The organism is Larkinella terrae (genome assembly GCF_009668025.1).
Taxonomy (GTDB): Bacteria; Bacteroidota; Bacteroidia; order Cytophagales; family Spirosomataceae; genus Larkinella; species Larkinella terrae.
Map to the genome: position 1 here is coordinate 288,097 of NZ_WJXZ01000004.1, position 57,671 is coordinate 345,767.

The 57,671-nt window shown below is 50.6% G+C and carries 49 protein-coding genes and 1 tRNA gene (2 of these 50 only partly in view); 29 read left to right on the top strand and 21 right to left on the bottom strand.

The annotated features are described in order from the left end of the window. The 5 genes from GJJ30_RS08280 to GJJ30_RS08300 all read left to right on the top strand — a co-directional run. On the top strand, nt 1–2,612 hold the 3' portion of the coding sequence (locus GJJ30_RS08280) for a S8 family serine peptidase (RefSeq protein ID WP_229313030.1). It extends 1,399 nt beyond the left edge of the window; the window shows 2,612 of its 4,011 coding nt (coding positions 1,400–4,011); the start codon falls outside the window, past its left edge; its stop codon occupies nt 2,610–2,612. 5 nt (nt 2,613–2,617) lie between these two features. Further along, nucleotides 2,618–5,746: a sensor histidine kinase gene (locus tag GJJ30_RS08285; RefSeq protein WP_154174682.1), complete on the top strand. Its 3,129-nt coding sequence runs from the start codon at nt 2,618–2,620 to the stop codon at nt 5,744–5,746. A gap of 14 nt (nt 5,747–5,760) precedes the next feature. Then, a complete protein-coding gene (locus tag GJJ30_RS08290; protein ID WP_154174683.1) occupies nt 5,761–6,498 on the top strand; it encodes a LytR/AlgR family response regulator transcription factor in 738 nt (245 codons plus the stop codon). Between the two features lie 849 nt (nt 6,499–7,347). Then, nucleotides 7,348–7,728 carry a hypothetical protein gene (locus tag GJJ30_RS08295; protein WP_154174684.1) on the top strand — a complete coding sequence of 127 codons (381 nt, stop codon included), beginning with the start codon at nt 7,348–7,350 and terminating at the stop codon, nt 7,726–7,728. A 133-nt stretch (nt 7,729–7,861) separates the two neighbouring features. Then, nucleotides 7,862–8,626: an SGNH/GDSL hydrolase family protein gene (locus GJJ30_RS08300; protein ID WP_154174685.1), complete on the top strand. Its 765-nt coding sequence runs from the start codon at nt 7,862–7,864 to the stop codon at nt 8,624–8,626. A gap of 15 nt (nt 8,627–8,641) precedes the next feature. On the opposite strand, the gene GJJ30_RS08305 is transcribed toward GJJ30_RS08300, so the two are convergent. Then, nucleotides 8,642–9,088 (bottom strand): YdeI/OmpD-associated family protein, encoded by a 447-nt coding sequence (locus GJJ30_RS08305; protein WP_154174686.1) that lies wholly within the window; start codon nt 9,086–9,088, stop codon nt 8,642–8,644. 239 nt (nt 9,089–9,327) lie between these two features. On the opposite strand from GJJ30_RS08305, the gene GJJ30_RS08310 reads away from it, so the two are divergent. After that, the gene (locus GJJ30_RS08310; RefSeq protein WP_154174687.1) at nt 9,328–10,485 is read left to right on the top strand and encodes a hypothetical protein; all 1,158 of its coding nucleotides are present in this window, start codon (nt 9,328–9,330) and stop codon (nt 10,483–10,485) included. 101 nt (nt 10,486–10,586) lie between these two features. Here GJJ30_RS08310 and GJJ30_RS08315 read toward each other — a convergent pair whose 3' ends face one another. Continuing rightward, entirely contained in the window at nt 10,587–11,201 is a 615-nt protein-coding gene (locus GJJ30_RS08315; protein WP_154174688.1) for a Uma2 family endonuclease, read from the bottom strand. 52 nt (nt 11,202–11,253) lie between these two features. Next, on the bottom strand, nt 11,254–12,162 hold the full coding sequence (locus GJJ30_RS08320; RefSeq protein WP_154174689.1) for a carboxypeptidase-like regulatory domain-containing protein: 909 nt from the start codon (nt 12,160–12,162) through the stop codon (nt 11,254–11,256). Nucleotides 12,163–12,267: 105 nt separating this feature from the next. Between GJJ30_RS08320 and gcvT the strand changes: the two genes are divergently transcribed. Together gcvT and GJJ30_RS08330 are read left to right on the top strand one after the other, a co-directional pair. Next, complete coding sequence (gcvT, locus tag GJJ30_RS08325) at nt 12,268–13,362, top strand: glycine cleavage system aminomethyltransferase GcvT (protein ID WP_154174690.1); 1,095 nt, start codon at nt 12,268–12,270, stop codon at nt 13,360–13,362. An 11-nt stretch (nt 13,363–13,373) separates the two neighbouring features. Further along, entirely contained in the window at nt 13,374–14,090 is a 717-nt protein-coding gene (locus GJJ30_RS08330) for a 2-phosphosulfolactate phosphatase (RefSeq protein ID WP_124874523.1), read from the top strand. Between the two features lie 117 nt (nt 14,091–14,207). On the opposite strand, the gene acpP is transcribed toward GJJ30_RS08330, so the two are convergent. The 4 genes from acpP to GJJ30_RS08350 all read right to left on the bottom strand — a co-directional run bounded on the left by acpP (nt 14,208) and on the right by GJJ30_RS08350 (nt 18,691). Further along, on the bottom strand, nt 14,208–14,447 hold the full coding sequence (gene acpP, locus GJJ30_RS08335) for an acyl carrier protein (protein ID WP_154174691.1): 240 nt from the start codon (nt 14,445–14,447) through the stop codon (nt 14,208–14,210). A 145-nt stretch (nt 14,448–14,592) separates the two neighbouring features. Then, entirely contained in the window at nt 14,593–15,894 is a 1,302-nt protein-coding gene (locus GJJ30_RS08340) for a TolC family protein (RefSeq protein ID WP_154174692.1), read from the bottom strand. Between the two features lie 131 nt (nt 15,895–16,025). Next, entirely contained in the window at nt 16,026–17,603 is a 1,578-nt protein-coding gene (locus GJJ30_RS08345; RefSeq protein ID WP_154174693.1) for a DHA2 family efflux MFS transporter permease subunit, read from the bottom strand. 2 nt (nt 17,604–17,605) lie between these two features. Next, nucleotides 17,606–18,691 carry an HlyD family secretion protein gene (locus GJJ30_RS08350; protein WP_154174694.1) on the bottom strand — a complete coding sequence of 362 codons (1,086 nt, stop codon included), beginning with the start codon at nt 18,689–18,691 and terminating at the stop codon, nt 17,606–17,608. Between the two features lie 219 nt (nt 18,692–18,910). Here GJJ30_RS08350 and GJJ30_RS08355 point away from each other — a divergent pair, with 219 nt between their 5' ends. Together GJJ30_RS08355 and GJJ30_RS08360 are read left to right on the top strand one after the other, a co-directional pair. Then, a complete protein-coding gene (locus GJJ30_RS08355; protein WP_154174695.1) occupies nt 18,911–19,429 on the top strand; it encodes a MarR family winged helix-turn-helix transcriptional regulator in 519 nt (172 codons plus the stop codon). A gap of 79 nt (nt 19,430–19,508) precedes the next feature. After that, nucleotides 19,509–20,867: an NAD-dependent succinate-semialdehyde dehydrogenase gene (locus GJJ30_RS08360; protein ID WP_154174696.1), complete on the top strand. Its 1,359-nt coding sequence runs from the start codon at nt 19,509–19,511 to the stop codon at nt 20,865–20,867. A gap of 14 nt (nt 20,868–20,881) precedes the next feature. Here GJJ30_RS08360 and GJJ30_RS08365 read toward each other — a convergent pair whose 3' ends face one another. The 9 genes from GJJ30_RS08365 to rpmG all read right to left on the bottom strand — a co-directional run bounded on the left by GJJ30_RS08365 (nt 20,882) and on the right by rpmG (nt 27,664). Continuing rightward, on the bottom strand, nt 20,882–22,834 hold the full coding sequence (locus GJJ30_RS08365; protein ID WP_154174697.1) for a sensor histidine kinase: 1,953 nt from the start codon (nt 22,832–22,834) through the stop codon (nt 20,882–20,884). A 61-nt stretch (nt 22,835–22,895) separates the two neighbouring features. Beyond that, a complete protein-coding gene (gene rimO / locus GJJ30_RS08370; protein WP_154174698.1) occupies nt 22,896–24,212 on the bottom strand; it encodes a 30S ribosomal protein S12 methylthiotransferase RimO in 1,317 nt (438 codons plus the stop codon). A gap of 165 nt (nt 24,213–24,377) precedes the next feature. Beyond that, complete coding sequence (locus tag GJJ30_RS08375) at nt 24,378–25,019, bottom strand: PH domain-containing protein (RefSeq protein WP_154174699.1); 642 nt, start codon at nt 25,017–25,019, stop codon at nt 24,378–24,380. 5 nt (nt 25,020–25,024) lie between these two features. Next, nucleotides 25,025–25,498: a hypothetical protein gene (locus GJJ30_RS08380; RefSeq protein WP_154174700.1), complete on the bottom strand. Its 474-nt coding sequence runs from the start codon at nt 25,496–25,498 to the stop codon at nt 25,025–25,027. Beyond that, nucleotides 25,491–25,865: a HEPN domain-containing protein gene (locus GJJ30_RS08385; protein ID WP_154174701.1), complete on the bottom strand. Its 375-nt coding sequence runs from the start codon at nt 25,863–25,865 to the stop codon at nt 25,491–25,493. The genes GJJ30_RS08380 and GJJ30_RS08385 overlap by 8 nt, the downstream gene beginning before the upstream one ends. Beyond that, the gene (locus GJJ30_RS08390; RefSeq protein WP_154174702.1) at nt 25,855–26,193 is read right to left on the bottom strand and encodes a nucleotidyltransferase domain-containing protein; all 339 of its coding nucleotides are present in this window, start codon (nt 26,191–26,193) and stop codon (nt 25,855–25,857) included. The genes GJJ30_RS08385 and GJJ30_RS08390 overlap by 11 nt, the downstream gene beginning before the upstream one ends. A 2-nt stretch (nt 26,194–26,195) precedes the next feature. Beyond that, on the bottom strand, nt 26,196–27,155 hold the full coding sequence (ftsY, locus tag GJJ30_RS08395; RefSeq protein ID WP_154174703.1) for a signal recognition particle-docking protein FtsY: 960 nt from the start codon (nt 27,153–27,155) through the stop codon (nt 26,196–26,198). 137 nt (nt 27,156–27,292) lie between these two features. Next, nucleotides 27,293–27,448, bottom strand: coding sequence for a DUF4295 domain-containing protein (locus GJJ30_RS08400; RefSeq protein ID WP_154174704.1), 156 nt, complete (start codon nt 27,446–27,448; stop codon nt 27,293–27,295). A 33-nt stretch (nt 27,449–27,481) separates the two neighbouring features. Continuing rightward, a complete protein-coding gene (rpmG, locus tag GJJ30_RS08405) occupies nt 27,482–27,664 on the bottom strand; it encodes a 50S ribosomal protein L33 (RefSeq protein WP_111627437.1) in 183 nt (60 codons plus the stop codon). A gap of 257 nt (nt 27,665–27,921) precedes the next feature. Between rpmG and GJJ30_RS08410 the strand changes: the two genes are divergently transcribed. Beyond that, a complete protein-coding gene (locus tag GJJ30_RS08410; RefSeq protein ID WP_154174705.1) occupies nt 27,922–29,157 on the top strand; it encodes an NADH-quinone oxidoreductase subunit D in 1,236 nt (411 codons plus the stop codon). Here the strand turns inward: GJJ30_RS08410 and hpt are convergent. Further along, complete coding sequence (gene hpt / locus GJJ30_RS08415; RefSeq protein WP_154174706.1) at nt 29,154–29,681, bottom strand: hypoxanthine phosphoribosyltransferase; 528 nt, start codon at nt 29,679–29,681, stop codon at nt 29,154–29,156. The genes GJJ30_RS08410 and hpt overlap by 4 nt on opposite strands. 123 nt (nt 29,682–29,804) lie before the next feature. Between hpt and GJJ30_RS08420 the strand changes: the two genes are divergently transcribed. After that, nucleotides 29,805–31,022 carry a tetratricopeptide repeat protein gene (locus GJJ30_RS08420; RefSeq protein ID WP_154174707.1) on the top strand — a complete coding sequence of 406 codons (1,218 nt, stop codon included), beginning with the start codon at nt 29,805–29,807 and terminating at the stop codon, nt 31,020–31,022. Between the two features lie 107 nt (nt 31,023–31,129). Here GJJ30_RS08420 and GJJ30_RS08425 read toward each other — a convergent pair whose 3' ends face one another. Next, nucleotides 31,130–31,600, bottom strand: a complete 471-nt coding sequence (locus GJJ30_RS08425) for an Lrp/AsnC family transcriptional regulator (RefSeq protein ID WP_124878917.1) — start codon at nt 31,598–31,600, stop codon at nt 31,130–31,132. Nucleotides 31,601–32,012: 412 nt separating this feature from the next. Here GJJ30_RS08425 and GJJ30_RS08430 point away from each other — a divergent pair, with 412 nt between their 5' ends. Next, a complete protein-coding gene (locus tag GJJ30_RS08430) occupies nt 32,013–33,554 on the top strand; it encodes a glycoside hydrolase family 10-like protein (protein ID WP_154174708.1) in 1,542 nt (513 codons plus the stop codon). 131 nt (nt 33,555–33,685) lie between these two features. Here GJJ30_RS08430 and GJJ30_RS08435 read toward each other — a convergent pair whose 3' ends face one another. The 3 genes from GJJ30_RS08435 to GJJ30_RS08445 form a co-directional block, all read right to left on the bottom strand. Next, nucleotides 33,686–34,528 carry a sugar phosphate isomerase/epimerase family protein gene (locus tag GJJ30_RS08435; RefSeq protein WP_154174709.1) on the bottom strand — a complete coding sequence of 281 codons (843 nt, stop codon included), beginning with the start codon at nt 34,526–34,528 and terminating at the stop codon, nt 33,686–33,688. A gap of 236 nt (nt 34,529–34,764) precedes the next feature. Then, on the bottom strand, nt 34,765–36,006 hold the full coding sequence (locus GJJ30_RS08440; RefSeq protein WP_154174710.1) for a 4-hydroxy-3-methylbut-2-enyl diphosphate reductase: 1,242 nt from the start codon (nt 36,004–36,006) through the stop codon (nt 34,765–34,767). Nucleotides 36,007–36,079: 73 nt separating this feature from the next. Next, nucleotides 36,080–37,606 carry a GH3 auxin-responsive promoter family protein gene (locus tag GJJ30_RS08445; RefSeq protein WP_154174711.1) on the bottom strand — a complete coding sequence of 509 codons (1,527 nt, stop codon included), beginning with the start codon at nt 37,604–37,606 and terminating at the stop codon, nt 36,080–36,082. A 192-nt stretch (nt 37,607–37,798) separates the two neighbouring features. Here GJJ30_RS08445 and GJJ30_RS08450 point away from each other — a divergent pair, with 192 nt between their 5' ends. The 16 genes from GJJ30_RS08450 to GJJ30_RS08525 form a co-directional block, all read left to right on the top strand. Then, nucleotides 37,799–40,234: a penicillin acylase family protein gene (locus GJJ30_RS08450; RefSeq protein ID WP_154174712.1), complete on the top strand. Its 2,436-nt coding sequence runs from the start codon at nt 37,799–37,801 to the stop codon at nt 40,232–40,234. A 5-nt stretch (nt 40,235–40,239) separates the two neighbouring features. Then, complete coding sequence (locus tag GJJ30_RS08455) at nt 40,240–40,587, top strand: hypothetical protein (RefSeq protein WP_154174713.1); 348 nt, start codon at nt 40,240–40,242, stop codon at nt 40,585–40,587. A gap of 90 nt (nt 40,588–40,677) precedes the next feature. Then, on the top strand, nt 40,678–41,274 hold the full coding sequence (locus GJJ30_RS08460; protein ID WP_310588214.1) for an OmpH/Skp family outer membrane protein: 597 nt from the start codon (nt 40,678–40,680) through the stop codon (nt 41,272–41,274). Between the two features lie 553 nt (nt 41,275–41,827). Continuing rightward, complete coding sequence (smpB, locus tag GJJ30_RS08465) at nt 41,828–42,289, top strand: SsrA-binding protein SmpB (RefSeq protein WP_154174715.1); 462 nt, start codon at nt 41,828–41,830, stop codon at nt 42,287–42,289. A gap of 130 nt (nt 42,290–42,419) precedes the next feature. Next, complete coding sequence (locus GJJ30_RS08470) at nt 42,420–42,935, top strand: HNH endonuclease (RefSeq protein ID WP_154174716.1); 516 nt, start codon at nt 42,420–42,422, stop codon at nt 42,933–42,935. Nucleotides 42,936–43,115: 180 nt separating this feature from the next. Then, a complete protein-coding gene (gene rpsA / locus GJJ30_RS08475; RefSeq protein WP_154174717.1) occupies nt 43,116–44,903 on the top strand; it encodes a 30S ribosomal protein S1 in 1,788 nt (595 codons plus the stop codon). Between the two features lie 152 nt (nt 44,904–45,055). Beyond that, nucleotides 45,056–45,126: transfer RNA gene (locus tag GJJ30_RS08480), tRNA-Cys, on the top strand. A 295-nt stretch (nt 45,127–45,421) separates the two neighbouring features. Next, complete coding sequence (locus tag GJJ30_RS08485) at nt 45,422–46,654, top strand: c-type cytochrome (protein ID WP_438821595.1); 1,233 nt, start codon at nt 45,422–45,424, stop codon at nt 46,652–46,654. Nucleotides 46,655–46,699: 45 nt separating this feature from the next. Then, nucleotides 46,700–49,804, top strand: a complete 3,105-nt coding sequence (locus tag GJJ30_RS08490) for a TAT-variant-translocated molybdopterin oxidoreductase (protein ID WP_154174719.1) — start codon at nt 46,700–46,702, stop codon at nt 49,802–49,804. Nucleotides 49,805–49,861: 57 nt separating this feature from the next. Next, a complete protein-coding gene (gene nrfD / locus GJJ30_RS08495) occupies nt 49,862–51,289 on the top strand; it encodes an NrfD/PsrC family molybdoenzyme membrane anchor subunit (RefSeq protein WP_154174720.1) in 1,428 nt (475 codons plus the stop codon). Nucleotides 51,290–51,348: 59 nt separating this feature from the next. Then, nucleotides 51,349–51,882, top strand: a complete 534-nt coding sequence (locus GJJ30_RS08500; protein WP_154174721.1) for a DUF3341 domain-containing protein — start codon at nt 51,349–51,351, stop codon at nt 51,880–51,882. A 15-nt stretch (nt 51,883–51,897) separates the two neighbouring features. Beyond that, nucleotides 51,898–52,509, top strand: coding sequence for a c-type cytochrome (locus tag GJJ30_RS08505; RefSeq protein ID WP_154174722.1), 612 nt, complete (start codon nt 51,898–51,900; stop codon nt 52,507–52,509). Nucleotides 52,510–52,545: 36 nt separating this feature from the next. Next, entirely contained in the window at nt 52,546–53,898 is a 1,353-nt protein-coding gene (locus tag GJJ30_RS08510; protein WP_154174723.1) for a quinol:cytochrome C oxidoreductase, read from the top strand. A 42-nt stretch (nt 53,899–53,940) separates the two neighbouring features. Next, on the top strand, nt 53,941–55,068 hold the full coding sequence (gene coxB, locus GJJ30_RS08515) for a cytochrome c oxidase subunit II (RefSeq protein WP_154174724.1): 1,128 nt from the start codon (nt 53,941–53,943) through the stop codon (nt 55,066–55,068). A gap of 33 nt (nt 55,069–55,101) precedes the next feature. Further along, entirely contained in the window at nt 55,102–56,985 is a 1,884-nt protein-coding gene (locus GJJ30_RS08520; RefSeq protein WP_154174725.1) for a cytochrome c oxidase subunit I, read from the top strand. After that, a protein-coding gene (locus tag GJJ30_RS08525) for a COX15/CtaA family protein (RefSeq protein ID WP_154174726.1) crosses the window boundary here: on the top strand, nt 56,960–57,671 show its 5' portion. Its footprint extends 305 nt past the window's final position; the window shows 712 of its 1,017 coding nt (coding positions 1–712); the start codon lies at nt 56,960–56,962; its stop codon lies off the right edge, out of view. Before GJJ30_RS08520 ends, GJJ30_RS08525 begins: the two co-directional genes overlap by 26 nt.

Here is a 57,671-nt window from a genome sequence, read left to right on the forward strand (position 1 = left end):
TGCAGCTGGTGGCATCGGGGCGCGGGCCGCTGGTCGTAACCATTTGCTGGACCGATCCGGAAGCGGCTGCGTTGACCTCATCGGTGGCCAATTTGAATAACCGCAGTCCCCGCCTGGTCAACGATCTGGATATTCGGGTGACCGACGGCGCGCAAACCCGGCAACCGTGGGTGCTCGATCCCGCCAATCCGGCCAACGCGGCCACGCGGGGCGATAATATTCGGGACAATGTCGAACAGATTCTGATTGCCGACGCCATTCCGGGGAAAACGTATACCCTGACCATTTCGCACAAAAACACGCTGCTGAACGGCAAACAGGATTTTGCGCTGATCGTCAGCGGAACCGGTGGAACCGCTTATTGCATCTCGGCTGCTACGTCGACGGGCACGGCCAACATCGACCGCGTACGGTTTGGCACCATCGATCAGGCCGGAAACAGCGGTTGCCAGACCTATACCGACTTCACCAACGTAACGGCTTCCGTTTCGATCGGACAAAAACTGCCGCTGGACATTACCATCGGTTCCTGCGGAGAAAACCGCCCGACGATCACTAAAGTCTTCATTGACTGGAACCTGGACGGCGACTTCGACGATACGGACGAGCTGGTGGCTACTTCAGCGGTTTTGACTACTTCAGGAACGTTCTCCACGACAGTAACGACGCCGGGCGGTTTGACTGATGGGCAGTTTACCCGCCTGCGGATTGTGACGGTGGCGACGGCCGACGCCGGGGCGGTACAGGCTTGCGGAGCCTACGCGAATGGCGAAACGCAGGATTATCAAGTGCGGTTTGTTCGTCCGCAAAACGATGTCGGCATAAGTGCCCTGCTGTCGCCCCAGAACGGTTTTTGTAACCAGACCGACATTCAGGTGGCGGTGAGCATTCGCAATTATGGTTCAACTGAGCAGCGAAACATTCCGGTTTCCGTCCAGATTCTGGCTCCTTTCGGCACCACCGTTGCCAATTTGCGCGACACGTTGAAAGTGGCGCTGGGGCCTTCGCAGGAAGCCCAGCTGATTCTGCGTGGTCAGGCCGAATTCAAAACCGCAACCGCCTACCGCTTCACCATTCAGTCGCGTTTGGCCGCCGATCAGAATACGGCAAACGATGAGCTGATAAAAATTCTGACCACGTCGGCGGCCATTAGCGATCAGGGGAGTTTTTCGGTTTCTGCCTGCGACAACAGCGCCGTTTCGCTGCGCAATACCGGCAGCGGCACGGCTTTCTGGTACGATGCCCCGACGGGCGGCAATCTGATTGGGGCCGGAAATCAGGCGACGGCGCTCAGCGTACCGGCCAGCGGGATTTATTACGCAGCTTTGAACCAGTTTTCGGGCGTCGTTGGCCCGGCGACCAAACAGGCGTTCGGCGGTGGAACGTATTCCGGCAACTTTGGTCCGCAACCGATTCTGGCAACGCAGGTTCCGATTGTGCTGGAAAGTGCCCGGCTGTACATCGGCAGCGCGGGCCGGATTACCTTTACGGTTCAAAAACCGGATGGTGCGCCCATTTCCAGCGTTACACTCGATGTGACGCCGACGCGCAGTGCCAACACGCCCATCGGAACACCGCCAGCAGGCCAGCAATCAGACGATCCAACCGATCCAGGTGCTGAATACCTACTGAATTTAGCGATCCCCGAACCGGGCGTTTACACAATTGCCATTGCTTACGAAGATGGAGCGTCCATTTTTCGAAGCAATCTGGGCGTAACCGGTTTTCCGTTCCAGATTCCCGGCGTGGTGAGCCTGAAGGGATCGCTGTTCAATAATGACACCCTGACGACGGCCTATTATTATCTTTACGATCTGCGGGTCAAAGCCACCGGTTGCCCGTCGTCGGCGCGGGTGGCCGTGACGCCAAAACCGGGTGCTGCGGTGGTAGCCGTGGTAACGCCCGACGGATCGCCGGATATTTGCCGGGGTACTTCGGTGGTGTTGCGGGCGAAAGACGTGGTCGGGTATTCGTACCAGTGGTTTTTAAATGGGCAGGCGGTTTCGGGTGCAACTTCGGCCAGTCTGGCGGTAGCAAACGCGGGTTCGTACAGCGTTCGGGCGTCGGGCGAATGTCCGCCAGCGACTTCGGCGGCTGTGGTAGTGACCGTCAAAGACCCACAGCCGCCAACGATTACCCGCGATGGCTATAAGCTGACATCGAACGCAGCCACCGGCAACCAGTGGTTTCTGAACGGCGTTCCGATTCCCGGCGCAACCCAGCAGTCGTATACCGCCCAGCAATCCGGCAAGTATTCAGTCCGCGCCAACGCTAATGGCTGCGCCGAACTGCTCTCGCAGGAAATTACGCTGGACGTGATTACGGCGGTTAACCCGCCCGTTCTGTCGGATGCGGGACTCCGGATTTTTCCGAACCCGGCGGCTAAACAGGTGATGGTGGCGTTTGTGCCCCCAACCGTCAAAAGCCGGACCTACCGGTTTACGCTGGTGGATGTGCGCGGGATTGCGTTGCGGTCGGCGGTTTTGAGCCGGACCGCGACCGATTATTCCGGCATCATCGACGTGTCGACCTTGCCCGCTGGTTTGTTTTTTGTGTTGATTCAGGACGAAGAAGGCCAGACGGTGCAACGGAGTAAGGTTATTAAGCAATAAATTCCATGAAAACCCGGACTACCTTTCGTCTGCTGGTTTGCGTCTGCCAGTTCGTTGTTGCGGGGCTTGGGCTGAGTCGCGGTTGGGGGCAGCTTCCTTCCCATCAGGGATCGGGGCGGTTTTCCCATCTTTCGGCCGAACATGGGCTTTCCCAGAACTCCGTGCTGTGCATCTGGCAGGACCGGGACGGTTTTCTGTGGCTGGGTACGCGCGACGGCCTGAACAAGTACGACGGTTATTCCTTTACGGTTTATAAACCCGATCCGGCCGACCCGGCGCATACGTTTGGGCACAACGTAATCACGGCCATCTGCGAAGACCGGGCGGGCCGGATGTGGGTAACGACGCTGGGTGGAGGGCTTCACCGGTTCGATCGGCAGAGCGGAAAAGCCCAGGCTTTCCGGATCGATCCCGCCCGGATTTCGCTCCGCAACGTGATGTATTCGGTCATCGAAGACCGGGAAGGAATGCTTTGGATTGCTTCGCGGGAAGGACTCAACCGGTTTGATCCGAAAACCAATACCTTTCAGACGTTCAATCCACCCAGCCCGACCGGGCCCGACATTTATGCGGTTCAGGAAGATCGCGAAGGAAAGCTCTGGGTTGGAACGCGGGAAGGCTTATTCCAGTTTGACCGCCGGACAATGGCCTACACCCGGACTGAATTACCGCTCGAAGCCACGGACACGACGACTTCCATTTCAACCCTGGTGGCGGATCCGGCCGGAACGCTCTGGATTCAGTCCGAAAGTGGGAAGCTGTACCAGATGAAACCGGGTACCGCTCCCCTCAGTTACAATACCTTCAAAACCGTTCGGCACGATAACCGCTCGCTGTCCCTGAGCGGAGCCTTGTTCACCGACCGGTCCGGGAATGTCTGGATTGCTCCGCCCGGTCAGGGAGGCTTGTTCCGGCTGGAACTGGCTACCGGTCAATGGGTTCGCTTTCACGCCAATCAATGGCAATCGGGGAGTCTGAGCAGCAACATGATTTATTCGATTTTTCAGGATCGGGAAGCGAACATCTGGGTCGGAACGGACAACGGCCTGGATAAACTGAGCCCGGTGCCGGAGAAGTTTCAAACGTTTCAGGTGGTTTCGAACAACGGCGCGACGCGTTTACCGGAAAACAGCATTCGGGCGCTGTATCAGGACCACGCGGGAATTATTTGGCTGTCCAATGAGTCGGACGGGCTCTATTCGTACGAGCTTCGGACGGGCGTTTACCGGTATTTTCCGGCGGATGCGGCCCAATCCGGCCAGCTCGCCAGCAAGGATGTCAACGCCATCTGGGAAGACCACTCCGGTCAGTTGTGGATCGGTGCTGGAAGCTATTTGCACAGTTACGATCGGAAAACCGGTCGTTTTACCCGGTTTTTCAGCGAAGTGGGTGTCCGGAGCATTCGGGAGGCCGCGGACGGAACGCTGTGGATTGGCGGCCGGGGGCTGGCCCGTTTTGATCCGCGAACCCGGCAGTTTGTCTACTTCCGGCATGACCCGAAAAATCCGGCGAGCCTGAGCGATGAAGGGCTGATTGTGGCCCTGCCCACCCGCGACGGAACCGTTTGGGCCGCTTCGAGTCGCAAAGGACTTAGCCGGCTTGAGGTCGGTACGGGGCGTTTCAGGCATTATCAGCCCGATTTGCAACACCCACAGCACCATTTAAACGACAAAGACATCCGGTGTCTGTACGAAGACATCCGGGGCCGGTTGTGGATCGGAACCAACCAGGGCGGTTTAAACCGCTACGATTCGAAAACCGATACATTTACGGCTTTCACCACGCACAACGGCTTGCCGAGCAATCACGTTGTTGGTATTCTGGAAGACAACGAAGGCAATTTGTGGCTGGCTACCAACCACGGCGTCTGCCGGTTCAACCCCAATTCGTACGCGTGCCGGAATTACGACAAAAGTGACGGACTGCAGGCCAACGAATTCTTTGAAGCCTACGCCCGTGGGCCGGAAGGCGACCTGCTATTTGGGGGAGCCAACGGCTTCAGCCTGTTTTCGCCCCACACGATCCGCACCAATTCGCGGATTCCACCCGTGCACATTACCAACGTCCAGATCGGAAAGAAAAACACTGCGCTGCCCGAAAAACCGCTGACCTTATTGTACAAAGACAACGACCTCTCGTTCGATTTTGTCGCTCTGAATTTCATCCAGTCCGAGAAAAACCAATATGCTTACCAGCTAATCGGCGTCGACAAGGACTGGGTTTACTGCGGCACCCGGCGGTTTGTGAGCTACACCAATCTGCCGCCAGGTGAGTATCAATTCCGCGTCAAAGCCTCCAACAACGACGGGGTCTGGAACGAGAAAGGAACGTCCCTGAAAATCACCATTCAACCGCCGTTCTGGCGAACGGGCTGGTTCATTACCCTGAGCGCCATTGCCCTTCTGGGGCTGATTTACGTAGGATTTCGGTACCGAATCCGGCAGATTGAACGGAAAGAACGGCAAAAAACCGCGATCAATAAAAAGCTGGCTGAAATGGAAATGCAGGCGCTGCGCGCGCAGATGAATCCGCATTTTATTTTCAACAGCCTGAACTCGATCAACCGGTTTATCATGAAAAACGAATCGGAAGCCGCTTCGGATTATTTGTCGAAATTTTCGAAATTAATCCGGCTGATTCTGCAACATGCCACGGCCCCGACAGTTAGTTTAGAAAGCGAACTGGAAGCCCTTTCGTTGTACGTAAAGCTGGAATCGGTGCGGTTTGACGGGCAGTTTACGTTTACCATTCAGGTGGACGAGCAGATCGAACCGGCGTATACCATTATTCCGCCGATGATTATTCAGCCCTACGTAGAAAACGCGATCTGGCATGGTTTGATGCAAAAAGATCTGGGCGGGCACCTGACCATCGACGTTCGGAAGCAGGATAAACTGCTGATTTGCACCATTGAAGACAATGGCGTGGGCCGCCAGAAAGCCGCTGAGCTGAAAAGTAAATCGGCGACGCACGCCAAATCGATGGGGATGCAGATTACCGCCGACCGCCTGAAGCTGAGCCAGACGCTGTACGGCCAGCAGCCGACGGTGGTGATCCACGATCTGGTGGACGCGCTGGGTGAACCGGCCGGAACCCGCGTGGTGCTGAAGATTCCGCTGGCGCATTCCAGCTAATGAACTGAATTTCTATGATTAAAGCCGTCATCATCGACGATGAAGCCCACTGCCGGGAAACACTTTCCATGCAGCTGGAAAAATATTGTCCTGAAATTCAGGTGGTTGCTCAGTTTCGATCCGCCCCCGAAGGTTTGCGGTTTTTGGTGGAACAGGCCCCGGATGTATTGTTTCTGGATGTCGAAATGCCGGTGATGAACGGTTTTGAGCTGCTGGAGCAACTGACGACCATTCCGTTCGATGTTATTTTTACGACGGGCTACGATTCGTACGCCATCAAGGCCATTCGGTTCAGCGCGCTCGATTATTTGCTCAAACCGATCGATAAAGACGATCTGCGCAAAGCCGTTGCCAAAATAAAACGACCCTCGGAACAGCAGATGGCCCAGCAGATCGAACTGTTGTTGCAAAAGTTGGACACGAAAAAAGTCCTGCAAAAAATCGCGCTGCCGACCAATCAGGGTTTTGAAATGGTGCCGATTGAAGCGATTATCCGCTGCGAAGCCGACAATAATTACACCCATGTGATCCTGAAAACCGGCAAGCCGTTGCTGGTGTCGCGCACGTTGAAAGAAATTGAAGAACTGCTCGAAGGCAGCTCATTTCTGCGGGTTCACCAGTCGCACCTGATCAATCTGAACGAAATTCTGCGCTACATCCGGGGCGAGGGCGGCTACGTGGTGATGAGCGATACCTCTTCCGTGCCCGTCTCGCGCAGCCGCAAAGAAATTCTGCTGAGCGTGTTCAATTAGCGGTTTTCCACCAGCGTGATTCCGCAAATTACTCACCGAAAACCACCGAATACTCGACCGCAGTAGGAGCGGAGGTGGGATTCCCGTAGTTTGTGTCCCGCGATAGAAAATTCGCAATACTGACTCACCTAAACCCGCCTTTTTTGCGGCACCTGTAATGACTGAACGACAAAACATAAAAGCATTTTTTTCGGACGAGACGCGAAAACTGGTTCGTGTTCAGATCGTTGAAAAAATGGCCGGTATTCCGGTGAAAACACTGGTTCATTTTCTCAAATCCCGGAGAGATTTGCGGGATGATCACTTAGTAAAAATCGTTCCGGTTTTGGAAAAGGTTGGTTATCAGCCAATTCATGGTGTAAATTAATCTCGTAAGCCATCTGTTTTTTGCGCCTTGCACTGAAAAGTGTAAGGCGTTTTTTGTTGAACTCCAGCCCTTCCAAAACCGCTTCAACCCCAGGCTGCCGCAAAAACTAAAGAAAGTCCTCTATCTCCGGTAAACTCAATACCGGTTTTCAGAGCCAATCGGGAAGTAAACAAATGCATGCCATTTAATTTCAAGCACACAAGTATTTAGCTCGGAGCAACACGATATTCGTGCTAAAATCTTAATTGATTCAGCAAAACATGAATACGAAAAATCATATAACTAAAGATAGCTTATCCTTTTAAAATTCAGACTATTTAAGTGTGACTTGTCAGACATTTATTGTTGATTGATTCAGACTTTGTGAGGAAATAATGAGCCGCTTAATAAATGCATAAAAAAGTTATCTGTTAGATAATCAGGCATTTGGCATCATTTTTGTTACTGGATTTAGTATTGGAGTAACCTAATCCATCACTGCCATGCACGAAGATATTGCCCAATGTTTCATGGATTATGCTGAGCGGTTCCAAACCGGCAAAAACGATGAAAAGCGCCCGTATTCCCGGCGGCATCTGGACAGGATTACTTCCGCAGTGGGTGATTTTTTCGACACACACCCCCATTTACTGACCAACGACGTCATTGAACTGATTGCCGTTGGCGATGAGGCTGAAAAACAGGCGCGTTTCGGCCATCTCAATGAGTTTCATTCCCTGAACGACGCGGTGGTCACGTACTTCAACAGCCTCCAGCCCAGGTCGAAAAAAGCGTACGGATTTGGCTTCCTGCGAAATCTGGTGCGCTGGAACCGCCCGCAGGTTGCCCCCAAAATGTCGTATAACTCGACCGTTAACAGTTAATTCTGCTCCCGCATTCAGTTACTTAAAACCGGGTTCATTTCACGATTTTAAAATTCTTTCCTCGTTCGTTTGCAACGCTCAATCAGCCGGTTGCGTAAGGTTTAGAAAATACAACCTGACCACGTACTGAAAAATGCGGATGCTGATCATTGGCGGCTGCCATACCTATGGCTATGGGTTACGCCCCGGAAAGAGTTTTGTAGAGCAATTTGGCCGACGATTGCAACAGGTCGGCGAGCAGGTCAGCATGGATTATTACACGCCCTTCGACCTGCCCCTGGCCGGTTCGCTGGTGCGCCAGCTGGACCTGGATTCGTACGATCTTATTGTTCTGCAACTGGGCAACTACCGTCTTCAGCACCCGTCGGCGTTTGCGAACTTACTCAAAAAACATCAGCAGATAATCCTGAAACCGGGTGCGGGCCAGCGGCCTAAACCGGCCAATCTGGGCGCGCTGCGGAGCCATTCGCCTGTTCCTTTTCCCAATCCTCCTTCGACCTTGAAACGGATCAAGAGCGCGTTTAAACTGCTGACATTGAAAGCGATGGCGCAGGTTGGGCAGGTTGGTCGGTTAACCGAAATGCAGCAGCAACTGACCGATTTACTGCATTACCTGCAGCCCCACCGCCGGAAAGTCGTTTTGTTAACGCCGTTTCCTCACCTCGATATGGTGAGCCGGTGGCTGCGGGAGCGGGGCCGTGACTTATTCCGGCAAATCGGCCAGCAGCAAGGCGTTCATGTGCTGGACACGCACCTCTACATCTGTCCCGAAAAACAGTATTTCCTGACCGACGATTCCGGCCACCTGAACACAATTGGCCACGAGTTGATCGGCCTGTATCTGTTTGATTTCTACCAGAATCAGGTGCGGGAGCGGCTGGCGGAAGCGGTTTTTTAGGATTGCAAAGGGATTTTAAACTTTACCTTCCTCAAATTGCCGGATCGCCTTTGCAATGCGCCCTTGCCGGGTCTGCTCGGTTTTGGCGTCCTCAATACTCAGGATGTGACGTCGTTTGTTGCTGTACGACAGGCTTTCAAAAAACCGCTTCGCATCGGCGTTTTCTTCCAAGGCCCGCACAAAATCAGCCGGGAGCGCCACTTCGCGGGGTTCGGTATCGAGTTCCAGCTCCACGTCGATGGTATCTCCGGCGGCAACGCCCGCGCCCGCCCGGTTTTCGGCACTGACGCCCAGCATAAACTTACCACCCATGACGGCCACGCTGCTCCGGTACGTGTATCCGTTGATGGTCACCCGAACCGCGGGCTTTTTGCTCGTTCCCAGACTGGCCACCACCTCCGGCGGCACCTCAACGCCCGTAGCGGTTTTCCCGTGGCTGAGGAGGGTTGTTTGGAATTTCATGGGAGTTGGGGTTAGTTTATGTAAAAAAACTGTAAAGTTGTTTGAAATGGCCTATATGTAAATTCGTTTATTCTAGAGTAATAACGATAAATATTTTCTTATATTTGGCATATATTATATCCAATTTATATCAGAATTAACAAATGGGCATTAAAAGAAGTAGCAATAGTAAGTATGTATCATTAAAAATGAATATGCTTAAGCTTGCAGTTATAAACTAAATATTGATCTGTCATTTAATGAAAAAGACTATTCAGTTTACACTGAACAAATTTCCTACAATTCCTGATAAGCTTCGTAAGGATCCAACTATAAATTTTGCTTGTAACGAATTCGATGTTGACTTATGTAGATTATACCATCATTATTATACGGATAGTTACAATATTAGCCCTCCTGATCCTGATCACACAAATTTTGAGTACTTACGTTTCATGGCTTCATGTATGGATTTTAGATTTTTCGGCGAAGGGCCTGCCGCGAATACTGCAAAAAAAAGAGCATTATCAAATGAATTAGGGCAGGCTTTTTGTAGATATTTTTTATATGAATTTTGTGGCATTACTTATTTTGCCCACATGGATAAAGTCCTTAATAAAGAAGCTCATCCCGCCTTTAACGGTTTAAAAATTAAACGCATTGTAAATGGCGATGTTCCTGATTATCTCTGTGCTAAGTCTGTTGATAAACCATTTATTGGAGAAGCAAAAGGTAGATTTAATAGTATAAATTTTAATTCTAATGAATTCGATAAATGGAGAGAACAATTTAAGAGAATTTCTGTCAATGATAGATTTGACAGGCCTAACAAAGTAAAAGGCTATATAATAGGTACAAGATTCTGCACGGAAAATAATAGAGTAAACACTAAATCCAAAATCTTCGCCGAAGATCCTGAAACAGATGGCAAGAGAGGTCTATTAGAGGATGAAATAGGTTTAGGCAGAGGTTGTATTGCTGTGCACTATTCGAGATTAGTATATAAACTTGGATTAAATCTTATTGCCAATGCGTTAGATTTAGGATTCACTATACCACAAGATTTAAGATTTAATTTACCTGTTTGGAGATGCAACTTTGGCCCGATAGCAGGGGAGAGATTTATTGGGGGATATTTCGGTGAAGTAGAACCACATATGGTAAAGACAGACAGTAATCGTATCCATTTTCAACCCAATATATTAAAGTTGGGAGTACCTTCACATACATTTTTCGGTTTGAAGATAGAAGTATTTAGAAGCCTCAGAAAAGCCTGCTTAGGTGATTGGAGTCAACTAGTTGACCTACCACAACTACCTGATACTTATGCGAGACCAAGTAATCTTGCTTGGCTAAGAGATGGTTCTATATCAGGAGGATTAGAATTTTTCGAATTTGAAGGTTTTCAACAAATTTAAAATTATTGTTCTAATACAGCCTTAATGTAGCTTTTACATTGATTTTGGAAATAACATAAAAGAAGCAAATATAGATTTAATAATACACTAAGTTCTTCTCATCAAAACGTAATTCCATCCTCCCTCAACAATTCCGCCAGATTCAGCTTACAACCCTCCAAAACCGTCACATCATCGGCCCAGGTTTGCGTGATCCAAGGTTCGTTGCGCCCGGCTACGAATACCTTCCGGGCTGCGGAGGTAATCCAGATGACGCGTTCGACGCCGAAGGCCAGCAGTTTATCGGTTTTGTCCCAAATGTAGTCCTGATCACCGGCTGCGTAGTCTTCAACGTCCACTTTGATGTCAAATTCTATGACTACTTTGGGCGGTATTTTGAAATACTTTCCGTGGAGTTCGGTAATGGTATTCCGGTCAAAAATAGCAATATCGTTCGCCGTGCGGCCCAGATTCGGCATCAGCAAACCGACTTCGTTCGTCGTTAGTAAATAGGCTTTACGGTTGATGTGGGTATATAAATGGCCCAACAGAGCCGCCACGACCGCTCCCTGAATGTCGCTGCAACCCATAATTTCTTCCGGTGTTTTGCGTCCCGCCAGCACCTCTTTGTATCCTTTGTAATACAAGGTGCGTCGGCCCAATTTCTCATAAATCAGGTAATCGGGCACTTTTGGATTCCGGCGTTTGATCTGCTCTTTAATGACAATCGTTCCCATTGTTGAGTCTGCGTTAACAAAGCCAAGATACGAAATCCCGGTCAGTTGACCCTCACTCCAGCGCAATCTTCGCCTGAATCACCGGGTGTTCGCCCAGGCCGACCCGCGAGAGGGGCGCGTTGCGTCGCCAGGTGCCGCCGTTGATGCGCTCCCAGTAGGTCGCCGTGCGGAGTTCGCGATTGAACGCCAGGTATTGCCCGAAACACTCCCGCTCATTTTTCTGACCATCCGGCATTTTGAACGAAGTGGAGAATTTGTACTTGGCTTCGTCGGTCGGGAGCCATTCCATCGCGATGAATAAGCCTTCTTTCGGAAACGCAATCTGGTAGTGCGACAGATCGACTTCGCACCAGCTGTTTCCCCGGCGGGCGGATGTTACCACGCTCTGCGGCAGCAGATCCGCCCCCGGTTCGCCGTCCGTGATGGCATACACGCGCACCCGGAAAGGCGCCGTCGGCACACCCCCGCGCGCAATCAGGTACGAAACCCGGTGCAGATAACCCTGAATTCCATTAGTGTTGCGGACGTGCAGAGCAAATTCGATGTTCCGGCCCGAACAGTTTCCCCAGACAATCGGCGCCCGCTTCCGGGTGGCTCCCACCGTTGCAACGCGCGGTTTTCGTCCCCGAACTACAATTTCGGTCAGGACATTCGGCTTCGCGTGCAGCCGGTAAGCCGTGGATTCGGACAAACCGGTCAGCGGCAACAGCAAATTTTCAAAGCCAACGCAGCTGATTAGGAGCGTATCGATGCCTGCCGGAATCGTAGCCGAAAACCGGCCCTGCGCATCGGCGTAGGTACCAAACCGGTGCTGGGGTTCCGTAATCAGCGCGTAAGGAACCGGCTGTTCACCGGTTTCGATCAGCACCTGGCCTTTCAAAGTCGTTTGAGCAAACACATAAAAAGAGTTGAATAAAAAGACAATCAGAATCAGAAACCGGCAGCGGGCGTTTGTATACATGGAAAACCGTCAACAATTCGGTAGTTTTGTAATTCGGGTTAAAGATAGGGCGCGCGATCGATGCGTGAAACCGGAATCCGACTGCATTCTCAATTCTTCCGTTTTATGGAATTAAAGCACGTACCGCTCGAGCCTATTCACGAACAACTCGGGGCAAAAATGGTGCCGTTTGCCGGATTTCTCATGCCGGTTCGGTATTCGTCCGACATTGAAGAGCACCAGACCGTCCGCAACGGCGTCGGGGTTTTCGATGTTTCGCACATGGGCGAGTTCATTCTCAAAGGTGAAAAAGCGCTGGATCTGATTCAGAAAGTGTCGGCCAACGATGCTTCACTGCTTTACGACGGCAAGGTGCAGTATAGCTACCTGCCGAACGATCAGGGTGGTGTGGTCGACGACCTGCTGATTTACCAGATTAGCCCGATCGAATACCTGCTGGTGGTCAACGCGTCGAACATCGAAAAAGACTGGAACTGGATTCAGAGCCAGAACGATTTTGGCGACGGGCTGGAAATGATCAATATTTCGGACGATACCTGTCTGTTTGCCGTGCAGGGACCGCTGGCGGCTCAGGCGCTGCAACCGCTGACGAATGTTCTGTTGGATTCCATGTCGTATTATACGTTCGAAAAGGCGGATTTCGCCGGTTTTCCGAACGTGATTATCTCGGCGACGGGCTACACCGGCGCGGGCGGTTTTGAAATCTACGTCGCCAACGAACAGGCCGAAGCGGTCTGGAAGGCAATTTTCGAAGCCGGGGCGCCGTTCGGGATCAAGCCCATCGGTCTGGGCGCGCGCGATACGCTGCGGCTCGAAATGGGCTACTGCCTCTACGGCAATGATGTCGATGATACGGTTTCGCCCCTGGAAGCCGGTTTAGGATGGGTAACGAAATTTACCAAACCGTTCGTCAATTCCGAAAATTTGCAAAACCAGAAAAAAGAAGGGCTGAAACGCAAACTGGTCGGCTTTGAACTCATCGACCGGGGCATTCCGCGCAGTCATTACGAACTCTGCGACGCCGACGGCAACCGGATTGGCGAAGTGACCTCCGGTACGCAGTCGCCCACGCTCGGCAAAGGCATCGGCATGGGCTATGTACCAACCGAATACAGCAAACCGGGCTCCGAACTATTTGTCAAAGTCCGCGACCGGCTGCTGAAAGCGCAGGTTGTAAAATTACCTTTTGTAAAGAATTAAAAACCGTTCCCTTGAAAACCATCGACGTCTGCCTGACTCCTGATTTACTTCACCTTCATACCGATTCCCTCGAAAATTCCATTGTGGTCGTTGCCGACGTGTTTCGGGCCACCTCGTGCATGGTGACGGCTTTTGCCCACGGTGTCAACAGCATCACGCCCGTCGCGACGATCGAGGAGTGCAGCCAGCTGCAGAGCCGGGGGTATCTGGCGGCCGCCGAACGCAACGCCCAGAAAGTAGAAGGGTTTGATCTGGACAACTCGCCGTTTAGCTACATGGATGAGCGACTCATTGGCGCCAACATTGCCATGACCACCACCAACGGAACCTATGCCATTACCCGTTCGCGGAACGCCGTGAAAGTGCTGGTCGGGTCGTTCCTGAATCTGGAGGCCGTTGTGCGGTTTTTACAGGGCGAACGCTACGATGTTCTGATTTTGTGCGCGGGCTGGAAAGGACGCGTCAACCTGGAAGATACGCTGTTTGCCGGGGCGCTGATCGAGCGGCTCAAAGACGAATACATGATTCCGGAAGACAGCGGTTTGATGGCCTGGCGGCTCTATGCCCAAGCGAAAAACGACCTGCCCGCTTACTTAGCACCTTCCTCTCACGTCCGGCGGCTCCACCGGCTGAGCATCCACAAAGACATTATTTACTGTTTGCAGCACGATCTGTACGACGTCATTCCGGTTTTACGCGGAAGCGCGCTGGTGAGTATGGAGGTGTAGAAGGGCAGCAAATGGAATCGGCGCTTTGTTATTATCAGACGTAAAAAGAAAAAACCGGAATGCTGGCCCGTTGAGGTTGCATTCCGGTTCTTATATAACCGTATTTTTAGAATGGTATCAGTCCTGTAAGGCGACGTGTTGTTCAGTCTGCAAATAATCGACAACGCCCTGAAAGGTAGTCAGTTTTGAGTAATCTTCGTCGGGAATCCGAACGCCGAATTCCTGTTCCAGCTGCATAATTAAATCAACCGTATCCAGGCTGTCAAGACCCAGGTCGCGCGTAAAGTGAACGGTAGGGTGAATGGCCGATTCCTTAATGCCGAAATTCTTGAGGATGTTAATTACGCGATCTTTCATAGTGGTAAACTGTTTTCAGGTTGTCTAGTTGTGCAGATGAGCATCTGCCGGTGTGTGAGAGCGGCTATCCGTGAAGGAACCCCATTTAAAGAACCGTCGGTTTTCTTTTTTAGTTTACCAGACAATGAACTTTTCGTTCCGTTTATCACAAATTTTCGCCCAACAGACGCTTGTACTCTAACTGATTGAGTAAAAGCTGGTACTGATAATTCAATCGCGCCAATTCCGCTTCTTCGATACCGGTTTCGGCACTTTGCAATTCAACCGGTGTAATGACGCCGGACCGCAACCGGATCTGGGCAATTTCCAGCGCCTTGCGGGCCTGTAACACCTGCGTTTCCAGGTTCTGTAGCCGCTGCTGGTTACTCCGGATATCGGCGTTTAGCTGTTCCAGATTCTGGCGTAACTGCGCATTGGCATTTTCTACTGCGTACCGGCTCGCGTCCAGATTCAGACGGGCGGCCTGGTTTTGCAGACTGTAACGTTTGCCGGAATAAATCGGCACCGTCAGATTGACGCCCGCGGCTACATTAAACCGCATTGCGGCAATATCCGGCAGGTAGCCGTTTTTGAAACCTGCCGAACCGTTAAAGCTCAGGTTAGGCCGTCCGCTGCGGTCTTGCGCCAGCAAATCGGTCTGGGCCACCCGAACCCGGTCTTGCGCTAGTTGTACTTCCTTGTTATTGCTTTGAGCCGTTTGCAGGCTTCCTTCCAGTGTGAATGGCTGAACCTGTGCCTCAAACTGGGCGGCAGCAGGACTGATGGCCGGATTTGGATCGCCGGTCAGATACGTCAATAACGCCCGTTGCCGCTCCAGATTGTTCTGCAAGTCAATTTTTCGGTTCTGGGCGGTTTTCAGCCGAACCTGCTGCGTCAGCAAATCATACTGCAAAGCTTCGCCGTTCTGTAAGCGGTTGGCAAAAATCTGGATATTTCCCTGCGCTACCTTGATGACCGAATCCTGCACCACGATGCTTTTTTGCAGAAAACCGATGCCGTAATAAGTGGCCGCCACCTGATAGCCCAGCGTTTGCCGGGTCAGTTCAATGTTTCGTTTCAGCAGATCGACCTGATCAGCCGCCTGCCGGATGCTGGCGTCCGTCCGGCCAAAATCATAAATCGTTTGCCCGACGCCAATGTTGGCGTTCATGTTATGATTCGGCTGAAACTGAATGGTTTGGTCGTTGCCGTTGACCGGCAAGGTAGCTTTGGCGACGGGCGTTACGTACTGATAGGTTCCGTTGCCGGTAATGTTCGGCTGGTAGGCCGAGCGGGCAATGTCTACCCGCACTTCGCCCGCCCGAAGAAGTTGCTGCTGTTCTTTCAGGCGCGGGTAGTTGGTATTGGCCTGATTGATCAACGCCCGCAGGTCGTCCGGAATCGACTGGGCCTGCGCGGCTGTGGTGATCAGCAGCGTGATAACTATAAATAAGCTTAACTTTTTCATTATTAGTAGAATAAGCACTGTCTGAAAATTCGTTTCTAACCGATTCTGGAATGCCCCCAACCCCCTAAAGGGGGCTTTCAAAAACGGAGATTTTAGCCCCCTTTAGGGGGTTGGGGGCATTCCAGAATTGATTAGTGGGCCGCATCGGCGGCTGCTTTGGCGGCTGCCGGGTCCATTTTTTTGTTTTGCATTAAGAACAGCAGCGGCAGCGTTACCACGAAAAATAGCCCGGCCAGCCGGAAGGTATCGAGGTACGAAATCATTAGCGCCTGTTTGGAGATAATGGCATCGAGGTTTCGATAGGCTCCCGTTACCGAATCGAGCGCGTTGACACCCCGGGCCGCCAGGCTTTGCGCCATTGCGTTCAGCCGGTCGGTGGTCAGCATATCGCCGGGTTGCAGATTCGAAACCAGATCGCTGCGGTGAACGGCGCTGCGCTGGGCGATGTACGTGTTCGTAATGGCTACCCCGAACGCCCCCCCCAACTGCCTGACCATGTTGGTAAAGGCAATACCGGTTGGCAGTTCCTGCGGTTTCAGCGTCGAAATCGACTGGTTGATCAGGGGCGCATTGATCATGGCCAGACCAGCCCCGCGCACCAGCAACGCCCAGGTAAAGTCGCGCTCGCTGGCATCGGCGTTCAGGTTCGACATCATGAAACAGAAGAGAATGAACGCGATGTAACCAAGAATCGCGAAAATCCGGGGCGAAACCCCACTCGCCATCGACCGCCCGACCACCGGAAACATGATCAGCGCAACGGCCCCGCCCGGAATCAGGATGTTACCGGTTTTGGTCGCCGTATACCCGACAATGCGCTGCGCAAAGAGCGGGAACAGCAGAATGGAGGTAAATAAACCGTAGCCGATGATGAATACCAGAATGGAGCCAATGGCCAGGTTGCGGTTTCGTCCAACAACCCGCAGATCCATGACCGGGCTCTTCGTTTTCAATTCCCACCAGAGAAACAGCGGAATCGCGATAACCGCCACAATCGACAGGTACAGAATCGTATGATCGTCGAACCAGTCGTCGGCTTCACCGCGTTCCAGCACGTACTGCAAACTGCCCACGCCCACGGCCAGCAACAGAATGCCGATCTGGTCGATGTGAATTTTGCTGCGGTCGATGTTGAACTCGTAAGGCTGTTTTTCGACAAAGGTCGTGCAGAGAAAAACCGCCAGAATGCCGATCGGAACGTTGATGAAAAACATCCAGCTCCAGTGGTAATTGTCGATGATGTAACCGCCCAGCGTTGGTCCGAGCGTGGGTCCCATCACAATGCCCATTCCAAACAGGGCGGAAGCAATGGCGCGCTGGCTCGGCGGAAAGGCATCATACATGATGCCCTGCGAAGTCGACAGCAAAGCGCCCCCGCCAATGCCCTGCAAAAACCGGAAAGCCACCAGCGTCCACAAATTATCGGCAATCCCGCACAGATACGATGCCGTTGTAAAGAGAATAATGGAACCGATGTAATAGGTTTTCCGACCGAAAAAATTCTGCAAAAAACCGGTCATCGGAATGATGATCACGTTGGCGATGGCGTAGGACGTTACGACCCACGAAATGTCTTCAATTGTTACGCCCAGATTCCCGGCCATCTGAGTCAGACCGACGTTCACAATCGAGGTGTCGATCAGTTCCAGAATGGCCGCCGAAACGGTGGTAATGACGACAATCCATCGCCTAAATCCTGTTGTTGCCATACTTACTGAACTTTTACGGCGATGTCCGTGCTCAAACCCGCACGCAGCAACCCTTTGTATTTCTCCGGATTTTCGATTTCAATTTTCACCGGAACCCGTTGCGTTACCTTCACGAAGTTGCCGGAAGCATTATCGGCGGGCAGCAGGGCAAATTTGGCCCCGGTGGCTTCCGAGAGCGAAACCACCTTGCCTTTCACCTCCAGATCCGGGTAGGCATCGACTTTCACGTCCACCGGTTGGCCGACGCGCATGTGCTCCAACTGGGTTTCCTTAAAGTTGGCCACGACCCAGAAAGTCGAGTCGTTCACAATTGTGAACAGGTTCTGGCCGGGCTGTACATATTGGCCCACGACGATGCCTCTCTTGCCGATTTTACCGGTGATGGGCGCCGTAATTTTGGCGTATCCCAACCGGAGCTTGGCGTTGTCGATGGCGGCCTGTTTCACTTTCAGGAGCGCCTGCGCTTTCAGAATATTGGCCTGCGCTTTCGCAATAGCAGCCTGGGCCACAGCTTCCGAGGTTTTGGCCAGCCCGATTTGTTGCACGTTCGCTTCGTACTGCCGGTTTTGAACTTCCGCATTATTGCGCGAATCGTCCAGTTGTTTTTGCGTCAGCGACTGGCCTTTGTAGAGATTTTCGTCACGCTTGAGATCGTTGGCGGCTTTCGTGACGCGCGACTGCTGAACGTCGGCGTTCGATTGCGTCACTTTCAGATTCTGTTGCACATTGCGGTAACTGGCCTGCGCGTTCTGCAAATCCGCCCGGGCGGTCTGAACGTCGGCCAGCGTTTGCTGGTAATCGGCTTCGGCCTGTTGCAGAGCTACTTCGTATTCCTGCGGATCGACGGTGATCAGTTCCTGGCCACGCTTCACGGTAGCGTAATCCTCGACAGAAACCTGCTGTACGTAACCGGCGACGCGCGCCAGAACCGGAGCAGTGCTCCCCTCAATTTGCGCGTTGTCGGTTGTTTCGTAGTGTTGATTATAGCGGTATGATTGAAATCCGTAGAAAGCAGCCGCCACCACAACGACCAGCACGATCAGACGCGGAAGGTACTTTTTGACGGGTGTGGTTTGTTCTGTTGCCATTGTTGTAAAAAGTTTAATAGACTTGTTTTAGTAAACTTGGTTGACTAGTTTTGTGCAAAAGTAGGCCGAGGTATGTTGATAGTCAACTTAATTGACTATTATTTTTGGTACTTTAACACAATTTTAATGTTGGTCCGGGCAGTCTGGTTTAAATCCCAGATTGTCATCGCATTGTGAAAATTTTGTAACTTGCCGGACCAGTAACGACTACCTATCAGAATGAAAACCGAGGTGTTTACGGCCGAAAAGCCGTTTGATTTTCAGTTTTTTTACAAAATACGTGAGCGGACGCTGGGCCGTGTCATGTCGAAAATGAAGCGTTTTATGGGCCGCTACATTGAACAGCGGCTTGCCGAGATAGGCTTTACGGATTTTAAGGCGAGTTACATCGCTTTTCTGGGGAATCTGGAAGAACACGGGATCACGAACAACGAGCTGGCGAAGCGGGCGGGTGTCACCAAACAGGCTATGAGTAAAATCGTGAAGCTGCTGGAAGACGACGGCTATATTTATACCGTAAAAAGTGAGCGGGATTCGCGGTCGAGCCAGATTTTTATCAATGAGCGCGGGAAAGAGCTCATGGTGGCGGTTTATAGTTGTACGGAGGAGGTTCGGGAGAAGTTTCATCGTATTGCCGGTTACGAACAGGTTGAGCAAATGATCGATACGATGGTGTTGCTGGTGCGGGAAATTGAGAAAGATACCGGTCCGCTGACGGGTATTCAGTGCTCGTCCTAGCCTTTTGGCTAACAATATTCACCCCAACTGATCAATCGGTTGGGGTATTTTTTTGTTTAGAAATAAAAACCACCTTGCCATGAAGTTTACGTCTGTCAATCCCTATACCCAGCAGAAAATCAATTCGTACCCGGCCCTGAGTGCGCAGGCCCTCGACCGGAAAATCCGGCAGGCCGACCGCGCTTTCGCCGACTGGTCGGCGTTATCACTGGAAAACCGCCTTGCTTTTTTTCGGAAAGTTGCTGCTTATCTGCGAAGCGAAAAACAGCGTTACGGCGAACTGATGACCGCCGAAATGGGCAAAACGCTCAAGGAATCCATCGCTGAAGTTGAAAAATGCGCCGTGGGCGTCGATTATTACATCGAACACGCTCCGAAATTTCTGGCCGATCTGACAATTCCGACGGAAGCCAGAAAGAGTTTTGTGGCTTACCAGCCGCTGGGGGCCGTGCTGGCGATCATGCCCTGGAATTTTCCGTTCTGGCAGGTGTTCCGGTTTGCCGTGCCATCGCTGCTGGCCGGGAATGTCGGTTTGCTGAAACATGCCGCCAACGTCAGCGGTTGTTCGCTGGCCATCGAGGAAATTTTCCGGGCCTGCGATTTTCCGACCGGTGTTTTTCAGTCGCTGCTCATCGAATCGAAAACCGTTGAAACCGTTCTGAAAGATGCGCGCGTGAAGGCCGTCACGCTGACCGGCAGCGAAAAAGCCGGGGCGTCGGTGGCGTCGATTGCCGGAAGTCAGATCAAAAAATCGGTGCTGGAACTGGGCGGAAGTGACGCTCTGATCGTTCTGGCGGATGCTGATCTGGAACAAGCCGCCCAGGTTGCGGTGCAGTCGCGGATGCAGAACGCCGGGCAAAGCTGCATTGCCGCCAAGCGGTTTATCGTCGAAAAAACGGTCAAAAAAGAGTTTACAGACCGCGTTCTTCACCACATTCAGGCCATTCAACAGGGCGATCCGATGGACGAAGCGACCACGATGGGGCCGGTGGCGCGGATCGATCTGGCCGAAGCGATTGAAAGCCAGTGTGCCAAAACCGTCCGGCAGGGCGCGCGGATGTTGCACGGAAATGCGGAGCGAAACGGCTGCAATGTAGCACCGATTCTGCTGGATAAAGTAAAACCGGGGATGACCGGTTTTGACGAAGAAACCTTTGGTCCACTGGCGGTTATCGTCGAAGCGAAAGACGAACAGGACGCGGTGAAGCTCGCCAATCAATCCAACTATGGCCTGGGTTCAGCCCTCTGGACGAAAGATCTGGACCGGGCCGAGCGGCTGGCGCGGCAGATTCAGGCCGGTTCGGTGTTTGTCAATTCGTTGATGCGCTCCGATCCGCGCGTGCCGTTCGGCGGGGTAAAGCTGTCGGGTTTCGGCCGGGAATTGGCGGAAGTTGGAATGAAGGAATTTTTGAACATCAAAACCGTCTGGATCGACTAAAATCCGTGGATACGTTAGACTGCGACTTCCACCACGGTGCCACGGTCGGAGTAAATGCGGAAATGACCGCCGAGTTCTTCGGCGCGTTTCTTCATGTTTTGCAAACCGTAGTGGTTTTCCATCGATTCGTCGTTGTTCCAGGATAGACCGTTGCCGTTATCGCTGACACTCAATTGAAAAGAACCGTCTTCTCTGGCACTGAGCAAAACCGTTACTTCCGTAGCCTGGGCGTGTTTGACGACGTTGTGTAGGGCTTCCTGCATAATCCGGAACATGTTCAGCGCCTGAACAGAGGTCAACGGCTGGGCGAGCGTTCCTTCCGTTCGAATGCTCACCTGGAGCGGTTCCAGTTGCTGGAAATACCGGCTGACGTAATGATTGATCCGATCCTCGAACTCCTCCAGCGTAAAACTTTCCTGGTGAATCGCCCAGATGGTGTCCCGAAGCATCTTGATGGCTTCGCGCGTGTAATCGACTACCGACCGTAACTGCGACGACAGCTGGTGCGTATTAGCAAAAACCTGCTTTTCGGCCTGACGCCCGATCTGCTGTAAGCTGTTGACAATGAACGATAATTGCGCGCCGACGTTGTCATGCAGGTCGCGGGCGATGCGCTCTTTTTCGTGCAGCGATTCGTTTTTGAGCTGCAATCCCTGAACGTGCGCTTCGTACACCAGCCGCAACTGGTGGTTTCGTTCTTCGTTCAGTTGTTCGTTGCGGTCGCGGATGAGTTTGTAGCGATACGCCAGTCCAAATGTCAAAACCACCACTTCAAACAAAGCCGCCAGCGCGTAGTTCTCGTAGCTCTCCAGAAAGGCGTAGGTGGGCAAAATCCGGAAATTGCAGAGAATGATCAGAAAATTAAGCGTATAGAACGGACTGACCGCGACCAGATACAGCCACGCTTCCTGGGTGCGGTACCGCCGGATGAGATTTATGACGATAAAAGCCCAAATCAGGGGCATGGGCAGCCAGTAAAAAACGATGAACAGCCGCATCAAAATCAACTCGACGGTCGGGGAGACGTAAAGCACCCATTCGGCCATCAGCGAAACCAGGCAAAATACCCCGCCGACCAGTGCCACCGTCGCAATGCGATGCCACAAACGGCTGGGCGTTTTTTCCAGCGACAGAAAGGATCGGACGAACAGCAACTGGAAGAAAAACAGCAACAACGGAAACACGAAATAGACGTTTCGGTTCGGCATCCGGAACTGACTGCCGAAGAAAAACTGGTACAGAAAACCGTCGTTGATGAAGAAATAACCGGCCAAACCAATGACGCACAGAATGTATTTCGCGTAAATCCGGTCGAAAGTAGTGAGGAAAAAGAAGAGGCTGATGACGGTAACAAACAGAAAAATGGCGAAAATGCCGCCCCAGAAAGCGTAATCGCTCAGCACAAAAGTATCCAGCGCGCCCTGCGGTCGGATGGTAATTGGAACAACCTGCACCCCCCGGCTTTTGAACGCCCGAACGTAACAGGTAACTTCCATCCCCGCAGGCAGCGTAAAGGGAAACCAGTAATTTCGGTGATACACCATTTTGTCCGTCAGGGGCGTTTTCCAGCCATAAACGGGCGAGTTGTAGCGTATTTGCTTACCGTCGGTTATGAACAGTTGCAACTCGTCGAAAGCCCAGAAGTCGATTTCGCTGAACAGCGCCAGCACCTGACCAGAGGTGTTTTTTAGCTTGAAACGCAGCCAAACCGGATGCGCATGCTGGCTCCCGCTGGTGTATCCGAAGTTAGGAATGGGCGATTCAGCAGGCTGGAATTTTGACGCAATTTCCGGGTGCTGAACCTGATCAATAGTCAGGTGATTGGAGGTGTCCTGCACAAACCAGAGATCGTGATCGATCAGGACGGTAGAGTTGCCGGACGAAATTGGTATAACCGGTTGATCTGCCCGGGCAAAAACCGGGGACAGGAGCCACAGAAAAGCAATAAACCGGTAAAGAGGAGCCATACCGTCGGTGGGGTTCGGCTCCAAATATACTTAAAAACCAGCTTGGATGAGAGATAGTTAGCTATTTTTGTTCGGCAACCACACCATACAGGTCGAACTCGTGAGCCTCAGTGATGCGGACGTTCGCAAAATCGCCCTGGCGAACGTATTGACCCGCCGGAACCAGCACTTCGTTGTCAACTTCAGGGGAATCAAATTCCGTGCGGCCAATAAAAAAACCGCCTTCTTTCCGGTCGAACAGTACCTTATACGTATTGCCCAGTTTAGCCTGGTTCAGTTCCGACGAAATGCCCTGCTGAAGATCCATGATGGCGTCGGCGCGTTCCTGCTTGATCTCAGCCGGAATGTCGTCGGGTAGGGTGTACGAGTGCGTATTGTCTTCGTGGGAATACGTGAACGCGCCTAAGCGATCAAACCGCATTTTTTCAACGAAGTTATACGTTTCGTCAAACATCGCTTCGGTTTCGCCGGGGTGTCCGACAATGAGCGTGGTACGGAGCGCAATGCCCGGCACTTTCTCACGAATGGTGTCGATCAGGGCTTCGGTTTTCTCGCGGGTAATGCCCCGGCGCATGATTTTGAGCAGCTCGGTCGAACCGGTTTGCAGCGGCATGTCCAGGTACTTACACACGTTCGACCGCTCACGCATGACATCCAGCACGTCCATCGGAAAACCGGACGGGTACGCATACTGCAACCGAATCCAGTCGATGCCTTCGACGTTGGCCAGTCGGTTGATCAGGTCGGCCAACGTGCGTTTTTTGTAAATGTCCAACCCGTAATAGGTCAAATCCTGTGCGATCAGAATCAATTCTTTGGTACCGCGCCGGGCCAGCGATTGCGCTTCTTTCACCAGTTCTTCCGCCGGACGCGAAACGTGATGACCCCGCATCAGCGGAATGGCGCAGAACGAGCACGGACGATCGCAGCCTTCGGCGATTTTCAGGTACGCAAAATGGGCGGGTGTCGTCAAAAGCCGCTCGCCCACGAGTTCGTGTTTGTAGTCGGCTTTCAGCGTTTTGAGCAGGCGCGGGAGTTCGTTGGTCCCAAACCACGCATCGACGGTCGGGATTTCCACTTCCAGTTCGTCCTTGTAACGGTGTGATAAACAGCCGGTTACGTAAACTTTATCGACCACCCCGGCGTCTTTGGCATCAACATACCGCAAAATGGTGTTGATTGATTCTTCTTTGGCGTTATCGATAAAACCGCAGGTGTTGATCACCACAATATTGGCGTCATCTTTCTTCGATTCGTGCGAAACGTTATAGCCGTTGCCCTTCAGTTGGGTATATAAAACTTCCGAATCCACCAGGTTTTTGGAGCAACCCAGCGTAACGATATTGATTTTATTCGTGCGTAATCCCTTTGTTTTCAAAATAGACCAAGATTAAACAGACTTTCCTGATTACCAGGATTGTCCGGGGGCTGGACCAGCGGTTTCCAACCCAACCAGCTTAAGTGATACGATCAAACGGGTAATCGTCTTAGCGGAACACCGGAAATTTTTGCAAAGTTCGGAAAAGTACAATTCTGATGAAAGTCAAACCGGTTTTATCCAGGGAATTTTATGCGGGACGGGTCGGACGGGCACGTTTTTAAAATAGTCATCCAGCGCAAAATAGAGGTAGCTTTTATTCAAATTCAGGTAGCACTTCTGCCCGGTTTTTAGTTTGAAAATCAAGTAACTGTAACCGGACACCATTCTGCTTGATTTCGGCCCGGAAGAATGCCGTTCTATTTCCTGTAAATCAGCGGCTGTAAACCGTACGGTTTTTTCCCAGGTGGCGATTTCCAGGCTTTTGTCAGCGGGATCGAGCGTAACGGTTTTATTCCGGGTGATGAGCCAGTACTGCCACTCCAGCCGGGAAACAAGCGTCATAAACCATAGTATGGTAAACGAAGACGCTAGTAGGCTAAAACTGATCAGCCAGTGCCAATAAGCTTTGGCCGCGGGGATAGCAAAAAATACCGTTATATATAGAATTAGTATAGAAATCAGGGTGAGGAAAACATTTAAAATAATATCAAACCGGACAAAGTACTCCCACTCGTCGATTTCGTAAGTCACGACGGTCGCTAAAGGCGATTCGTCCCCGACGGTTTTAGCCGTAAACCGGAGCATCTTGTAGATGAACCAGCCAACAGGCAGGAAAACAAAAGCAAAGGTGAGGAAAACGTTCATGACGGTTAAAATACCGCCTGATACGAAATGTCAAAGGAGATTGTTGACCGACGGTTTTTCTCCACCGTCACCGGAAAAATGTTATTTTGGCCGTCGGACAGGTTGGCGTACAAGCCCTTTTCTTCCCGGACAAATACCGAATAATTACCCGGCGGCAGGCTGACACAAAACTGCCCGTCTTTGCCGGATTTAACCTGTTTGACGAGTCTGGTCTTGATTTTGGAATAAAAACCGTCGTCCGTGGCTTCAGTCTGATCAATTTTAGTCAATTCGTAGATCAAAACGTCGCGAACGACGGGCTGACCTTTCGGCTGCGGCCGATCAGGCCCCGGCATGTGATTCCCGGATTTGAAAATAACCGTACCACAGATTCCCTGAAAGGATTTATTACGCTCGCCGGTTTTGCAGGCGGTGAAAAGGGATAACGCCAGAAGAAGCAAAACCGGTTTTAGGATGATAAAGAGCTGATGATTAGGCATATTTCTCTTTAACAAAATGAAGAAAAGTATCCGCTCGTGTAATCAAGTCATTAATTTCTTCGATAGGAAAATCGCCTTCTAAGTCATAGTCCGCTATCTGCCGATGATCAAATAGAATTTTGAAGTCATCCTTGAATTGTTCAGGTACTTCACCAGACTTAATTAAATGCAAGGAGAACATCTCCCGAGCTGCCGAATGGCGTTTTGTAACGATATTTTTATCAGCGAGTAATCCGCGTACAAGCCAGAAAAAGCAATAATAACTTGAAGTAACAGCACCAAGTGGAAACTCCGTCAAAACCAATGTTTTAGCATTTGCCAGATACGCTTCTGCTTTCTTAATGCAGTCCTTCAAGTCATCGCTCATAAATGCATTTAGCGTCTTTTCTAACCTCGCGAAAAAAAATACGATTCGATGTAAGAAACTTATTATGAGAGACGACAACTGCAGAAATATCGATCAATGTATCGAGATAATAAGCATTTCGAGCCGCAACGGTCGTGGCAACTTCTTTAAACGGGGAGACATTTTCTTCGTCCAGTAGCACCAAATAATCTACATCCGATTCTTCGTCAAAATCACCCCGGGCATAGGACCCGAATAGCAAAATTTTGACCAGCCGATCGCCGTAGTGCCGTTTCATGATGTCGGTCACTTCGCGATTGACTGCCTCTAAATCGGTTACAAATGCCATTGTCAGATTTTCTTAAAAAACGAATCCACAAACTCCATCTTGTTGAACGTCTGCAAATCTTCGATTTTTTCGCCGACGCCGATGTACTTCACTGGAATCCTGAACTGATCCGAAATACCGATCACGACTCCGCCTTTGGCCGTGCCGTCCAGCTTCGTGATCGCCAGCGCCGTAACATCCGTGGCTTTGGTAAATTCCGTCGCCTGAATGAACGCATTCTGCCCCGTCGATCCGTCGAGGACGAGCAACACTTCGTGGGGTGCTTCGGGCAGGAATTTCTGCACCACCCGTTTGATTTTCGACAGCTCGTTCATCAGGTTTACTTTCGTGTGCAGCCGACCCGCCGTATCAATAATGACCACATCGGCGTTCATGTCCACCGCTTTTTTAACCGCGTCGAAAGCCACCGCCGAAGGGTCGGTGTTCATGCCGTGTTCGATCACCGGAACGCCCACGCGTTGTCCCCAGAGTTTCAATTGCGTAACGGCTGCCGCCCGGAACGTATCGCCCGCGCCCAGCACGACCTTGTAGCCGCGTTTGTGAAACTGAGCCGCCAGCTTGCCGATGGTCGTGGTTTTACCTACGCCATTGACGCCCACCACCATGATCACATACGGTTTTTTGTCGACCGGCAACGCAAAGTCGTCATCGACATCGATGGATTTGTTTTCCGCCAGCAGCCCGGCAATTTCTTCCCGCAGAATGTTGTCCAATTCATTGGTACTGACGTACTTATCACGGGCAACACGGTCTTCGATGCGCCGAATGATTTTAACGGTCGTGCCAACTCCCACGTCCGATGTAATCAACACTTCTTCCAGTTCGTCCAGAACCTCTTCGTCGACGGTCGATTTTCCGACGACAGCGCGGTTGAGCTTCGAGAAAAAACTTTCCTTGGACTTTTCCAGCCCTTTATCGAGTGATTCTTTTTTTTCCTTCGAGAAAAAATCAAACAGACCCATTTCCTTAACGTTAGAACTTTTGATGGCAGATAACCGACAAGTACGGCAAAAACCGCATCCGATCTTTGGTTCGAACAAAGATAAAAACAAAAAAGTCCCACCGAGGGGACTTTCCATGTACTATACAACCGAAAGAACTAGGCTTTCAATGCGGCCTGAACTTCTTCCAGCGGAACCATTTCTTCTCTGAAGGTGTAAGCACCGGTTTTTGGCGACTTTACGGCTTTAATGATCTTTGCGAAGTTTTTACCGCCACCTTCTTTCTTCAGGGTTGCAACAACTTTCTTTGCCATCTTGGATCGTCGGGAGCAGTCCCGCAGTTACAATTATTTAATTTCTTTGTGTACGGTTACACGTTTCAAGTTCGGATTGTACTTTTTCAGTTCGATCCGGCTCGGCGTGTTCTTGCGGTTTTTGGTCGTGATATAGCGCGAAGTACCCGGTATGTTGGTGTCCTTCTGCTCCGTACACTCCAGAATAACCTGAATTCTATTGCCTTTCTTAGCCATTGCAGTAAATATTTTCTCAAACAGGAACGCAAAGGTAAGATAAAGTCTTAAAAACCACAACGGTTAATTGGGAAATAATTGGCAAAAAGGCTTGGTAAGTTGGTTTTCGGTATACGGTTTTCCGTTTACGGTGGCTGACGCAGCCATACAAATATCGAATACTGAATAGCGAATGCGTCAGGCACCGTATACCGTAAACTGAAAACCGGATACCAATTTTTGATTTTTGGACGTTCCCTGCCGACCTTTGACGAACGATGACCACACAAACCATCCAATACGAGTACCAACCCGGCTTGTTTCAGGCTTCGGAGCCGAATAAATACACGCCCGACGACCTCGGCAACGGCGAAATGATTCTGAACATGGGGCCGCAGCACCCGTCGACGCACGGCGTTCTGCGCCTGGAAATCGTCACCGATGGCGAGATCATTGTCGATGTGGTGCCGCATCTGGGCTACCTGCACCGCTGTTTCGAGAAACACGCCGAATCCATGCCGTATAACCAGACGCTGCCTTTTGTCGACCGGCTGGATTATGTGGCCGCGATGAACAACGAACACGTTTTCTGCATGGGCGTGGAGCGGATGCTGGGTATCGACAAAGAGCTGCTGACGCGGCCCGACGGTCGCCGGATCGAATACATCCGGGTACTGGTGGCGGAGCTAAACCGGCTGGCATCGCATTTCGTGGCTATTGGAACGTATGCGCTGGACATTGGGGCTTACACCCCTTTTCTCTGGATGATGCGTGACCGCGAGCACCTGCAACGGCTGCTGGAATGGGTCAGCGGGGCGCGGATGCTCTATAATTACATCTGGATTGGCGGTTTGTATTACGACTTGCCGGTCGGTTTTGAAGAACGCTGCCAGGAATTTCTGACGTATCTGAAACCAAAGCTGCTCGAAATGCAGCAGTTGGTGACCGAAAACAAGATTTTTGTGAAACGGACGGCCAATGTGGGCGTCTTGCCGCTGCCGGTTGCCATCAGTTACGGCTGTACGGGACCGGTTTTGCGCGGATCGGGCCTGCGGTACGATTTGCGCCGGGTCGATGGCTATTCCGTTTATCCCGAACTGGATTTTGATATTCCGATTGGCGAGGGAAAAATGGGAACGCCGGGCGACTGCTGGGACCGGAATTACGTGCGGGTGCTGGAATGCTGGGAATCAGTAAAAATCGCCGAACAGTGTCTGACACAATTGACGGGCGATCTGAAACGAACCCGCGACTTCGATCCGCAGGCGATGGCGCCCAAGAAAATCCGCCCGAAAGCGCAAGAGTTTTATGTGCGGGGTGAAATTCCGAAAGGCGAACTGGGTTTCTTTTTCCGGGCTGATGGCCGGGCGGACATTCCGTTTCGCTGCCGGGCGCGGTCGTGTTCGTACCACAACCTCTCAGTGATCAGCGAAATTTCAAAAGGCGCGATGATCGCCGATCTGGTCGCTATCATCGGATCGATCGACGTGGTGATGGGTGAGGTGGATCGTTAATCCAGAATGAGAATTTCTTTTGCATTTCGCCCAAAACCGTCATAATCCAGCCCGTAGCCAACCACAAACTGGTTTTGAATTTCAAAGCCGACGTATTTGATGGCAACCTCAACTTTCAGCGCTTCCGGTTTGAACAACAGCGTCGCAATTTCGAGCGAGGCCGGTTTTTGCTCCAGCAGATGCCGCGAAACATTCTGAATCGTCAAACCGGTGTCGATGATGTCTTCAATCAGAATCACGTCCTGACCTTCCAGCGATTCGCTCAAACCCAATACCTGTTTCACCACGCCCGTCGAAGTGGTTTGCTGATACGAGCTGACGCGGATGAATGTCACCCGGCAGGGAATGGTCAGCTGGGTCATCAGTTCAGCCGCAAAAATAAACGCGCCGTTCAGCACTACCACCAGCAGGGGTTCCTTGTCCCGGTAATCCTGATTGATTTGTTCGGCCAGTTGAACAATGCGGTTTTTTAAGGTGTTTTGATCAATGAAGGGAACAAAACGCTTGTCTTTGATAGTCAGCATAGAGGGCCAGTTGACACGAAAGTCAAAGGTAAGGCATCCGGCGGGTTCGTAAAAACTTTTGGTATCGTAAACTGGAAATTCAAAAACTTCGTTGATAGAAAACGATAGCAGTATCCTTTAAAAATGAAAAAAATCAGCCTTGTTTTAATCGGCCTCTTGCTGACCTTCGCTGCACGCGCACAGGTCTATTCGCTGGCGGATTTTGACAAAAAATACGATATGTTGTTGAAGCACCCCGGCGTCCAGATCGAGTCGGCGGAGGCTATCAACAACTTGTATAATTACAAATTCTACGAAGCCGACAAAGAGTTTCGCTGGCTGAAACTGCGGTATCCCGACCACCCGATGCCGTACTTCCTGATGGCCCTGGCCGAGTGGTGGAAGATCGTTCCGAACACCGAAAATACCGACTTCGACGACAAGTGTATTGCTTACCTGGATACCACCATCACGAAAGCCGAAAAACTGTACGACGATAAAGAAAATAAAGTTGAACCGGCTTTTTTTCTGGCGGCTGCCTACGGTTTTAAAGGTCGGCTGTATTCCGAACGCAAGAAATGGGCGAAGGCAACCTGGGCCGGTAAAAATGCCCTGAAATTCTTCGATAAATGCAAGGGTAACGGTGATCTGACGCCCGAGCTGCTCTTTGGCGATGGGTTGTTCAATTATTACGCCCAGTGGATTCCCAAAAACTATCCGGCGCTGAAGCCGATTCTGATGTTTTTCCCGAAAGGCAATAAAGCGGAAGGAATTCGGCAACTGGAGCTAACGGCCAATAATGCCTTTTACACGCGCACCGAAGCCCGGTATTTTCTGCTGCAGATCTACAGCATGGAAAACGAGTACGGAAAAGCGTATGATCTGGCAAAGTACATGTGGCAGCAATACCCCGACAATCCGTATTTCGAGCGGTATTATGCTCGAACGGCGTTTGTGCGCGGCTACTCCAACGAGGCATCGGCGGCTTCGCTCAGCATTTTAAGTAAAATTGAGCGCGGAATGGACGGTTACGAGGGCGTGGGCGGACGTACGGCGGCTTACATTCTGGCGTATCACCACCAGCACAACACCCACGATCTGACCAAGGCGAAGGAATATTACCAGAAAACCATTGATTTTGCCAAACAGACCAATTCCTACGATGCGGCTTATTACTGGGCGTCGGTGTTGAGTCTGGGAAAAATTGCGGCTTCGGAAAAGAATTACGACCAGGCCCAGGCCTATTATAAAGAAGTCATCGACAAAGCCGACCGCAAATCCAGTCAGCACAAAGAAGCCAAAGACGGCTTGGATAATCTGAAAAAACTGCGGAGAGAGGACAGGAGAAAGGGAAGAAAGTGACAAATTAAAATATCGAACACTGAATATTGAATAACGAAGTTCAAAAGCACACGCAGCCACTTCGTTATTCGCTATTCAATATTCAGTGTTCGATATTAATTTCCTTTTCAGGGAATCGGAAGGACTTTACTTTCTTTAAACGTCGACAGAATCACCATCGTTTGGGTACTGGCGACTTCTTCGATTTCGTTGATTTTTTCCAGCATCAGTACCTGATACGAGGCAATATCTTTGGCGATGACTTTCAGCAGAAAGTCGCCGGAACCGGTGATATGGTGGCATTCGATGATCTCCGGAATGTTCTTCACGGCATTGACAAAGGATTCGGTTACCATCTTCTTGTGACCGACCAGCGAAACCTGCACAAACGTGGTTACGCCCAGACCGACCCGATCCCGATTCAACTGAGCGTGGTAGCTCTGAATAATGCCCGAAGTTTCTAATTTTTTGACACGCTCAAGCGTTGGTGCGGGGGATAAACCGATTTCCTTCGACAACTGAGCATTGGTGATTTTGGCGTTGGTCTGTAGAATTTCTAATACTTTCCGATCAATCTGATCGAGCTTGATTCCTGACATGATAGTGATTAACTTAAAACTTTATCCAACCATTATGAGATCATACAAAACTAAACACAATCCTTTTATTTTTATAAAAAAATATGGATTATTTACTAAAACGTAAAATAATGATTGGTTTTGTGTCCCAAATTTCCGCTCAAAATTACTGGATACAATAGTTATACCAAATACTGTTCAACATCCATTTCCACCGTTCCTAATTTTTTTCCAAATATTATTCTGTGCGGAAACGGGCGGTTTTCTCTTCTGACGCCTTTGGAAAAAGCAGCTTTCTTTCTAAAATGCAAAAAGCCAGCGTGGTGATAACTGGCCTGCTTCGGTAGTGATGCAATAAACCGGCCGGTAACCAAGTTTGAAAGTGGACGGAGTTCTTCCGTATCTTTGAGGATTACTTTGACCAGCTTTGTGCATGCGCTTTCATTACCGGGTTTTCTTCGTCTTTTGTTGGTATCTTTTTGGGAAACCGGGTGAAGTGACGGCGCAAAAACCGCCAAAACGCGAATTTCGGGCCGTTTGGATTGCCACGGTCGATAACATCGACTGGCCGAGCGTCCGGGGAATGTCGTCCGACAGCCAGCGAGCGGAGTTTATCGAGCTGCTGGATCAGCACCAGCGGGCGGGTATCAACGCCGTGGTGGTCCAGATTCGGGCGGCTGCGGATGCGTTCTACGCCAAAAGCACGGAGCCGTGGTCGTTTTGGCTGACGGGGCAGCAGGGGCGTGCGCCGGTGCCTTTCTACGATCCGCTCGAATTCATGATTCGGGAAACCCACGACCGCGGCATGGAGTTTCATGCCTGGTTTAACCTCGACCGCGCCACGTTCAGCAAACTCTCCCGCGTAACCCCCGACCACATTAGCCTTCGAAAACCGGAGTGGATGCTGCAATACGGTGGCCGGAAACTATTCAACCTGGGCCTGCCCGAAGTGCGAAATTACGTGACCGGCATCGTGACGAATATTGTCCGAAATTATGACGTTGACGGCATTCACTTCGACGACTATTTTTATCCGTACGGCGAACCGGGGCAAGTGGTGCATGACGAAGCGACCTACAAAGCGTATTTCAACGGGATGAACCTGGCGAACTGGCGCCGGGAAAATATTAACATCCTGATTTTGCAGCTCCGGGATTCGATTCGCGCCATCAAACCGTTTGTGAAGTTTGGCGTCAGTCCGTTTGGCGTCTGGAAAAACCGCGCTCAGGACCCCGAAGGTTCGCAGACCACGGGCGGTTTAACGTCGTATTTTGATTTGTATGCTGACACGCGCAAGTGGGTTCGCGAAGGCTGGGTCGACTACATCGCTCCGCAGGTGTATTTCAGCACGGATTTTCAGAAAGTGCCGTACCGGTTGCTGGTCGACTGGTGGATTAAAAACGGCTATAACCGGCATCTATACATTGGTCAGGGCGCCTTTCGGATAAACCGCTCCACGCCCCGCGACCGCGCCTGGAACGATCCGAACGAAATGACGACCCAACTGAATTACAATCGCCAGTTTCCGCAGATTCACGGCAGTATTTATTTTAGCTCGAAGTCATTGACCGACAACCTGAACGGCGTCCGGGATACGCTGCTGACGAACTTTTACCGGTTCCCGGCGCTCATTCCGACCATGCCCTGGAAAGATCCCGAACCGCCCCTTTCGCCGAAAGAATTAAAGGCGAATCCGACGGCTGAAGGCGTTGAATTGTATTGGCAGCAACCCGGTCCGGCGCCCGACGGCGACAAAGCCAGCTATTACGTTGTGTACCGGTTTGACCGAAAAGATAAAATTGATACCGAAGACCCCACCCATATTGTGGCGATTTGCGTCGGTGAACAAACTACGCGCTTTATCGACCGAACCGCAGCGCACGATAACCGGTATATCTACGTCGTTACCGCGTTGGATCGTCTGCATAACGAAAGCGCCCCGATTCAGGTGAACGTCCGCGTCCCGGAACCGTAGAGACGCGATTAATCGCGTCTCAGTCTCAGATGGAATAGCCTGAGGTAGTAATAGTAGAAAATGGTGGTGGAAATGGAGACGCGATAATGATGGATGAGACGCGATTAATCGCGTCTCTACGTGCAAAAATTTTAAACGGTTTTCAGGAACGCCAACCCTTTTACGGCAATGTCTTCGCCGGAGGCTTCGATGTCGCGCCAGATGGCGGCTGCTTTGGCGATCGCTTTTACTTCGGGCGTGAACGACTCAATTACGAGCTGGCCTTTGAAATCAATATCTTTCAGCGCCTGGCGGATCGAATCCCAGTCGATGTGGTCGTTGCCGGGAATACCGCGGTCGCAGCCGCAGCTGTGGAGCAGTTCCAGCCGCGATCCGGCTTTGCGAATGGCGTCGGCCTGGAATTTTTCTTCGATGTTCATGTGGAACGTGTCGAGGTGCAGCCGCACGGCGTCGTTGTCCACCAGATTGGCGAGTTCAATGGCTTGATCGGCCGTATTGATAAAGTCGGTTTCGAAGCGGTTCAACGGTTCGAGTGCGATTTTAAGGCCTTTGCTCTGGGCATAAGCGGCCAGTTCTTTCAAATTTTTAACAACGGCTTTTTGCTGCTCGGCGTACACATCTCGGGGTGTAGCTTCGGCGCGGCCCACGCTCGAGTACAGCGGTCCCACCAGCATTTCGGCGCCAATGATTTCCATGACATCCAGCAACCCTTTCAAATACGTCATGGCGTTTTGCTGCTGTTCGTCGTCCCCGCGAAAATCCCGCTCGGGACCCATCGCTGCACAAACCGTCTTACAGCCGAGGTTGGCGTCGAGGAGGGCTTGTTTGACCAGTTGCGGATCGACGTTGGCGGGATCTTCCAGGCCGATTTCAACGGTGTCGAAACCCCATTCAGCAAATTTTGTAAACCACTTCAAGCTCTCATTCGTGAAGGGTGACGTAAACAAAAACGTGTTGATACCAATGGTGTACATGCGATTGATTTGTTAGGTTCCGGCTTTACCGCAGTTTTCGAGTTTCGGAAACTGCGCGGTAAACCGCTCGTGGCCGTTGTTTTTCTCAGAAAGCAAAGGAATATCGACCCGGTTTTTACTGTATTCAGGGAATAGGTTAGCCTTTAGAATTCATCATTTATTAACTCAAGTATCTAACAATGAGTCGATAATTCTAACGCATAAACTTAAAACGGATCAACTAATTCTGCCGGATTTCAGTAGGTATATTGCTGAGTAACCTCGGCCATAACGTCGTCTACCGGGCGGGAATCGGCAAAAAAAGAAACAATTTTCAGGAGAATTCCTTCCACAACGGCGTCGGGGCAGGAGGCTCCGCAGGTCAGCAAAACCGTGACCGGTTTTTGATCCGGGAGGAAATTCTCCGTGACCACCTCCTGTTTCGTGTGGAGATCAAAATGCCGGATTAAATCACGCGACAGGATTTTTTGCTCTGTTTCAATGAAATAGGTCGGTAGCTTTTCGTTGCACAACTCGACGATGTGCTGGGTATTGGAGCTGTTGTAACCGCCTGCCACCACGGCAAAGTGCGCCGGGTTGGTCAGCAAATTGTAGGTCGAATCCTGGTTGTCGTTCGTCGCGTAGCAGAGCGTGTCGCGGGTGTTGGCAAAACGGTTGTCGACCTCCTCCGGCATCAGGCGGTAATGATGAATCATGACGGTTTTCAGGAAGTCGGCGATGTACTGCGTGTCCGACGCCAGCATCGTCGTCTGGTTCACAACGCCGATGCGCTGCAAATCCCGCTCCGGATCAAAACCGTCAGAATACTGCCCCGCAAATTCGTCATAAAACTGCTCTTTAGACGATTCGCCGGTGATGTACGTTGCCAGCCGCTGCGCCTGTTTCAGGTCTTTGACGACCACCGTTGGCGCGGCTTCTTTGCTATGGGAAAATGTTGCGCGGGTTTCCTCGTGCGACGGTTTTCCGTGTACTACCACCGTATAATTTTTCTGCCCGATCTGCCCGGCTTTGTTCCAGACTTTTTCGACGAATGGGCAAGTCGTGTCGTATTGCTCGACGTTCAGGCCAATGTCGGTTAGCTTCCGCTGAATTTCGATCGTTGTCCCGAAAGCCGGAATCACCACCACGTCGTCGTTATGTAATTCGTCCCAAGGAACGATCTGTTTCCCGGACGTTTCCATGATAAATTGTACCCCACGTTCCTGCAAATCCCGGTTAACGTCCGGGTTGTGAATCATTTCACTCAGCAGAAAAATCCGCTTGCCGGTGTTTTCGGCAATGGCTTTATACGAAATTTCAATTGCATTTTCGACGCCGTAACAAAAGCCAAAATGCCGGGCTACCAAAAACCGCACCGGCCCAAAATCCAGCAGCGTCGGCGTAAAATCGCGCTTCAATTTATCGCGCTTCCGACGGAGTTCTTTCAGGGGACTAATAATATGGCTGCGGTAATATTCCGGTATATTGAAGGCTTTCATTCACTTAAAATTAGACGGACATCGTCAGAAGAACACAAGGCGGAAGTGCTTCGTTCAGGCAAAAACCGGCGGATCAGGATAGGGTGGTCAGACGGCCCAGAATATCGTCCAGATACTCCCGGCTGTTACTCAGGCGCGGCACTTTATGCTGACCGCCGAGCTTACCCCGGGTTTTCATCCAGTCATAAAAAGTCCCCCGCGGAACCGCGTGAACGATCGGCGAATGCAACACCATATCGTTGTACCGCTTGGCGTCGTAATCGGAATTGACCTGCCGGAGCGTCTGATCGAGAACGTGGCAAAAAACGTCGAAATTGTTCGGTTCGCTCGAAAACTCGATCACCCATTCATGCCGGCCATTGGAGCCGCTGCCCATATAAACCGGTCCGGCGGTATAGTCGCTCACCGTGGCTCCGGTGGCCGCACAGGCCCGCGTAATGGCGGTTTCGGCATTTTCAATGATGACTTCCTCCCCGAACGCATTGATAAAATGCTTGGTTCGCCCGCTGACTTTCAGCCGGAACGGATGGCGTGACGTAAACCGGACGGTATCGCCCACGCGGTAGCGCCAGAGACCGCCGTTGGTCGAAATCACCAGCGCGTAATTTTTATTCAGTTCGACTTCTTCAATCGTCAGAGCTTTCGGGAAAGGTTTGTCGGCTTCTTCCATCGGCACAAATTCGTAGAAAATGCCGTAATCCAGCATGACCAGCATTTCACCGACGCGCTTTAAATCATCCTGAATGGCGAAAAAACCTTCCGATGCGTTGTAAATTTCAAGATACCGGATTTCGTTAGACGGAAACACTTCGTTGGCAAACAACTCGCGGTAGGGCTGGAAAGCCACAGCTCCGTGAATGAACACCTCAAAATTCGGCCAGACTTCCAGGATATTCTGTTTGCCCGTTAACGCCAGGACTTTTTCCAGCAACACCAGCGCCCAGGTCGGTACGCCCAGAATACTCGTGACGTTTTCGCGGGCCGTAATTTCGGCCATGCGGTCGATTTTTTCCTCCCAGCGGTCCATCAACGCCACCTCGATCTGGGGTGTGCGGATGTATTGGGCCCAGGGCGGCAGGTTTTTCATTACGACGGCCGAAACGTCGCCCGCGTAACCGTGCTGGCCGTACGGATTTTCGTGTAAACTCCCGCCGATCGACAGCCCTTTGCCTTCAAACGCTTTGCTTTCGGGATTATTGGCGACGTAGAGCGCCATCATGTCCTTGCCACCCCTGAAATGGCTTTCGTCGAGTGATTCCTGCGAAACCGGAATGAATTTGCTGCGGGCGTTGGTGGTGCCCGACGATTTGGAGAACCAGTGAATGCGCGACGGCCAGAGCAGTTTCTGTTCTCCGCGCATGGTCCGTTCGATGTATGGAAACAGATCTTCGTAGGCCGAAACCGGTACCCGTTCCTGAAAATCACGAACCGTCCGGATGGAATCGTACTGGTGTTTTTTGCCCCATTCGGTGTGCCGACCCTTGCTGATGAGCTGACGAAAAACCGCCTGCTGTACTTCGCCGGGGCGTGCCATCATCGCTTCAATGCGTGGCACACGCCGGAGCAGCAGCCATTTCAAGGTCGTATTCAGCAGGGTCATACGCGGAGCAGTAATTCGGAAGTAAACTTACTAAAAATGTTGTACTTAGCAGAACTTTGCTTCATAACCTGATTTGGCGGCTTATTGTTCTTTCAGCCCCATATTCGCTGGAATGGGAAGTTACGGCACTTTTTTTGGTATAAAAGATAGAATAAATTTCCTTTGTAACAGACTCCGATTCCCATTCCCTGTATGAAAGTAGTTAAAGCCCTTTTTTGCCTGCTTATTTCGATCAGTCTGACGGTTGCATTAAATCAGCAATGGGGAACGGTTCCGGCATTCGGCCGTTTGCTGAGCCCATTCGAGGGGTTTTGGCAAAACGCGGAAACCGCTGATCCGGTCGCCGGAAACAATATAAGCTTGAAAGGAATTCGGGAAGAAGTCACGGTTTTATACGACGATCTGCACGTTCCGCACGTTTTTGCCAAAAATGATTTCGACGCCTATTTTGCGCAGGGCTACATCACCGCCCGCGACCGCCTGTGGCAGATGGAATTTCAAACCCACGCGGCTGCCGGACGGATTTCGGAACTGATCGGCGACCGTGCTCTCGAACTCGACCGCTACAACCGGCGGCTGGGTATGACCTACGGAGCCGAAAAATCGCTGGAAGGCATTTCGCAGAACCCGAATTCGAAATTGGTGCTGGAGGCTTATTCTGCGGGGATTAACGCGTATATCGATCAGTTGAAACCGGCCACTTATCCCATCGAATACAAATTGCTGGGCTACTCACCCGAACCCTGGACGCCGATCAAGGTGGCGTTTCTCCTCAAACAAATGACGCAGACGCTGGCCGCCGGGGCCGACGATCTGATGATGACCAACATCCGTCGGCACCTGGGTCCGGCCCTGACGGCCAATCTGTTTCCGGACTACCCGTTTAAAGAAGACCCGATTATTCCGGCCGGGACGAAGTGGGATTTTACACCGCTTAAACTGCCGACTCCCCCCGCAAACTCTGAAACCGACAGCAGTGTTGCGCTGAATTGGCAACCGCACGATCCGGCCATTGGCAGCAACAACTGGGCCGTTGGCGGGCAGAAAACCGCTACCGGTTACCCGATTCTGGCGAATGATCCGCACCTGAATTTGAGCTTGCCATCGATCTGGTACCAGATTCAACTGGTGACGCCCACGATGAACGTGTACGGTGTTTCATTGCCCGGTGCGCCCGGCGTCATCATCGGTTTTAACAAGGATATAGCCTGGGGCGTCACCAACGTCGGAGCCGATGTGCTGGATTTCTACAAGATACGGTTTCGGGATAACCGGCGACAGGAATACTGGCACGACGGCAAATGGAAACCGGTTCAACGGCGTGTGGAAGTCATTAAAGTAAAGGGAAAACCGGCGCTTTCCGACACGGTATTATATACGCACCACGGTCCGGTCGTTTATTTGCCGGAGGAGAAACCGTTTCGGGACAACATTCCTACCGGCTACGCGGTTCGCTGGATTGCGCACGAAGCCGACAACGGCATACAGACGTTTTATTTGCTGAATCGGGCTAAAACCTACGATGACTACGTCAAAGCCTTGTCGTATTATTCGGCTCCGGCTCAGAATTTCGTATTTGCCAATGCCGCCAAAGACATTGCCATTTCGCCCAACGGGCGGTTTCCGCTGAAATGGCGCGATCAGGGCAAGTTTTTGCTGGATGGAACCAAGGCCGCCAACGACTGGCAGGGCTGGATTCCGGCGGCCCAAAACCCACGCGTGAAAAACCCGCCGAGGGGCTTTATCAGTTCGGCCAATCAGTCGTCGACCGACCCGACATATCCGTATTACATCAACTGGGAGTTTGAAACCACCGACCGGGGGATGCGGATCAACGACCGGCTTTCGGGGATGCAAAAGGTAACGGTGGACAGTATGCGTCGGCTGCAGAACGATGTGTTTAATCATCAGGCGTCGAAATTTCTACCGGTTTTGCTGCCGCGAATTCAGGAAACCGGTTTGACGGAACAACAGAAACTGGCGCTAAAAACCGTACGGCAGTGGAATTACCAGCAGGACACGGCCTCGATTGCCGGCACCATTTACATGGACTGGATCAGTCGGCTGGAACATGATATCTGGGCCGATGATTTCCCGGATAAAGACGACCAGCCGATGCGGTTTCCGAATTCCGACCGAACGCTGCAACTCATCACCGAAGAACCCAACGCCCGCTGGTTTGACAACGTCGCGACAAAAAACCGCACCGAAACCATCGGAGAAATTGTCACCGCCAGTTTTCAGGCCACCGTCGATACTTTGGCCAAACGGCACGGTGCTCTGGGCAAAACCTGGGCCTGGGCGGACCACAAAGGCACCGGAATCCGGCATTTGATTCCCGGTCTGGATGCGTTCAGCGCGTTGAATGTGCAGATTGGCGGTGGCCCGAGAATTGTCAATGCGGCTGGTCGCCGGGCGGGGCCGTCGTGGCGGATGGTGGTGCAAACCGGTCCGGCGGTGAGTGCCTACGGCGTTTTTCCCGGTGGCCAATCCGGCAATCCCGGCAGTCCATATTATTTGAATATGCTCGAAACCTGGCGGAAAGGTGACTTATACGAACTGCTTTATTTTAAATCGGTAACCGAAAAAAATCCGCGTATCAAATCTACCCTGACCCTGAGCCGTTGAAAACCATGCTGCCTTTTTTAGTAATTGCTGTATTGAGCGCGGTTGCGCAGTTCTTTTTGCCCTGGTGGAGCATTGCTCTGGTGGCGTTTGGTGTTTGTTTCTGGCGAAGCCGAACCGGCTGGCGGGCGTTTGGCAACGGTTTTTTGGGCATTGCGGTGGTTTGGTTTGTCTATGCGCTGATCATCCATTTGCAAACCGGCGGTATTCTGACGGGCCGGATGGCCGAACTTCTTTTCAAGACTAAAACGCCCGTTCTGTTACTCCTGATTACCCCTTTGATTGGCGGTTTGGTGGGCGGTTTGGCCGGATTGGCGGGGCGGCAGGTCCGGGCGGTTTTTGCCGGAAAACCGTAAGCCAGCGTTCCCCGGTCTGTATTCTGATTGTTGTGTAACTAGTAAATCGTACCTTTGTAAAATCATTAATCCATTAATTAACTGTTTCTTGTGAAAAACGCATCTCTTGTTTTAAACGCCGTACTAGCGGTAGCCGTAGCAGTTTTGTATTACCTGCACTTTTCAGAAAATAAGACCACAGAACCTGTTTCTGCCACCTCAACGAAATCGGAGCCCACCCGCAAGACGGTTTATGTCAATGTCGATTCGCTACTGACGAACTACGAATATTTTAAAGATACCCGGAAGGTTCTGGAAAGCAAACGGTTTCAGCTCGACAACGAATTGAATAACAAAGGGCGTTCGCTGCAAAATGAAGTGGCTTTTTTCCAGCAACGTGCGCAGACGATGACAATGGAACAGGGACGGGCTACGGAAGCGGCTTTGCAAAAGAAACAGCAGGATCTGGTGGCTTATCGCGACCGGATTATTCAACAACTGAGTCTGGAAGAGCAGAAAAAAAATGAAGAGCTCTACAACCAGATTTACGATTACCTGAAAAAAATGAACAAGCAGAATCAATATGATTTTGTGATGGGTTACTCAAGAGGGGGCGGAATTCTGTACGCGGATAACTCACTGGATGCGACCAAAGCCATTATTGCGGGTCTGAATAAAGAATACCAGGAAAAGCAGACCAAAAAATAACGCACAGATTCTTATTGAAATCAAGGCTCCACCAGACAGATGGGTGGAGCTTTTTTTGTGCCGTTAAAAAAATAAAAAAGAAATCGGTCCGGTTTTTTAGAATGCCAACTGGAATACGGCATAAAATTTGTGAAGCCAATGATAAGGTTGTATGTATGGACAATCATTGCAACTATAAAGTCCGTTAGACTTTGAATAGAAACGTGATTAGTAAACTGTACTTGTTGTTATATTCTTACTGACATAAGGCGCGTAAGAATGAAAATATCCTGGGGAATGCCGGTGGGTACAGAAGGGTCTTGAGGCTGTGATTCGGCTGTACGCCTTACCGGTAAGGTTAAACACCGGCTTCACCAGGGATTTATTTTGGATTGATAAAATTATCAATCATTTGATACCTCGAAGGACACTTCGGGGTATTTTTATTTACAAAAAGGTAATTTTGACTTACAATTTAAAAGCAAATCGGTTCAATAAGCTGTCGGCGCTCCACTGGCCGTTTGGTTATACAAGAAAACCGCTGTCTGATTACCCAATTGACTATCTTATAATTATGTCTGATAAAACACTGGCTAAACACATCGAAATCCGGAACCGCCGGGCTTCGTTTGAATACTTTTTTCTGGAAACCTTTAGTGCCGGAATCATGCTCACGGGTACGGAAATCAAATCTGTGCGGCAGGGAAAAGTGAATCTGGGCGATGCATACTGCCTGTTCCTGAACGAAGAGTTGTATGTTCGGCAAATGCACATTTCTCAGTATACGGAAGGAACGTACAATAACCACGAACCACTTCGTGATCGAAAACTGCTGCTGCAAAAGCGGGAGCTGAAACGATTGGTTAATAAGCTGACGGATCAGGGGCTGACCATCATTCCAACGCGGCTCTTTATCAACGATCGGGGGTTTGCCAAACTGGAGATTGCGCTGGCCAAAGGAAAAAAATTATACGATAAACGCGATTCAATTAAAGAACGGGATGTATCGCGCGAGATGAGCCGGGAGCACTATTGAGTGTTTAATTGCATCAACTTTTTGAGAATCAGAGCGTTTTAAAAAAATATCAATTATTCGCGGGAGTGGTGTTTTTTATGATGAAATATCGTTAACTTGCTCAGGAATGAAAGGAGTCTGATGCATCTTTATGGGTAGGAAAGTCCTGGTACTAAATCAAGATTATAGTGCTCTGGGCATCTGTTCTGTACCAAAGGCGTTCTTGTTAGTCTACCTGAACAAAGCAGAACTGGTTGCCAAATCTCAGGGTTTCGTTCTGCGCACTGTAGACGATGAATACCCGTCTCCCACCGTAATCCGCCTTCACCGGTACATCCATCTGCCCTACAAAGGGGTAATGCTCAATCGTCAGAATATTTTCAAACGTGACGGAAACCGCTGCCAGTATTGCGGTAAACATGAAGACCTGACGCTCGACCACGTTATGCCCAAATCGCGGGGCGGCAAAACCAATTGGGATAACCTCATTACCGCCTGTAAGCGCTGCAACTCCCAGAAAGGCGACCTGACGCCCGAGGAAGCGGGCATGAAGTTGTACCAGAAACCGTTCAAGCCGTCTTTCCTGGTTTTCCTGCGCGATTTTTCCGGCTCCGTCGAAGAGACCTGGATGCCTTTCCTCGCGACCAAACGCGAAAAAATGTACTAATCGCCCGGCTGCTTCGGCGATGTGCTTGTGCAAAAATACTTTTTTTGCATGCTTGACTATTTTCCAGAAAAATTTGCTATTTTTGCACCTCCATTTTTGGGGCAGTGCCTCCAATGTAAACTAAAAGTCAGCCAGGAAGGCCCGGGGGCTGATGTATGAATGGGCTACAACCAAACTTTTATGAGCAAAACGCAAACACTGCCTGATTTTGATTGGGATAAGGCAGACAACCGGGGTTTTGGTAGCGGCTACTCAGCGGCAGAACGTGACCGTCTGGCTGAGCTGTACGATAACACCCTGGCGCAAGTAAACGAAAAAGAAGTAGTGATCGGAACCGTTGTCGGGATTACCGACCGGGAAATTATTTTGAACATTGGTTTTAAATCGGATGGTCTGGTTCCGGCGTCGGAATTCCGGGATCTGCCCGACATGAAAATCGGTGATGAAGTTGAGGTATACGTAGAAAATCAGGAAGACCCCAACGGTCAACTGGTGTTGTCGCGCAAGAAAGCCAAAGTCATCACAGCCTGGCAGAAAATTCAGCGCGCTCTGGACGAAGATCTGGTGATCGAAGGCTTCGTAAAACGCCGGACCAAAGGTGGTCTGATTGTCGATATTTATAGCATTGAAGCTTTCTTGCCCGGTTCGCAGATCGACGTGAAACCGATTCGCGATTTCGACGTGTTCGTCGGCAAGAAAATGGAAGTGAAAGTGGTGAAAATCAACTACGCCAACGATAACGTGGTTGTTTCGCATAAAGTCCTGATCGAGAAAGATCTCGAAGCGCAGCGTCAGCAAATCCTGAACAACCTGCAAAAAGGTCAGGTGCTGGAAGGTGTGATCAAAAACATGACCAACTTCGGGGTGTTTATCGACCTCGGTGGTGTCGATGGTCTGCTGCACATCACGGATATTTCGTGGGGCCGCATCAGCCACCCGTCGGAATTGCTGCACCTCGATCAGAAAGTCAACGTCGTGGTTCTGGATTTCGACGAAGACAAAAAACGGATTTCACTGGGTATGAAGCAGTTGCAATCGCATCCATGGGATTCGCTGCAGGAAAACATCCAGATTGGTTCGAAAGTAAAAGGCCGGATCGTCAACGTGGCCGATTACGGTGCGTTCCTCGAAATCATGCCGGGTGTGGAAGGTTTGATCCACGTTTCCGAAATGTCGTGGTCGCAGCACCTGCGCAACCCGCAGGACTTCCTGAAAGTTGGCGACGAAGTAGAAGCCGTTGTGCTGACGCTGGATCGGAACGATCGCAAAATGTCGCTCGGTATCAAGCAACTGACGGCTGACCCCTGGTCACGTCCGGAGCTGGTGGAGAAATACGCCATCGGTACCAAACACAAAGGCGTGGTTCGCAACCTGACCAACTTCGGTTTGTTCCTCGAACTGGAAGAAGGCATTGACGGTCTGGTACACGTATCGGATTTGTCGTGGACGAAAAAAATCAAGCATCCGTCCGACTTCATCAAAGTAGGTGAAGAACTGGAAGTAATTGTTCTGGAACTGGACGTTGAAAACCGTCGTCTGGCGCTGGGTCACAAACAACTGGAAGAAAATCCGTGGGATACGTTCGAAACCGTATTCACGCCGGGCTCCGTTCACCGTTGTACGATCCTGTCGAAAAACGATAAAGTGGCAACGCTGGAATTGCCGTACGGAATCGAAGGTTTTGCCGCACTGAAAAACCTGCAGAAAGAAGACGGTACGTGGGCAGATGTTGGCGAAACCGTTGACTTCAAAGTTCTTGAATTCTCGAAAGAAGAGAAACGCATTATGCTGTCACACTCAAAAACGTGGCAGGAAAAAGGCGAAGATCGGAAACCCGAGAAACGTCAGGCAACGGTTGCCAAAGCGCCGACTTCCAGCAAAGAGCCTGAGCGCGCAACCCTGGGTGACCTGGATGCACTGGCCGCTCTGAAGGAACAGATGGAAGGCCGTTCTTCGAAAGGAGAATAAGTTGTAAATTTTTAAAATGCCGCGCTGACTGGAATGAATATTGTAGTAAATTTGCGGCAGAATAAGCAGTCGAAGAGTCAGGGAAGTTAAGAATTCAGATTTGGTTTTAAGTAAAAATCTCCACTTCTTAATTTTCCTGACTCCGAAACCAGGGTCCTGTGGCCGAGTGGCTAGGCAGAGGTCTGCAAAACCTTTTACAGCGGTTCGAATCCGCTCGGGACCTCTTCCAAAGTATCGATTTTAGACGTATACTTTTGCACGAGTAAATACCATCCGATGAGCATCAGAGCCGCTCGGATGGTATTTTTTTTAGATTTAGTTTTTGTTTAAAATGACCTCGAAACGAGGGAAATAGTTCTAAAAAAATCAGTTACTTAGACAAAGTATAAATAAAATCGTATGGTAAAATATCAAACCGCATATGTTTGATTAAAACCGTTCCTGTGCTACTTTTGTGCGTTAATGGAAAATAATTAGTAGGTATGCATACTGATTTTATCGGTTTCTCATTGATTAAAATGTACTCAAGAAGTGTAATAAGTACTTTGGTAATTGTACTGATAGCACTGTTCAGTAGCTATCAGTCTGTCGCCCAGGATGCCGCGGCTGGTGGTGGCGACGCAGCAAAAGGGAAGGAATTATTCTCGACTTTATGCCAACAGTGTCACGCCGTTACGGACGAAAAAGTCATCGGTCCCGGCTTGAAAGGAATCACTAAACGCCGTGACACGGCCTGGCTGCTGAAGTGGGTCAAAAACCCGCAGGCGGTTATTTCCAGTGGTGATGCCTATGCCACCGCGCTGTATGCAAAATTCCAGCCGCTGGTGATGCAGAGCTTCCCCGATTTATCGGACGACGACATCAAGAACATCCTCGCTCACATCGATGCATCTGCCGCTCCGGCTCCTGCTGCCGGTCCCGCAACTGGTGGTGCTGTAGCTGCAACAGCGACCCCGGCCAGCGAAAGTCCTTCCGGCTTATTTACCGCCGTCTTGGTTGCATTGCTGGTTGTGATGTTACTGGTTCTGGGAGTATTGCTGGTTCTGGTAACCATCCTGTCAAAAGCGGTTGGCCCAACGACCGGTGAAGGCGGACAAGCGACGCCATTCCTGCAACGGCTGAAAACCAGTCTCGGTGCAGCCGCCAGCAACAGCACACTCCGCTCCATTGTATTGTGGCTCTTTGTTTTTGTAGTAACCAAGCAAACGTTCGACGGGCTGTACAGCGTTGGCGTTTCGCAGGGCTATGCTCCGAAACAACCCATTGCGTTTTCCCACAAACTGCACGCCGGTCAATATCAGGTCAATTGTAATTACTGTCACACCAGCGTTTACAAAGGGAAAATCGCTACCATTCCTTCGGCCAACATTTGTATGAACTGCCACGGTGAAATCAAGCGCGAATCACCGGAAATCCAGAAAATCTACAAAGCCATCGAAACCGATACCCCGATTGAGTGGGTGCGGGTCCATAACCTTCCGGATCTGGCGTATTTCAATCACGCCCAGCACACCAACGTAGGCCAGGTCCAATGCCAGACCTGCCACGGCGAAATCGAAAAAATGGAAGTTGTTGAACAACGGTCGTCATTGACGATGGGCTGGTGTATCGACTGTCACCGGAAAACCGAAGTTGCTACGAAGGATAATGCTTACTACGATAAATTAGTGGCCCTCCACAAAAAGGGAAGCAAAGAACCGTTGCGTGTGGCTAATATTGGTGGCCTCGAGTGTTCAAAGTGCCATTATTAATCACATCGAATCCCACAAAACAGTTGAACGAATCATAAGGACTGTATGGAAAGTACAAATAAACGGTATTGGAGGGGACTGGAAGAACTACGGAATGACGAATCATTTGTAAAGAATGCGTACAAAGAGTTCTCCGACACCGATATTAATAAATCGACCGAATCAGGAAGTATCGTCGACGGAATTGGTAGTGACCGTCGGGATTTCTTAAAAGTACTGGGATTTGGTATGGCGGCCGTTACGTTAGCGGCCTGCGATACGCCGGTTCACAAGGCAATACCTTATATTAATAAGCCGGAGAGCACCTTTCCGGGCATTGCCGATTTTTACGCATCTACTTACAGCGAAGGCGGTGATTATTTCCCGGTTTTGGTAAAAACCCGCGAAGGTCGTCCCATCAAGATTGAAGGGAACCCGTCTTCAAGCATTACCAAAGGAGGAACTTCGGCCCGCGTACAGGCGTCGGTTTTATCGCTCTACGACAACGATAAACTGAAAGGTCCGAAAAAAGGTGAAGCCGACAGCGATTGGGACACCGTTGATAAAGAAATTCTGGGCCTGTTGCAGCGCGGTGGAGCTATCCGCATCGTTTCGTCAACGATTCTGAGCCCGACTACCAAATCAGCCATTGCGGCTTTTATCGCTAAATATCCGACAGCTACTCACATTCAGTACGATGCCAATTCGGTATCGGGACTGGTTCAGGCCAATTTAACTTCGTTTGGTCAGGGAGTTATTCCTTCCTACGATTTCAGTAAGGCCAAAACGATTGTCAGCGTCGGTGCCGACTTCCTGGGCAGCTGGATTGCGCCTAACGAATACACGGATCAATACATTGCAACCCGTAAAGTAGGCGCTAACGCCGGTAACAAGAAAGAAATGTCGCGGCACTACCAGTTTGAAACCGGGTTGTCGTTGACGGGTTCCAACGCTGATTATCGGACGGCCATCAAGCCTTCGCAGGAAGGTCTGGTCGTTGCCGCTCTTTATAACAAGGTAGCAGCTAAATTGGGTGGCACACCGGTGAGCACGGCTTCGGTCGATGTTGCTTACCTGGATAAAGCCGCTGCTGATCTGGCGGCCGCACGGGGTGCCGCGCTGGTAGTCTCCGGTTCAAACGATCCCAACGTTCAGGTGTTAGTAAATGCACTGAACAATTTGCTGGGCAGCTATGGTGTCACCATTGACCTGAGCCGTCCGGTTAATTACCGCCAGGGTAACGATGCCGCGATGAACGCTTTCATCAGCGATGCCAAAGCCGGTCGGGTACAAGGTGTGATCTTCTACGCAGCCAACCCGGTTTATGATCACCCACGCGGTGCGGAATTGAAAGAAGCGTTACCAAGACTCGGTTTATCCGTTTCATTTGCCGATCGTTCCGACGAAACTGCTTCCCTCTGTAAATACACCTGTCCGGCTTCTCACTATCTCGAGTCATGGGATGTGTCGGAACCCAAAGCTGGTTTTTACAGCCTGACGCAGCCAACGATCAATACGATTTTTAAAACCCGTCAGCCGCAGGCTTCCTTGCTGAAATGGGCGGGTCTGAATTCGAATTACGAAAACTACATTAAAAGCTACTGGCGGAGCACGGTTTATCCACAAGCCGGAAGCTCGTTGTCATTCGATCAGTTCTGGATTCAATCCCTGCACGATGGGGTTCTTGAACTCCAAACTGCTTCGGCTGCCGCAGCAGGTGCCTTCAAACCCGAAACCGTTGCAGCCGCAGCGGCCGGGGTAGCTCAAAAATACAAGCCGAACGCAACCGGAATCGAATTAGCACTTTATGAAAAAGTAGGTATCGGTACCGGGGCGATGGCCAACAACCCGTGGTTGCAGGAATTGCCTGATCCGGTTTCTAAAGCCTGCTGGGACAATTATGCGTGTCTTTCGCAAAAAACCGCTACGGAACTCGGCGTTCAGGCGTTTGATCTGGTTTCGGTGGAAGTAGCTGGTAAACCCGCACTGGAATTGCCGGTACTGATTCAGCCCGGACAGGCGGATGGTACGGTTTCAATCGCAATTGGCTACGGCCGGGAGAAAGCCGGAAAATCGGCTGACGGCGTTGGTAAGAATGCTTATCCGTTGGTATCGGTTTCTGCCAACGCGTTGTTGTTCTCCGCTACAGATGTGAAAATCAGTAAGTCGGGCGGTAGCCGCACGATTGCCCAAACCCAGACGCACGACACCGTAATGGGTCGCCGGGCGGTTATTCAGGAAACGGTTTTAGCAGCGTATAAAAAAGATCCGAAAGCGGGCCGGTATTTCCCGAAAGTCGTTACGTCAGAAGGTCCGGTTTCACCAACTGATATCTCCCTGTGGAAAGGTTACGAAAAAACCAACCACTCCTGGGGAATGATCATTGACCTGAACTCCTGCACGGGTTGTGCCGCGTGTGTGATTGGTTGCCAGGCCGAAAATAACATTCCGGTCGTTGGCCGGCAGGAAGTAATCAACCGGCGCGAAATGCACTGGATCCGGATCGACCGTTACTACAGCAGCGATGCCGAACCCGAAGATCGGAAAGGACTGGAAATTGCTTCCTCCAATCCGGAAGTGGTTTTCCAACCGATGCTTTGCCAGCACTGTTCGAATGCCCCCTGCGAAACCGTCTGCCCGGTATTGGCAACGACGCACAGCACGGAGGGCCTGAACCAGATGACGTACAACCGCTGTGTGGGAACGCGTTACTGCGCGAACAACTGTCCGTACAAAGTTCGTCGGTTTAACTGGTTCAAGTATTTCGACAACGACAACTTCGATTACCACTTTAACAACGACCTCGGGAAGATGGTTATCAACCCGGATGTAACGGTTCGTTCGCGGGGTGTAATCGAGAAATGCTCATTCTGCGTACAACGGATCCAGGAAGGTAAACTGACGGCCAAGAAAGAACGCAGAAGACCGAAACCGGATGAAATTCAGGTTGCCTGCGCGCAGGCCTGCCCAACCGGTGGTATCGTTTTTGGTGACATGAACGATCCGGAAAGCACGATCTCAAAACTGTTGAAAGAGGAAAATGACGCACGGGCTTTCCAGGTGCTGGAAGAAATCAACGTAAGACCGCAGATTTCGTACCTGACGAAGATCCGGAACAAGGATGAAGAAGCCAAGCCGGTGGCAGCCGCTGCTGAGCACCACGCCGAGTAATTCATCCCCGATTGTGTATTTCTAGTTCGTTAACCATTAGCATTAAAATAACTAACCATGCACGTTACATCACCCGTGAGAACCCCACTGGTAACCGGGGGTAAGACATATGCCGACGTGACGGAAGACATCTGCAAGCAGGTGGAAGGGAAACCAACCCGCGCCTGGACTATCGCATTTGTCATTTCTTTTGTCGTGTTGATTTACGGTACCTGTTGCGTCTTCTGGACGTGGTGGGAAGGTCTGGGTGTCTGGGGTTTGAATAAAACCGTCGGCTGGGCCTGGGATATTACCAACTTCGTGTGGTGGGTAGGTATCGGTCACGCCGGTACGCTGATCTCCGCCATTCTGTTGCTGTTCCGGATGAAATACCGGACGTCGATCAACCGGGCGGCAGAAGCCATGACGATCTTCGCCGTTATCTGTGCGGCCAGCTTCATTCTGATGCACATGGGCCGCCCCTGGCTGGCTTACTGGGCGCTGCCGCTGCCGAACGCCTTCGGCTCGTTGTGGGTAAACTTCAACTCGCCACTGGTTTGGGACGTATTCGCCATCAGTACGTATTTCACGGTTTCGCTGGTTTTCTGGTACATGGGTCTCGTCCCTGACCTGGCTACCATCCGCGACCGCGCTACGAGTAAAGTATCACGCTACATTTACGGTGCTTTCTCATTAGGCTGGAACGGCGGTGCCAAAACCTGGGCTCGCTACGAATACATCAGCTTGATTCTGGCCGGTATTTCTACGCCACTCGTATTATCCGTTCACACGATTGTAAGTATGGACTTTGCTACCTCGGTTATCCCGGGCTGGCACACGACTATCTTTCCTCCGTACTTCGTAGCGGGTGCAATCTTCTCCGGTTTTGCGATGGTGCAGAACCTGATGCTGATCACGCGGGTGGTTTTCAAACTGGAAGACTATATCACGTTCGAGCACATCGAGTCGATGAATAAAATCATCACGCTGACGGGGTCGATCGTGGGGGTTGCCTACATCACGGAGTTCTTTATTGCCTGGTATTCGGGCGTCGAGTACGAACGGTATGCGTTCCTGAACCGGATGTTAGGTCCGTACTGGTGGGCATACTGGGCGATGATGACCTGTAACGTAATTTCTCCGCAGCTGTTCTGGTCACGGAAAATCCGCCGGAGCATAACCTGGACGTTCGTTTTGTCCGTCATTGTAAACATCGGGATGTGGTTCGAGCGGTTTGTAATTATTGTTACCTCGCTGCACCGCGATTACCTGCCTTCAAGCTGGGCGATGTTTTCACCGACAATGTTCGACATTGGTGATTACATCTTTTCGTTCGGCCTGTTCTTCACGCTGTTCCTGTTGTTCGCCAAATTCCTGCCAGTGATCAACATGTTCGAAGTGAAAGCCATTATCCGGTCGGCATCTGAAAAATTACCGGCATCCGTATCGGGTGTTGCCAAAGGGGAAAGCGTAACCAGCCCAACGTTCAATAAAAACGTCGAATAACGGGTTGCATTTTCTCACTTAATTTCCCTGAAGAATCGGTTCAAAATTTCATTATAGCAATGTCTCATCATAACGATAGCGCGAAATTTCTGGTAGGCGTTTACGACGACGACGAAGTCGTTCTGAAAGCCGTTACCGAAGTTAAGAGCGCGGGTGTACGGATTCACGAAGTATATACACCATTCCCCATTCACGGTCTCGATGTTGCGTTGGGTCACCCGCGCACCCGCATCGGTATTGCGGCATTCCTTTTTGGTTTGACCGGTTTTTTAACGATGGTGTCGTTGACATTTTATACGATGGGTTATGACTGGCCAATGATAATCGGGGGAAAAGATAACTACGCTTATCCGGCATATGTTCCCGTTATGTTTGAGCTTACCGTTCTTTTTACGGCCCTTGGCATGGTCGGTACGTTCCTGGTATCCAACGGATTGGGGCCCACGACAAAACCGCTGATGTTCGATCTTCGCAGTACGGACAATAAATTTGTAATGGCAATCGACCTGGGTAAAAACAAAAAAACGGAAGCAGAAATTGCGACGGTTTTGCGGGCGTCGGGAGCTGCTGAAGTAAATGTGAAACAATTTTAATCCGACTGACGACACATGAAGTTTACGCGATTTAACCGCTCTCTTCTGGTGATGGCAGCCGCCATGCTAACGATAACCGCCTGCAAGCGGGGTCACGACAATCCGGGCAAAACCTATGCGCCGAATATGTACGAGCCCGTTGGTTACGAGCCATACAAACAGGAAGAAGGTTTCAAAACTCCTTATACAGAAAAAGGTACCAGGGGAACGGCTCTGTGGCTGCCCGTTAAGGGAACGGTTTCCCGTCGGAATTACAATACGAAGTTTAGCGATAGTTCGGCCCGTGATCTGATGATTTACAACATTCCGGCCGACAGCATCGAAATTGCGGAGCGTACGCTGGTGAACCCGATCCCGCTGAACGAAAAAACACTGGCTGAAGGCAAAGAGTACTATTCTCGTTTTTGCCAGCATTGCCACGGCGAAACCGGCAAAGGCGATGGGTTGGTAGCGGCCCAGTACAAAGGTGTTCCGAATTATTCATCGATGTCCGGCATGAAGGAAGGACATATTTTTCACGTGATCACAAACGGTCGAAACCGGATGTGGCCCCACGGATCTCAGATAACGCCCGAAGACCGCTGGAAGATCGTGCATTATGTGCAGAAATTACAGAACGGGGGTTAAACAGAATATTGAAGACTAATTATAGTTCATAAAGGAATGGCTCATACACATTCAATCGCGTCTGTTGACGAACAATTTGAATTTACAGCCGAAAGCAAACGTCGATTGACCATCGGTATTGTTGCTGGAGTCGTGTTGGTTGGCATTGGTGCTTATCTGGCTGCAAAAGGTATTGGCGGGCATGAACATGCTGAAGCCGCACACGGGGCTGCAGCTCATGGCGAAGCGGCACACGGAGCGGCCGCTGCCCACGGCGAAGCCACCCACGCGGCCGGAGGTCACCACGAGTATAAGTGGACAACCCGTTTGTGGGCCAACGTTTGGGTAAACACGATTTATTTCACGGGAGCAGCCGTAATCGGTATGTTTTTCGTAGCCTATAATTACCTGGCACAAGCTGGCTGGTCGGCAGTTTTTAAACGTATCCCGGAAGCATTGCCTGCCTTTTTACCAGTAACCGGGGTAATTGCTCTGATTACCTTTTTTGTAGCCGGACACGATCTTTTTCACTGGACACACGAAGGTTTGTATGAAGTTGGCGGACCGGAATATGACCCGATTATTGCCGGAAAAAGCGGTTTTCTGAACACGCCGTTTTTCCTGATTCGATTGGTTTTCTACTTCGTATCCTGGTACTTATTATGGCGGATTGTCCGCAAATTTTCCCTGCAGGAAGATCTGGAAGGCGGCACGGAGTATTATGAGAAAAGCATCAAGTATTCAACGGCTTTCCTGGTTGTTTTTGCTGTAACTTCATCAACGTCAGCCTGGGATCTGATAATGTCAATTGACACGCACTGGTTCAGTACCATGTTTGGCTGGTATACGCTGGCTAGCTGGCACGTAACCGGTCTGGCAATCATTACGCTGACGGTAGTTAGTTTGAAAGAACAAGGCTACCTCAAAGCTGTTAATGACAGCCACCTGCACGATTTGGGTAAATTCATGTTCGCTTTTAGCATCTTCTGGGCGTATGTGTGGTTTGCACAATTCATGCTGATCTATTACGCCAATTTACCGGAAGAAACAATCTACTATCGGGAGCGTTTCAGTGGTTATGGAGGGATCTACAAAGCACCTTTCTGGATTAATATATTCATGTGCTTTGTCTTTCCGTTCCTCGTTCTGATGACCCGGGATGCAAAACGGACACCAATTATCCTGAAAATTGCTTGTTGGGGAATTCTAGTTGGACACTATTTTGATTTTTACAACAATATCATGCCGGGTACGGTAGGTGAGCACGGCGGTTGGGGACCGATGGAGTTCGGAATGATCCTGATCTTTGCCTGTGCATTTATCTGGTCGGTATCGGTGCAGCTTACGAAGGCAAACCTGATTCCAAAAAATCACCCGATGTTGGAAGAATCTTTGCATCACGATATTTAGGAATTAGTACAATTTTGTATTCATATTCATTCATAGATTGCTATGGTTTATATTGTAGGACTGTTGGCATTGGTATTTCTGATACTGGCCATTATGGTGCTGACGCGATTAACCTCCGTTTTAAAAGGAGCTAATACCGACGAAACGACCGAGGAAAATTTGGGAGCAAGTGCGAGTAACCGGGTCAACGGGTTTTTATTTATAGCATTTTTTGTACTCGGAGTGGTTGGTGCAACCTGGTCGTTTTTGCACGCGTCGCAGTTTTTTCTGCCCGAAGCCTCTTCACCGCACGGACGTCATACTGACAGTTTGTTCTGGTTAACGATGTCAATTATTACGATTGCATTTGTCGTTACCAATGCACTGTTGTTTTATTTTGCGTTTAAATACCAGTATCGTAAAAACCACCGGGCAACCTATTATCCGGAAAACCACAAACTGGAGTTGATCTGGACGGTTATTCCGGCGGTCGTAATGGCCCTGCTGGTATTTACCGGCTGGCGTGCCTGGCGTGACATTACCAAGGAAGCGCCAGCGAATGCATTGAACATTGAGATTGTGGGTAAGCAGTTCAACTGGGAAATGCGTTATCCAGGCGTTGATAATGACAAACTCGGTAATTACAATTATAAATTAATCGATGCTGCCAACAGCCTGGGAATTGATCTGGAAGATGAGCAATCGTTTGATGACGTAACGGTTTCGAGCGAAATGCACATTCCGGTGAATCGGCCGGTTTTGTTGAAAATCCGTGCGAAAGACGTACTGCATAGCGTATTCATTCCGCACATGCGGGTGAAAATGGATGCGGTTCCGGGCATGCCGACGCGTTTCTGGTTCATTGCCGACAAAACAACGGAACAGATGCGGAACGAAACGGGTAATCAGAATTTTAAATACGAGATTGCCTGTACGGAAGTATGTGGTCAGGGGCACTTTTCGATGCGGACGACACTGGTTGTTGAAGACGAAGAATCCTACAACAAGTGGATGGCCGAGCAAAAACCCTGGTTAACGAAAAACCCGGATTACCTGGCTCGCGTACCGGAGAAACTGAAAGCCAAAGCCGCTAAATACGTACCGGCCAATTCAGCGGAAACGCCGTCTGACAGTACAGCCGCGCCAGTGGAAGAAGGAGCAGGGGCATCACCCAGCGCATCGTTGCGATAATTAATTAAAGAGACTTTATAAAATTCAGACACTATGGCAACCCTTGAAACGAACGCAGCAGCATCGGCAGCTCATGTTGAAGAACATGATCATCACGAAGAGCTGAGTTTCATACGGAAATATGTGTTCTCGGAAGATCACAAGACGATTGCAAAACAATACATGTTTTCGGGCATATTCTGGGCGATAATTGGTGCATCGCTCTCCGTATTGTTCCGTTTGCAGTTAGGTTTTCCCAACGCGAGTATGGAGTGGCTTCGTCCGCTGCTCGGTAACTGGATCGATGAATCCGGCAAACTCGACAAAGAATTTTACCTGGCGATGGTTACCATGCACGGAACCATCATGGTATTCTTCGTTTTGACGGCAGGCTTGAGCGGTACATTCAGTAACTTCCTGATTCCGCTGCAGGTCGGTGCCCGCGATATGGCATCCGGTTTTCTGAACATGCTTTCCTACTGGTTTTTCTTTTTATCCAGTGTATTGATGTTCTCGTCGCTGTTCATCGAAACCGGTCCGGCGTCCGGTGGATGGGTGATTTACCCGCCGTTGAGCGCATTGCCACAGGCGATGTCGGGTTCCGGCTTGGGGATGACGCTCTGGCTGTTGAGTATGGCAATTTTCATCGTTTCGCAGCTGCTTGGCGGTATTAATTACATCACGACGGTTATTAACCTCAGAACGCGCGGAATGTCGTTCAGCAAAATGCCGCTGACGATCTGGGCGTTCCTGCTGACGGCCATCCTGGGTCTTATTTCTTTCCCGGTATTGTTGTCGGCAGCTCTGTTGCTGATTTTCGACCGGAGCATGGGAACCAGCTTCTACCTCTCTGAGATCTACATTGGTGGAGAAGCGTTGCCAAACATTGGTGGTAGCCCGATCCTGTTCCAACACTTGTTCTGGTTCCTGGGTCACCCGGAAGTATACATCGTACTGCTGCCAGCGCTGGGTATTACTTCTGAAATCATCGCTACGAACTCCCGCAAGCCGATTTTTGGTTACCGGGCCATGATTGCATCTATGATTGGTATTGCATTCCTGGCGTTCATCGTGTGGGCTCACCACATGTTTGTAACGGGTATGAACCCATTCCTGGGATCGATCTTCATGTTCCTGACGCTGATTATTGCGGTTCCATCGGCCGTAAAAGCGTTCAACTACATTACGACTCTGTGGCGTGGTAACATCGTTTTCACCCCGGCCATGTTGTTTTCCATCGGTCTGGTATCCTTCTTTATTTCAGGTGGATTGACCGGTATTATCCTGGGAAACAGCGCGCTCGATATTCAATTGCACGATACGTATTTTGTTGTAGCTCACTTCCACCTTGTGATGGGAGCGGCTTCGGCCTTTGGCTTTCTGGCGGGTGTTTATCACTGGTTCCCGAAATTCTTCGGACGGATGATGAACAAAACGCTGGGTTATATTCACTTCTGGTTTACGTTCGTCGGAATTTACCTGGTTTTCTTCCCCATGCACTACATCGGGATTGCCGGTTTCCCACGTCGGTATTATTCATTCACTACCTACGAGGCTTTCCGCACGTTTGGTGACCTGAATATGTTCGTGAGTATTGCCGCTATTTTCACGTTTACGGCGCAGTTCCTGTTCATCTGGAATTTCTTCTACAGCATTTTCAAAGGCAAAAAGGCTCCGCTGAATCCTTGGAAATCAAACACACTGGAATGGACCACTCCGTTGCACCCAGGACACGGAAACTGGCCGGGCGAAATCCCAGCGGTTTATCGTTGGGCGTATGACTACAGCAAACCGGGTGCAACCGACGACTTTATTCCGCAGAATGTTCCTTATTCTCAAACTCCAGAATCGAATCTGCCGCATGAAAATGCCCTGATTGCGATCGAGAAAGAGATCGAGGCACAGAATTACAATGACCAGTTCAAACAGCCTCATTGATAGACGCGAACATTTGTTCCGGCGACTGGCACTGCTGACGGTCATCACGATTTATCTGCTGATTGTGGCGGGTGGGATTGTCAGGAGTACCGGTTCCGGAATGGGTTGCCCGGACTGGCCGAGGTGTTTCGGACGGTGGGTACCTCCCACCGAAGCATCTCAACTTCCTCCCAATTATCAGGAAATTTACGGTGCCAAACTAAAGGGGGAAATTGAGTTTAATGCGGCCAAAACCTGGATCGAATACGTCAACCGGTTATTGGGCGCTTTTGCCGGCCTGCTGGTTTTTGGATTACTCGTTGTCTCCATTCCTTATTTGCGAAACGATAAACGGGTTTTTTACGGCAGCCTTCTATCGTTTATCCTGATAGGGTTGAATGGTTGGCTGGGGTCCCGCGTAGTAGCAACGGAATTGGCTCCGTACCTGGTAACATTGCACATGTTGCTGGCAATTCTGGTCGTTTTTGTCCTGCTCTACGTAATGACGGTTTCTTATTCCGGGCGCGTAACCATCGAATCTGTTAACCGCAATAAATCCACGGTCAATCAGATTTTGATCTGGACACTGGTTTTTTCGACCATTCAGGTTTTGATCGGAACGCAGGTTCGGGAAGCCATCGATGAAGTAATTCAGCGAATTGGATATAGTGAACGGTATCGCTGGATCGAGAATCTGGATTACCGGT

Coding starts and splice junctions, on each gene's coding strand:
- GJJ30_RS08285 (WP_154174682.1), top strand. CDS start 2,618: ATGAAAACCCGGACTACCTTTCGTCTGCTGGTTTGCGTCTGCCAGTTC.
- GJJ30_RS08435 (WP_154174709.1), bottom strand. CDS start 34,528: ATGTACACCATTGGTATCAACACGTTTTTGTTTACGTCACCCTTCACG.
- GJJ30_RS08365 (WP_154174697.1), bottom strand. CDS start 22,834: ATGGCTCCTCTTTACCGGTTTATTGCTTTTCTGTGGCTCCTGTCCCCG.
- GJJ30_RS08295 (WP_154174684.1), top strand. CDS start 7,348: ATGCACGAAGATATTGCCCAATGTTTCATGGATTATGCTGAGCGGTTC.
- GJJ30_RS08410 (WP_154174705.1), top strand. CDS start 27,922: ATGACCACACAAACCATCCAATACGAGTACCAACCCGGCTTGTTTCAG.
- GJJ30_RS08490 (WP_154174719.1), top strand. CDS start 46,700: ATGGAAAGTACAAATAAACGGTATTGGAGGGGACTGGAAGAACTACGG.
- GJJ30_RS08290 (WP_154174683.1), top strand. CDS start 5,761: ATGATTAAAGCCGTCATCATCGACGATGAAGCCCACTGCCGGGAAACA.
- GJJ30_RS08430 (WP_154174708.1), top strand. CDS start 32,013: ATGCGCTTTCATTACCGGGTTTTCTTCGTCTTTTGTTGGTATCTTTTT.
- GJJ30_RS08340 (WP_154174692.1), bottom strand. CDS start 15,894: ATGAAAAAGTTAAGCTTATTTATAGTTATCACGCTGCTGATCACCACA.
- GJJ30_RS08500 (WP_154174721.1), top strand. CDS start 51,349: ATGTCTCATCATAACGATAGCGCGAAATTTCTGGTAGGCGTTTACGAC.
- GJJ30_RS08345 (WP_154174693.1), bottom strand. CDS start 17,603: ATGGCAACAACAGGATTTAGGCGATGGATTGTCGTCATTACCACCGTT.
- GJJ30_RS08315 (WP_154174688.1), bottom strand. CDS start 11,201: ATGGGAACGATTGTCATTAAAGAGCAGATCAAACGCCGGAATCCAAAA.
- GJJ30_RS08455 (WP_154174713.1), top strand. CDS start 40,240: ATGCTGCCTTTTTTAGTAATTGCTGTATTGAGCGCGGTTGCGCAGTTC.
- rpsA (WP_154174717.1), top strand. CDS start 43,116: ATGAGCAAAACGCAAACACTGCCTGATTTTGATTGGGATAAGGCAGAC.
- GJJ30_RS08390 (WP_154174702.1), bottom strand. CDS start 26,193: ATGGCATTTGTAACCGATTTAGAGGCAGTCAATCGCGAAGTGACCGAC.
- GJJ30_RS08320 (WP_154174689.1), bottom strand. CDS start 12,162: ATGTATACAAACGCCCGCTGCCGGTTTCTGATTCTGATTGTCTTTTTA.
- acpP (WP_154174691.1), bottom strand. CDS start 14,447: ATGAAAGATCGCGTAATTAACATCCTCAAGAATTTCGGCATTAAGGAA.
- GJJ30_RS08400 (WP_154174704.1), bottom strand. CDS start 27,448: ATGGCAAAGAAAGTTGTTGCAACCCTGAAGAAAGAAGGTGGCGGTAAA.
- GJJ30_RS08360 (WP_154174696.1), top strand. CDS start 19,509: ATGAAGTTTACGTCTGTCAATCCCTATACCCAGCAGAAAATCAATTCG.
- GJJ30_RS08350 (WP_154174694.1), bottom strand. CDS start 18,691: ATGGCAACAGAACAAACCACACCCGTCAAAAAGTACCTTCCGCGTCTG.
- GJJ30_RS08440 (WP_154174710.1), bottom strand. CDS start 36,006: ATGAAAGCCTTCAATATACCGGAATATTACCGCAGCCATATTATTAGT.
- smpB (WP_154174715.1), top strand. CDS start 41,828: ATGTCTGATAAAACACTGGCTAAACACATCGAAATCCGGAACCGCCGG.
- GJJ30_RS08420 (WP_154174707.1), top strand. CDS start 29,805: ATGAAAAAAATCAGCCTTGTTTTAATCGGCCTCTTGCTGACCTTCGCT.
- nrfD (WP_154174720.1), top strand. CDS start 49,862: ATGCACGTTACATCACCCGTGAGAACCCCACTGGTAACCGGGGGTAAG.
- GJJ30_RS08385 (WP_154174701.1), bottom strand. CDS start 25,865: ATGAGCGATGACTTGAAGGACTGCATTAAGAAAGCAGAAGCGTATCTG.
- GJJ30_RS08485 (WP_438821595.1), top strand. CDS start 45,422: ATGTACTCAAGAAGTGTAATAAGTACTTTGGTAATTGTACTGATAGCA.
- coxB (WP_154174724.1), top strand. CDS start 53,941: ATGGTTTATATTGTAGGACTGTTGGCATTGGTATTTCTGATACTGGCC.
- rpmG (WP_111627437.1), bottom strand. CDS start 27,664: ATGGCTAAGAAAGGCAATAGAATTCAGGTTATTCTGGAGTGTACGGAG.
- GJJ30_RS08445 (WP_154174711.1), bottom strand. CDS start 37,606: ATGACCCTGCTGAATACGACCTTGAAATGGCTGCTGCTCCGGCGTGTG.
- GJJ30_RS08510 (WP_154174723.1), top strand. CDS start 52,546: ATGGCTCATACACATTCAATCGCGTCTGTTGACGAACAATTTGAATTT.
- hpt (WP_154174706.1), bottom strand. CDS start 29,681: ATGCTGACTATCAAAGACAAGCGTTTTGTTCCCTTCATTGATCAAAAC.
- GJJ30_RS08450 (WP_154174712.1), top strand. CDS start 37,799: ATGAAAGTAGTTAAAGCCCTTTTTTGCCTGCTTATTTCGATCAGTCTG.
- GJJ30_RS08300 (WP_154174685.1), top strand. CDS start 7,862: ATGCGGATGCTGATCATTGGCGGCTGCCATACCTATGGCTATGGGTTA.
- GJJ30_RS08310 (WP_154174687.1), top strand. CDS start 9,328: ATGAAAAAGACTATTCAGTTTACACTGAACAAATTTCCTACAATTCCT.
- GJJ30_RS08470 (WP_154174716.1), top strand. CDS start 42,420: ATGGGTAGGAAAGTCCTGGTACTAAATCAAGATTATAGTGCTCTGGGC.
- GJJ30_RS08425 (WP_124878917.1), bottom strand. CDS start 31,600: ATGTCAGGAATCAAGCTCGATCAGATTGATCGGAAAGTATTAGAAATT.
- GJJ30_RS08520 (WP_154174725.1), top strand. CDS start 55,102: ATGGCAACCCTTGAAACGAACGCAGCAGCATCGGCAGCTCATGTTGAA.
- GJJ30_RS08375 (WP_154174699.1), bottom strand. CDS start 25,019: ATGAACGTTTTCCTCACCTTTGCTTTTGTTTTCCTGCCTGTTGGCTGG.
- gcvT (WP_154174690.1), top strand. CDS start 12,268: ATGGAATTAAAGCACGTACCGCTCGAGCCTATTCACGAACAACTCGGG.
- GJJ30_RS08380 (WP_154174700.1), bottom strand. CDS start 25,498: ATGCCTAATCATCAGCTCTTTATCATCCTAAAACCGGTTTTGCTTCTT.
- GJJ30_RS08505 (WP_154174722.1), top strand. CDS start 51,898: ATGAAGTTTACGCGATTTAACCGCTCTCTTCTGGTGATGGCAGCCGCC.
- GJJ30_RS08305 (WP_154174686.1), bottom strand. CDS start 9,088: ATGAAATTCCAAACAACCCTCCTCAGCCACGGGAAAACCGCTACGGGC.
- ftsY (WP_154174703.1), bottom strand. CDS start 27,155: ATGGGTCTGTTTGATTTTTTCTCGAAGGAAAAAAAAGAATCACTCGAT.
- GJJ30_RS08355 (WP_154174695.1), top strand. CDS start 18,911: ATGAAAACCGAGGTGTTTACGGCCGAAAAGCCGTTTGATTTTCAGTTT.